General features: G+C 45.1%; 56 protein-coding genes (1 of these 56 running past the window's edge). 41 read left to right on the forward strand and 15 right to left on the reverse strand.

Translation table 11 applies throughout. The features are described 5' to 3' along the window. Window positions 1-70 precede the first annotated feature (70 nt). Both J3A84_RS13665 and J3A84_RS13670 read left to right on the forward strand, forming a co-directional pair. Entirely contained in the window at window positions 71-565 is a 495-nt protein-coding gene (locus J3A84_RS13665; RefSeq protein ID WP_242694261.1) for an LURP-one-related family protein, read from the forward strand. 77 nt (window positions 566-642) lie between these two features. Next, window positions 643-1,110, forward strand: a complete 468-nt coding sequence (locus J3A84_RS13670; protein ID WP_207600607.1) for a DUF1801 domain-containing protein — start codon at window positions 643-645, stop codon at window positions 1,108-1,110. A gap of 90 nt (window positions 1,111-1,200) precedes the next feature. Here J3A84_RS13670 and J3A84_RS13675 read toward each other — a convergent pair whose 3' ends face one another. Continuing rightward, window positions 1,201-2,223 (reverse strand): YeiH family protein, encoded by a 1,023-nt coding sequence (locus J3A84_RS13675; RefSeq protein ID WP_207600608.1) that lies wholly within the window; start codon window positions 2,221-2,223, stop codon window positions 1,201-1,203. Between the two features lie 115 nt (window positions 2,224-2,338). Between J3A84_RS13675 and J3A84_RS13680 the strand changes: the two genes are divergently transcribed. The 5 genes from J3A84_RS13680 to J3A84_RS13700 all read left to right on the forward strand — a co-directional run bounded on the left by J3A84_RS13680 (window position 2,339) and on the right by J3A84_RS13700 (window position 7,037). Then, window positions 2,339-3,232: a LysR family transcriptional regulator gene (locus tag J3A84_RS13680; RefSeq protein WP_207600609.1), complete on the forward strand. Its 894-nt coding sequence runs from the start codon at window positions 2,339-2,341 to the stop codon at window positions 3,230-3,232. Between the two features lie 270 nt (window positions 3,233-3,502). Next, on the forward strand, window positions 3,503-4,201 hold the full coding sequence (locus tag J3A84_RS13685; RefSeq protein WP_207600610.1) for a C-GCAxxG-C-C family protein: 699 nt from the start codon (window positions 3,503-3,505) through the stop codon (window positions 4,199-4,201). 45 nt (window positions 4,202-4,246) lie between these two features. Next, window positions 4,247-4,444: a twin-arginine translocase TatA/TatE family subunit gene (gene tatA, locus J3A84_RS13690; protein ID WP_207600611.1), complete on the forward strand. Its 198-nt coding sequence runs from the start codon at window positions 4,247-4,249 to the stop codon at window positions 4,442-4,444. Further along, window positions 4,425-5,165: a twin-arginine translocase subunit TatC gene (gene tatC, locus J3A84_RS13695; protein WP_207600612.1), complete on the forward strand. Its 741-nt coding sequence runs from the start codon at window positions 4,425-4,427 to the stop codon at window positions 5,163-5,165. The genes tatA and tatC overlap by 20 nt, the downstream gene beginning before the upstream one ends. A 210-nt stretch (window positions 5,166-5,375) precedes the next feature. After that, window positions 5,376-7,037: an FAD-dependent oxidoreductase gene (locus tag J3A84_RS13700; protein WP_207600613.1), complete on the forward strand. Its 1,662-nt coding sequence runs from the start codon at window positions 5,376-5,378 to the stop codon at window positions 7,035-7,037. 75 nt (window positions 7,038-7,112) lie between these two features. Here J3A84_RS13700 and J3A84_RS13705 read toward each other — a convergent pair whose 3' ends face one another. Continuing rightward, window positions 7,113-7,646, reverse strand: coding sequence for a GNAT family N-acetyltransferase (locus tag J3A84_RS13705; RefSeq protein WP_207600614.1), 534 nt, complete (start codon window positions 7,644-7,646; stop codon window positions 7,113-7,115). Between the two features lie 213 nt (window positions 7,647-7,859). On the opposite strand from J3A84_RS13705, the gene J3A84_RS13710 reads away from it, so the two are divergent. Next, entirely contained in the window at window positions 7,860-8,342 is a 483-nt protein-coding gene (locus J3A84_RS13710; RefSeq protein WP_207600615.1) for a GNAT family N-acetyltransferase, read from the forward strand. Between the two features lie 122 nt (window positions 8,343-8,464). Beyond that, entirely contained in the window at window positions 8,465-9,415 is a 951-nt protein-coding gene (locus tag J3A84_RS13715; RefSeq protein ID WP_207600616.1) for a DUF4825 domain-containing protein, read from the forward strand. A 153-nt stretch (window positions 9,416-9,568) separates the two neighbouring features. Here the strand turns inward: J3A84_RS13715 and J3A84_RS13720 are convergent, their stop codons facing one another. Then, the gene (locus tag J3A84_RS13720) at window positions 9,569-9,766 is read right to left on the reverse strand and encodes a hypothetical protein (RefSeq protein ID WP_207600617.1); all 198 of its coding nucleotides are present in this window, start codon (window positions 9,764-9,766) and stop codon (window positions 9,569-9,571) included. Between the two features lie 212 nt (window positions 9,767-9,978). Between J3A84_RS13720 and J3A84_RS13725 the strand changes: the two genes are divergently transcribed. The 8 genes from J3A84_RS13725 to nagA are packed head-to-tail and all read left to right on the forward strand — an operon-like array spanning window position 9,979 to window position 18,561. Then, on the forward strand, window positions 9,979-11,028 hold the full coding sequence (locus tag J3A84_RS13725; RefSeq protein WP_207600618.1) for a substrate-binding domain-containing protein: 1,050 nt from the start codon (window positions 9,979-9,981) through the stop codon (window positions 11,026-11,028). Between the two features lie 8 nt (window positions 11,029-11,036). Beyond that, a complete protein-coding gene (locus J3A84_RS13730; RefSeq protein WP_207600619.1) occupies window positions 11,037-11,804 on the forward strand; it encodes a glucosamine-6-phosphate deaminase in 768 nt (255 codons plus the stop codon). Beyond that, on the forward strand, window positions 11,791-12,561 hold the full coding sequence (locus J3A84_RS13735; RefSeq protein WP_207600620.1) for a hypothetical protein: 771 nt from the start codon (window positions 11,791-11,793) through the stop codon (window positions 12,559-12,561). Before J3A84_RS13730 ends, J3A84_RS13735 begins: the two co-directional genes overlap by 14 nt. 17 nt (window positions 12,562-12,578) lie before the next feature. Next, complete coding sequence (locus tag J3A84_RS13740; RefSeq protein ID WP_242694263.1) at window positions 12,579-14,096, forward strand: sodium:solute symporter family protein; 1,518 nt, start codon at window positions 12,579-12,581, stop codon at window positions 14,094-14,096. Continuing rightward, complete coding sequence (locus J3A84_RS13745) at window positions 14,096-15,328, forward strand: AGE family epimerase/isomerase (RefSeq protein ID WP_207600621.1); 1,233 nt, start codon at window positions 14,096-14,098, stop codon at window positions 15,326-15,328. Before J3A84_RS13740 ends, J3A84_RS13745 begins: the two co-directional genes overlap by 1 nt. Before the next feature lie 11 nt (window positions 15,329-15,339). Continuing rightward, a complete protein-coding gene (locus J3A84_RS13750; RefSeq protein WP_207600622.1) occupies window positions 15,340-16,635 on the forward strand; it encodes a neutral/alkaline non-lysosomal ceramidase N-terminal domain-containing protein in 1,296 nt (431 codons plus the stop codon). Further along, entirely contained in the window at window positions 16,604-17,365 is a 762-nt protein-coding gene (locus J3A84_RS13755) for a sugar isomerase domain-containing protein (RefSeq protein ID WP_207600623.1), read from the forward strand. The genes J3A84_RS13750 and J3A84_RS13755 overlap by 32 nt, the downstream gene beginning before the upstream one ends. Then, on the forward strand, window positions 17,314-18,561 hold the full coding sequence (gene nagA / locus J3A84_RS13760) for an N-acetylglucosamine-6-phosphate deacetylase (protein WP_242694264.1): 1,248 nt from the start codon (window positions 17,314-17,316) through the stop codon (window positions 18,559-18,561). The genes J3A84_RS13755 and nagA overlap by 52 nt, the downstream gene beginning before the upstream one ends. Window positions 18,562-18,708: 147 nt before the next feature. On the opposite strand, the gene J3A84_RS13765 is transcribed toward nagA, so the two are convergent. Then, the gene (locus J3A84_RS13765; RefSeq protein WP_207600624.1) at window positions 18,709-20,040 is read right to left on the reverse strand and encodes a mechanosensitive ion channel; all 1,332 of its coding nucleotides are present in this window, start codon (window positions 20,038-20,040) and stop codon (window positions 18,709-18,711) included. 353 nt (window positions 20,041-20,393) lie between these two features. Here J3A84_RS13765 and J3A84_RS13770 point away from each other — a divergent pair, with 353 nt between their 5' ends. The 7 genes from J3A84_RS13770 to J3A84_RS13800 all read left to right on the forward strand — a co-directional run bounded on the left by J3A84_RS13770 (window position 20,394) and on the right by J3A84_RS13800 (window position 27,272). Then, on the forward strand, window positions 20,394-21,101 hold the full coding sequence (locus tag J3A84_RS13770) for an ABC transporter ATP-binding protein (protein WP_207600625.1): 708 nt from the start codon (window positions 20,394-20,396) through the stop codon (window positions 21,099-21,101). Then, window positions 21,094-22,686 carry a hypothetical protein gene (locus J3A84_RS13775; protein ID WP_207600626.1) on the forward strand — a complete coding sequence of 531 codons (1,593 nt, stop codon included), beginning with the start codon at window positions 21,094-21,096 and terminating at the stop codon, window positions 22,684-22,686. Before J3A84_RS13770 ends, J3A84_RS13775 begins: the two co-directional genes overlap by 8 nt. A gap of 60 nt (window positions 22,687-22,746) precedes the next feature. Continuing rightward, window positions 22,747-24,207, forward strand: coding sequence for an alpha-amylase (locus J3A84_RS13780; RefSeq protein WP_207600627.1), 1,461 nt, complete (start codon window positions 22,747-22,749; stop codon window positions 24,205-24,207). 129 nt (window positions 24,208-24,336) lie between these two features. Next, complete coding sequence (locus J3A84_RS13785; protein ID WP_207600628.1) at window positions 24,337-24,951, forward strand: metallophosphoesterase; 615 nt, start codon at window positions 24,337-24,339, stop codon at window positions 24,949-24,951. Between the two features lie 23 nt (window positions 24,952-24,974). Next, entirely contained in the window at window positions 24,975-25,985 is a 1,011-nt protein-coding gene (locus J3A84_RS13790) for a hypothetical protein (protein ID WP_207600629.1), read from the forward strand. A 73-nt stretch (window positions 25,986-26,058) separates the two neighbouring features. Beyond that, complete coding sequence (locus J3A84_RS13795) at window positions 26,059-26,952, forward strand: DMT family transporter (protein ID WP_207600630.1); 894 nt, start codon at window positions 26,059-26,061, stop codon at window positions 26,950-26,952. Between the two features lie 2 nt (window positions 26,953-26,954). Then, window positions 26,955-27,272 carry a DUF3784 domain-containing protein gene (locus J3A84_RS13800; protein ID WP_207600631.1) on the forward strand — a complete coding sequence of 106 codons (318 nt, stop codon included), beginning with the start codon at window positions 26,955-26,957 and terminating at the stop codon, window positions 27,270-27,272. A gap of 196 nt (window positions 27,273-27,468) precedes the next feature. Here the strand turns inward: J3A84_RS13800 and J3A84_RS13805 are convergent, their stop codons facing one another. Further along, window positions 27,469-27,978, reverse strand: coding sequence for a ferritin (locus J3A84_RS13805; protein ID WP_207600632.1), 510 nt, complete (start codon window positions 27,976-27,978; stop codon window positions 27,469-27,471). Window positions 27,979-28,226: 248 nt separating this feature from the next. On the opposite strand from J3A84_RS13805, the gene J3A84_RS13810 reads away from it, so the two are divergent. The 6 genes from J3A84_RS13810 (at window position 28,227) to J3A84_RS13835 (ending at window position 34,466) form a co-directional block, all read left to right on the forward strand. After that, window positions 28,227-28,862 carry an SIMPL domain-containing protein gene (locus tag J3A84_RS13810; protein WP_207600633.1) on the forward strand — a complete coding sequence of 212 codons (636 nt, stop codon included), beginning with the start codon at window positions 28,227-28,229 and terminating at the stop codon, window positions 28,860-28,862. 73 nt (window positions 28,863-28,935) lie between these two features. Further along, window positions 28,936-30,336 carry a sodium-dependent transporter gene (locus J3A84_RS13815; RefSeq protein ID WP_207600634.1) on the forward strand — a complete coding sequence of 467 codons (1,401 nt, stop codon included), beginning with the start codon at window positions 28,936-28,938 and terminating at the stop codon, window positions 30,334-30,336. Window positions 30,337-30,477: 141 nt separating this feature from the next. Continuing rightward, window positions 30,478-31,827, forward strand: a complete 1,350-nt coding sequence (gene mgtE, locus J3A84_RS13820; RefSeq protein WP_207600635.1) for a magnesium transporter — start codon at window positions 30,478-30,480, stop codon at window positions 31,825-31,827. A 22-nt stretch (window positions 31,828-31,849) separates the two neighbouring features. Further along, complete coding sequence (locus J3A84_RS13825; protein WP_207600636.1) at window positions 31,850-32,971, forward strand: M50 family metallopeptidase; 1,122 nt, start codon at window positions 31,850-31,852, stop codon at window positions 32,969-32,971. A 138-nt stretch (window positions 32,972-33,109) separates the two neighbouring features. Beyond that, window positions 33,110-33,694, forward strand: coding sequence for a M15 family metallopeptidase (locus J3A84_RS13830; protein WP_207600637.1), 585 nt, complete (start codon window positions 33,110-33,112; stop codon window positions 33,692-33,694). A 145-nt stretch (window positions 33,695-33,839) separates the two neighbouring features. Further along, window positions 33,840-34,466 carry an MBL fold metallo-hydrolase gene (locus tag J3A84_RS13835; RefSeq protein ID WP_207600638.1) on the forward strand — a complete coding sequence of 209 codons (627 nt, stop codon included), beginning with the start codon at window positions 33,840-33,842 and terminating at the stop codon, window positions 34,464-34,466. 90 nt (window positions 34,467-34,556) lie between these two features. Here the strand turns inward: J3A84_RS13835 and J3A84_RS13840 are convergent, their stop codons facing one another. After that, on the reverse strand, window positions 34,557-35,165 hold the full coding sequence (locus tag J3A84_RS13840) for a histidine phosphatase family protein (RefSeq protein ID WP_207600639.1): 609 nt from the start codon (window positions 35,163-35,165) through the stop codon (window positions 34,557-34,559). A gap of 239 nt (window positions 35,166-35,404) precedes the next feature. Between J3A84_RS13840 and J3A84_RS13845 the strand changes: the two genes are divergently transcribed. Beyond that, complete coding sequence (locus J3A84_RS13845; protein ID WP_207600640.1) at window positions 35,405-37,747, forward strand: alpha-galactosidase; 2,343 nt, start codon at window positions 35,405-35,407, stop codon at window positions 37,745-37,747. Continuing rightward, window positions 37,734-39,107 (forward strand): glycoside-pentoside-hexuronide (GPH):cation symporter, encoded by a 1,374-nt coding sequence (locus J3A84_RS13850; RefSeq protein ID WP_207600641.1) that lies wholly within the window; start codon window positions 37,734-37,736, stop codon window positions 39,105-39,107. The genes J3A84_RS13845 and J3A84_RS13850 overlap by 14 nt, the downstream gene beginning before the upstream one ends. A gap of 72 nt (window positions 39,108-39,179) precedes the next feature. Here J3A84_RS13850 and J3A84_RS13855 read toward each other — a convergent pair whose 3' ends face one another. The 3 genes from J3A84_RS13855 to J3A84_RS13865 form a co-directional block, all read right to left on the reverse strand. Then, a complete protein-coding gene (locus J3A84_RS13855) occupies window positions 39,180-40,892 on the reverse strand; it encodes a glycoside hydrolase family 13 protein (protein ID WP_207600642.1) in 1,713 nt (570 codons plus the stop codon). A gap of 133 nt (window positions 40,893-41,025) precedes the next feature. Then, entirely contained in the window at window positions 41,026-41,685 is a 660-nt protein-coding gene (locus J3A84_RS13860) for a P-II family nitrogen regulator (protein ID WP_207600643.1), read from the reverse strand. Further along, the gene (locus J3A84_RS13865; RefSeq protein WP_207600644.1) at window positions 41,678-43,168 is read right to left on the reverse strand and encodes a DUF1538 domain-containing protein; all 1,491 of its coding nucleotides are present in this window, start codon (window positions 43,166-43,168) and stop codon (window positions 41,678-41,680) included. The genes J3A84_RS13860 and J3A84_RS13865 overlap by 8 nt, the downstream gene beginning before the upstream one ends. A gap of 295 nt (window positions 43,169-43,463) precedes the next feature. Here J3A84_RS13865 and J3A84_RS13870 point away from each other — a divergent pair, with 295 nt between their 5' ends. Beyond that, window positions 43,464-44,795: a bifunctional folylpolyglutamate synthase/dihydrofolate synthase gene (locus J3A84_RS13870; RefSeq protein ID WP_207600645.1), complete on the forward strand. Its 1,332-nt coding sequence runs from the start codon at window positions 43,464-43,466 to the stop codon at window positions 44,793-44,795. A 117-nt stretch (window positions 44,796-44,912) separates the two neighbouring features. Next, entirely contained in the window at window positions 44,913-46,049 is a 1,137-nt protein-coding gene (locus J3A84_RS13875; RefSeq protein WP_207600646.1) for a GerMN domain-containing protein, read from the forward strand. 97 nt (window positions 46,050-46,146) lie between these two features. Here J3A84_RS13875 and J3A84_RS13880 read toward each other — a convergent pair whose 3' ends face one another. Both J3A84_RS13880 and J3A84_RS13885 read right to left on the reverse strand, forming a co-directional pair. Then, window positions 46,147-46,824, reverse strand: coding sequence for a cytochrome c biogenesis CcdA family protein (locus J3A84_RS13880; protein WP_207600647.1), 678 nt, complete (start codon window positions 46,822-46,824; stop codon window positions 46,147-46,149). Next, window positions 46,825-47,442: a peroxiredoxin family protein gene (locus tag J3A84_RS13885; protein ID WP_207600648.1), complete on the reverse strand. Its 618-nt coding sequence runs from the start codon at window positions 47,440-47,442 to the stop codon at window positions 46,825-46,827. A 221-nt stretch (window positions 47,443-47,663) separates the two neighbouring features. Between J3A84_RS13885 and J3A84_RS13890 the strand changes: the two genes are divergently transcribed. Continuing rightward, the gene (locus tag J3A84_RS13890) at window positions 47,664-48,617 is read left to right on the forward strand and encodes a DMT family transporter (RefSeq protein WP_207600649.1); all 954 of its coding nucleotides are present in this window, start codon (window positions 47,664-47,666) and stop codon (window positions 48,615-48,617) included. Window positions 48,618-48,679: 62 nt separating this feature from the next. Here J3A84_RS13890 and J3A84_RS13895 read toward each other — a convergent pair whose 3' ends face one another. After that, window positions 48,680-49,747 carry a LacI family DNA-binding transcriptional regulator gene (locus tag J3A84_RS13895; RefSeq protein WP_207600650.1) on the reverse strand — a complete coding sequence of 356 codons (1,068 nt, stop codon included), beginning with the start codon at window positions 49,745-49,747 and terminating at the stop codon, window positions 48,680-48,682. A gap of 561 nt (window positions 49,748-50,308) precedes the next feature. Between J3A84_RS13895 and J3A84_RS13900 the strand changes: the two genes are divergently transcribed. The 5 genes from J3A84_RS13900 to J3A84_RS13920 all read left to right on the forward strand — a co-directional run bounded on the left by J3A84_RS13900 (window position 50,309) and on the right by J3A84_RS13920 (window position 54,808). After that, on the forward strand, window positions 50,309-51,112 hold the full coding sequence (locus J3A84_RS13900) for a sugar phosphate isomerase/epimerase family protein (protein WP_207600651.1): 804 nt from the start codon (window positions 50,309-50,311) through the stop codon (window positions 51,110-51,112). A 1-nt stretch (window position 51,113) separates the two neighbouring features. Next, a complete protein-coding gene (locus tag J3A84_RS13905) occupies window positions 51,114-51,836 on the forward strand; it encodes a glycerophosphodiester phosphodiesterase (protein WP_207600652.1) in 723 nt (240 codons plus the stop codon). Window positions 51,837-51,897: 61 nt separating this feature from the next. After that, window positions 51,898-52,962, forward strand: coding sequence for a C4-dicarboxylate TRAP transporter substrate-binding protein (locus J3A84_RS13910; RefSeq protein ID WP_207600653.1), 1,065 nt, complete (start codon window positions 51,898-51,900; stop codon window positions 52,960-52,962). Window positions 52,963-53,027: 65 nt separating this feature from the next. Further along, on the forward strand, window positions 53,028-53,525 hold the full coding sequence (locus J3A84_RS13915; RefSeq protein ID WP_207600654.1) for a TRAP transporter small permease: 498 nt from the start codon (window positions 53,028-53,030) through the stop codon (window positions 53,523-53,525). Beyond that, window positions 53,525-54,808, forward strand: coding sequence for a TRAP transporter large permease (locus J3A84_RS13920; protein WP_207600655.1), 1,284 nt, complete (start codon window positions 53,525-53,527; stop codon window positions 54,806-54,808). The genes J3A84_RS13915 and J3A84_RS13920 overlap by 1 nt, the downstream gene beginning before the upstream one ends. Before the next feature lie 151 nt (window positions 54,809-54,959). On the opposite strand, the gene J3A84_RS13925 is transcribed toward J3A84_RS13920, so the two are convergent. Then, a complete protein-coding gene (locus J3A84_RS13925) occupies window positions 54,960-55,664 on the reverse strand; it encodes a DUF554 domain-containing protein (RefSeq protein ID WP_207600656.1) in 705 nt (234 codons plus the stop codon). A 13-nt stretch (window positions 55,665-55,677) separates the two neighbouring features. Next, entirely contained in the window at window positions 55,678-55,833 is a 156-nt protein-coding gene (locus J3A84_RS13930) for a hypothetical protein (protein ID WP_207600657.1), read from the reverse strand. A gap of 193 nt (window positions 55,834-56,026) precedes the next feature. Between J3A84_RS13930 and J3A84_RS13935 the strand changes: the two genes are divergently transcribed. After that, entirely contained in the window at window positions 56,027-56,659 is a 633-nt protein-coding gene (locus J3A84_RS13935; protein WP_207600658.1) for a helix-turn-helix domain-containing protein, read from the forward strand. A gap of 288 nt (window positions 56,660-56,947) precedes the next feature. Here J3A84_RS13935 and J3A84_RS13940 read toward each other — a convergent pair whose 3' ends face one another. Next, on the reverse strand, window positions 56,948-57,671 hold the 3' portion of the coding sequence (locus J3A84_RS13940; RefSeq protein ID WP_207600659.1) for an alkaline phosphatase family protein. Its footprint extends 584 nt past the window's final position; the window shows 724 of its 1,308 coding nt (coding positions 585-1,308); the start codon falls outside the window, past its right edge; its stop codon occupies window positions 56,948-56,950.

Consider the following 57,671-nt stretch of genomic DNA (forward strand, 5'->3'; position numbering starts at 1 on the left):
CAGGGTGTGAAGATGAAACCAGTAGACGGAAAGAACGAGAAATGCGGACAGTGAAACGGAGGAAGAAAATATGAAACTGTATATGAAACAGAAAGTCTTTTCCTGGAGAGACAGATTCTACATCAAGGATGAAAATGAAGCGGACAGATATTATGTGGAGGGAGAGCTGTTCTCCTGGCGAAAGAAGCTCCATGTGTATGATATGTCCGGTGCGGAAGTGGCCTTCATAGAGCAGAAGGTCTGGAGCTTTCTGCCCAAGTTCTATGTCTATACAGACGGAGAAATGATCGCTGAAATCGTCAAGGAGTTCACCTTCTTCAAACCCAGATACTCCATATCGGGACTGGACTGGGACGTTTCGGGGGATTTCTGGTCTCATGAGTACGAGATTCTGGAGAGAAACAGCCTGGTGGTATCCATCCACAAGGAATGGTTCACCTGGGGAGACGCCTATGTCATCGACATCGAAGAAGAAAGAAATGAGGTTCATGCGCTGGCAGTGGTGCTGGCCATCGATGCGGTGATGCAGGCCCAGGGAAGTGCGGCAGCAGGTTCTGCAAACTAGTTCATCGTTCAGAAATCCTTCATATTGTTCTGGTAGAATGGAAGACAGAATTCTACAGGGCTGAAGGAGTGAGGAGAATGAATGCAAGTGCGGAAACAGTTGAAGCCTATCTTGAAACGCTTCCGGAGGAGCGCAGAGAGGCCGTGGAGAAACTGAGGGAGACGATACTGAGGCATCTGCCCAAGGGCTTTGAGGAAACCATATCCTACGGCATGATCGGGTACGTGGTACCCCTTTCAGTCTATCCTGAGGGATATCATGCAGCGAAGGGGGAACCTCTTCCGTTCATGAGTCTGGCTTCCCAGAAAAATCATATTGCGCTGTACCATATGGGCCTGTATGCGAAACCGCATCTGGAAGAATGGTTCAGAGAAGAATATGAGAAAAGAGTGACACCAAAGCTTGATATGGGGAAAAGCTGCATTCGGCTGAAGAAGATGGATCAGATTCCCTATGACCTCATCGGAGAACTCTCGGAGAAAATCACCGTGGAAGAATATATCCGGGCCTATGAAGAGGCCATGGAAAACAGAAAGAAAAAATAGTCAAAGGAAAAGAAGCAGTGACGGAAAAATCCGCACTGCTTCTTTTGACGAGAAAAATAGAAGTGTAAGATTCCACTTCCTGGAATCAGCCTAGACCTGTCCCAGAAACTGCTGCACCATGAAGGAGACCACCACCACCAGGGTGGAGATGAGAAAGCCATGGAGCATGGGTTTCATGCCGGATTTCGCCACCTGCGAGAAGTTCGTCTTCAGGCCTATGGCGCCTAGGGACATGACCATGATGAACTTGCTCAGGGAAGAAAGGGAAGTGCTGATGGCCTCTGGAACATAGCCGGTGCTTTTCACAGCCACCATCATCAGGAAAAAGAGGATGAACCAGGGGAAGATCTTCTTGAGATCCACCTTAGCAGCGGCGGATTTCGACGTTTCGAGCTGCTTCTTTCGTTCCAGTCTTTCATTGATATAGGAGAAGAGCAGCACGATGGGCACGATGGAAAGGGTTCTGGTGAGCTTCACGATGACGGCAAACTGACCGGCGGCATCAGAAAAGGCATAGCCTGCCGCCACAACGGAAGAGGTGTCGTTGACAGCGGTCCCCGCCCACAGCCCGAATCCGAGATCCGACATCATGAAGTAGCTGCCCATGATGGGAAAGAGCACCACCATGATGATGTCGAAGATGAAGGTGGCGGAGATGCCGTAGGCGATGTCACTGTCCTTGGCATCAATGACAGGAGCAATGGCTGCAATGGCAGATCCTCCACAGATTCCCGTACCTGCCGAGATGAGACTGGACAGTTTCCAGTCCATACCCAGAACCTTTCCCAGAAGATATCCCCCACCGAAGGCGGTGACAAGGGTGAAGGTCATGACGATGAGGGAAAACTTCCCCACAGAAAGAATCTGTCCGAAACTGAGTCCCAGGCCCATGAGGACGATGGAAAACTTCAGCAGTTTCTTCGATGTGAAGACCAGACCTTCTCTGGCTGTACTCATGGATGAGACCAGAGGATTCAGGGCCATGCCAATGAGAAGGGCAAAGACACCTGCGCTGATCAGATGTACGGGCAGCGCTTCACTGATGAAATAGGATACTAGAGCCAGGAATCCTGAAATCAGGACACCAGGCAGGATGGATGTGATTTTGTTCATGTTGTCATCTCCAATGCTATAAGTTCTTATTGATTCTATCATGAATCCATTATAAAATATAATTATGATTATTAATGATAAGATTATAAATATTTATAGAAAGGGATGATGATCAATGGTGGATTCGAAACTGATCTCCTTCATGAGCATTGTGAGAAATAAAAGCTATACAGAAGCCGCAAAGGAGCTGAATCTGACTCAGCCTGCCATCAGCCATCAGATGCGGCAGCTGGAAGAGGAATATGCAGCCAGATTCTTCATCTATGAGGGAAGAAAGCTTCTGCTTACGGAGGCAGGCCAGATTCTGTACACCCATGCGGAGAGCGCCGTGGCCAGGGAAAGGATGCTGAAGGAGAAACTTGAAGGACTTCATAACCGAAGAAAAGAAGTGAAATTCGGAGCGACCCTCACCATTGGAGAGTTTACCATAGCACCTTATCTGAAGGAGCTTTTCGAGACCTTTCCCCAATACCATTTATCCATGCTGGTGGATAACACAAGAAATCTTATGGAAATGCTGAACAAAGGAGAAATCCACTTCGCACTCATAGAGGGACTGTTTCCGAAGGATCACTACGAAACGAGGCTCCTGAAAACCTGTGACTTCATCCTGATCACCACTAAGGACCATGATATTTCGAGGAGAGAAAAAGTAGTGCTGGAGGACCTCCTTCATGAAAAGCTCATCATCAGGGAAAAGGGCTCCGGTTCCAGGGAAATCCTGGAAAGAGCCCTGGATGAACGAAACAGAAATCTAAATAGCTTCTGTGAAGTCATGGAGATCGGTAATGTGAACATCATGAAGAAGATGGTCATGGAGGGTATGGGCATCAGCTTCATGTACCGGGATGCGGCTCTTCCAGAGCTTCAATCGGGAGAACTTGTAGAGGTATCTGTAGAAAATTTCTCAATGGAACGAGAGTTCAATTTCGTTCAGATGAAGGATGATGTGATTTCCGTTGAAAATCAGGAGGTTCTCGATTTTATCAGCAATAAACTGCATCGGTAGAGATAACATGAAAACAGTCCTGCAGGAAAGACCACCACTGATTCCATAAAAAATGTTCAGTTGCTGTGCATTACTACTAAGAATTCCCGCTTCATTTTGTTAAAAAATTAATTACCAGGGGTATATCAGCATTGAAATTATAATAAAATTCAAATTTCAGGATTGGTATTGACCCTTTCGAAGGATAAATGTATAGTAAATGAAGAAGTTAGATATTTATCAAACTTTCTATTTATTGTTAAAAAATATATAATCGGAAGGGGAAAAATCATGAGCGAAGCAAACAAGAATGAAAAAGTGTATTCAAGACGAGATATGTTGAAGACCGCAGGAAAAACAGCAGTTGGGGTAGCTGCCGTTTCATTTATTCCTTCATTTTTAACAGGATGCGATAAAAAAGTGGAACTTCCATCCAAGGAAGTGCTTGCCTATGAATATGTAGAAGCAAGTGAAGATGCGCCAACCTATCCATATCCTTACCAGAAGCTTGATGTGGCAACTGCCATGGAAAGAGGCTATGCGGGATACTACAACAAGGGCGGCTGCTGCAGAGGTGTTGTGGATGCGGTCATAGGAGAACTGGGAGACAAGGCGGGATATCCATGGAACCAGATTCCAGTGGATGTATTTGCCAATGGAGCAACAGGTTTCGGTATAGGTTCCCTATGCGGAGCCATTGCTGGTGCTGCCACATGCATCGGTTTTGCCATTCCACCAGAAGATGCACCAGCAGTAACAGCGGAGCTTTTCAAATGGTACACAAGCACGGAGCTTCCAACCTACAAGCCAGATGTTGATGTGGATTCATTGGTTTCACCAAGTGTCAACTGCATTGATTCCGTCGGACAGTTCATGGAAGTGTCAGGATACGGAATGAAGGATCCTGAAAGAAAAGCAAGATGTGCTGGTCTTACTGCTGATGCTGCAGGCAAGGTAGTGGAACTGATCAACAAGTACTACAATCTGTAAAAAACAACGGGAAACAGGAAGCAAATAACAAAGGAGTAGAATAATATGGGAAAAATAGGAATGACTGAGCTTATACTGATCTTATCCATCGCACTGGTCATCTTCGGGCCCTCCAAACTGCCTGCCATAGGCAAGTCCATCGGAGAAGCCATCGGTCAGTTCAAGTCTCATGCGAATAAACTGACAGAGGATGTCATGACCCCAGCTGACGATGTGAAGAAAGATGAAAAAAAAGAAAACTAAAAGAAGCAAGGATGACAAGCTCACCCTGGTGGAGCATCTCACTGAACTGAGGAACAGAATCATCTACATGGCTGTAGCACTTGTTGCAGCCATTCTTCTCAGTTATAATTTCTCAGAGATTCTTGTGAAGGATATGATCGGCATTGTACCGGACATAAACTTTGTCTTCATCTCTCCGGCGGAGCTTCTGCTGTCCTATATCAAGATTGCGGTGATCATCGGACTGGTGGTTTCAGCACCCTTTCTCATCACCCAGATCTGGCTTTTCGTAAGCCCGGGTCTTGAAAAGAAGGAACGAAGAACCATCGTCTTCTCCCTTCTCTTTGGTGGAGTCTTCTTCATCATAGGCGGCGTATTTGCCTACATCGTGGTACTGCCGCTGATGATTCAGTTCTTCATCGGGTTCCAGATGGAAGGCATCGAGGAGATGATCAGCTTCAGCAGCTATCTATCTCTGGTGATGAATACCGTTCTTTCCTTCGGGCTGATTTTTGAGATGCCCAGCATCATGGTCATACTCACAAGACTTGGGGTGGTCCGGTCGAAGTTTCTGAGACAGAACCGGAAGTACATCATTCTGGTGATCTTTGTCCTGGCGGCGGTCCTTACACCACCGGATATAATCTCCCAGGCCCTTCTTGCACTGCCGATGATCCTTCTATTCGAACTGGGTATATTCTTATCGAGGATTGTGGAGCGCAAGCGGGATGTGGGTGAGTAAAAGCTTAGATCTATACTGAATATAAACAGGATGCTGTATGCGGGATGTCCCCCCGTATGCAGCATCTTTGATTGTAAGGCGGATTTCAGGCTGAGCTCTTCAGACGCCTTTATCTGATCTGCCTCGAAATGGATGATTCATTCATACAGAATTAACATGATTACGGTATAATCTAACCTGATAATGAATAAAATCAAAGGAGACTGGACTATGAGAATACTGGTGATTGGAGCAGTTGCAGCGGGAACATCCGCTGCGGCAAAAGCAAGAAGAAACGATGAAGAGGCGGAAATCGTCATCTATGAGAAAGATACCCATATCTCCTATTCCGGATGCGGGATGCCGTATTATATCGGCGGGGAAATCGAAAACGGGGAAGAACTTACCCCCAGAAATCCTGAGTTTTTCAGGAACAAATACAATGTGAACATCCGGACGGAACATGAAGTGCTGAAGCTGGATAAAGAAAAGAAGGAGCTCACAGTGAAGAACCTGGTGACAGGGGAAGTGTTCACGGATTCTTACGACAGACTCATTCTCGCCACAGGAGCCCGGTCAGTGGTCCCTCCGATAAAGGGGGCTGACAATGAGCATGTATTCACTTTGAGAAACATCAATGACATGTATAAGATTAAACGGTACATCAACAACCGATCGCCAAAAAAAGCGGTGATTGTGGGTACCGGGTTCATCGGCCTTGAAATGGCGGAGAACCTGAAAGGCCTCGGTATAGAAGTGACCATGGTGGAGCTGCTCCCTCAGGTTTCTCCGGGACTGGATCCGGATATGGCCATTCTGGTGGAGGAACATCTGGAAAAGAAAGGGGTCAGAGTCATCACGGGTACCTCAGCCAGGGAGATTTCTGAAAGAAACGTCTTTCTGTCCGATGAGAAAAGACTGGATGCGGATCTTGTGATTCTCGCCACTGGGGTAAAGCCCAATGTGAAGCTGGCAGAGGAAGCTGGGATTCTACTGGGAGAGACAGGTGCCATCCGGGTCAACACCTTCATGGAAACCTCCCAGGAAGGGATCTACGCTGCAGGAGACTGCATCGAGCAGTATCATGTTGTCACCGGAAAACCGGTCTACAGACCCCTGGGTTCCACGGCCAACAAGACCGGAAGAATCGCCGGAAACAACATCACGGGAGGAAGTCTTGAGTTCAGAGGGGTTCTGGGCACAGGAATCTACAAGGTCTTTGATCTCACCGTAGCCCAGACGGGGCTCACGGAAAGAGAAGCGCTCAAGGAAGGATATGAAATCTCCGTAAGTCACAACATCAAGCCGGATCGTCCGGCATATATGGGCGGAAAGGAAATGACCATAAAATCCGTGGCAGACAGGAAGGATGGAAGACTGCTGGGTGTTCAGATCGTAGGTCCGGAAGGTGTGGACAAGCGGATCGATGTGTTCGTTTCACTGATCACCTTCGGAGCCAAGGTGCAGGATCTTGTGCATCTGGACCTGGCCTATGCCCCACCATTTTCCACCACAAAAGATCCGGTCATGTACACAGGCATGATCCAGGAAAATGCCATCTTCGGGAATCGGCCCCTTATGAACAGTGACAAGCTGGATGAACTCATGGCATCAGGGAAGAAAGTCAGAATCATTGACACGAGAGTGGAGAAGCAGTTTGGCGCATCCCATGTGGACCATGCGGAAAACCTGCCCCACGGGGTCATCAGAGAGAAGATGAAGGACCTTCCAAAGGACACCATCATCATCACCTACTGCAATAAGGGAACCACTGGCAATGCCGTGCAGAATATTCTCCTGAATCGTGGACTGAAGGAAGTCTACAACCTCTCCGGAGGTCATAAGACCTATACGAGGTACAGGCTTCTGAAGAAGAGATCAGAAAAGAAGTAGAAAATACATAAGTAGATAAAATAGAGGCTGGAAACCGAAATGTCAATTTCGGTTTCCAGCCTCTTTAAGGTTTCCCTATTTTTCCAGCACATCATGATAATCTTCATTCTTTGTGAGAATCGCCTGGGCGAATTCACAGACAGGTCTGATTTTCCTGTTTTCCTTTCTTGCCCGCTCCACCACTGCGGTGATGAGCTTCTTGCCTACACCCTGACCACTGAATCCGTCATGGACATAGGTGTGATTCACCACCAGGATGTCCTCACCTACATTGTCAAAGAGGATCTCACCGGCTTCGATGTCTTCCTCATTCATCAGATAGATTCTATTCTCTTCATGTTCCACTCTCATTTTGTTGCCTCCTCGCATTCCGTTATGAACAATATACTGCAGCGCACCACTGGGGCAGCGATGGATGAGCGCCATGAGATTTTCCTTTTCAGGTTCTCCATCGGGTAGAATCCAGGGCCTCTTTCTCACGTTGAAGACACTGCGGTTTCCTTTGACGCAGACCGCGGAATGGATGCATAGATCCAGTCTGAAATAGACATCCATCACGGTTCCATAGTATTTTCGATATCCTTTGGCAAGCAGTTCCTTTTCGGTCATGAAAACATACCTTCCTTGGTGCACTAGTATGAATAGTTCCATTTTATCATAGAGAAAAAGGTTTTTCACTAAAGAAGGAAAGAAATGCATTTTACACAATGTTTCTTGCTTCTGCAGAACGGATTCACAATGAATCTTTATCCTTTCTTTGAGACTCATTAGGAATATAATGGAAGGGAGGAAGAAGGTTGAAAGGTGAAAGGAGAGAGAAGGATGATCAGAGAAGCGAAAGCAAGTGACGCAAGAGAGATTCTCGGCATCTATGCCCACTATGTGGAAAACACAGCTGTTTCCTTTGAGTATGATGTGCCTGAGGTTTCCGAAATGGAGAGAAGAATCAGAGATAACAAGGATAAGTATGAGTATCTGGTTCTGGAGAAGGATGGGCATATCGCAGGTTATGCTTACGGCAGCCGCTTCAGAGACCGGAAAGCCTATGAGAGAACCGTAGAAGTGTCCGTCTATGTTCATAAGGATGAGCTGAAGAGAGGCTATGGCAGTGCACTGATGAAAGAACTTCTGAAAAGACTGAAGGAGAAAGGCATGAAGACCGCTGTGGCAGTCGTCACATCGGAAAATGAAGCCAGCAGCAGAGCATTCATGGCTATGGGATTCACCTATGCCGGTCATCTTCCCCAGGTGGGCTATAAACTAGGAAGCTGGCATGGCATCAATCAGTATTTCAGAATCCTGTAGCATACAGAAGACTATCTTCACGTAATCTTAAAGAAAAAATAAGTGTGTAGAAGTATCGATTTAAGTTCCAACAGATAAAGTGAAGATAGAATACCACTATCTGTTTTTTAAGGAGACAAAACATGAGTGAAATAAAGAGAAAAAGCGGCAGAAACATCTTCATGGGCATCCTGACCCTGCTTCTTTTCAGCTTTGTCCTGTTCGCCATTCTGGACCGCTCCCAGGAGGAGATACGGCCTCCGGTCCTCCATGTGCTGATGAATGATGAGGTCAGAAAAGAAGCGCTGCTGGGCACCTATGAATGGACAAGTGGAGACCGGAGCATTGTAGCCGATGCGGACCATCCCGCTCTTCTGACCTATGGAGAATTAAATACGCTGGAGGCCAGTAAGGGTCAGAAGGTCTATATGAGCCTATCAGATGAAGAGGGGTATCTGCCTCTGAATGTGATTTCCTTTGAAGTCTATGAAGAAGGAAGCACGGAGAAAGTCAAGGATGCCACCTACAGCATCAATGGAGACACACTGGTGCTGCATCTGGAAGAAGATTCGGGGGAGTATGTGTATGCGCTTGTCATGGATTTCGGGCAGCAGGGAAAAGCGGATTACGCAGTCCGCATCCATGTGGATCTTCAGCACTTTTCTGTGGAGGAGCTGAAGGAGCTGGAAACGCCTTATGTGGGGAACCACGGAAAGGTAGGAGAGATTCTGTCAAAGCTTCCTGCACCTGGAAGCGGCTATGTGCAGAGATATCTGGCCTTGAAGACAGCAGGAGAGCCTTATGGAATTGTCGCCTATTATGAACCGGTGGAAGAAATGGCGGGAACCATCGTATTTCCCACAGAGAATCCTCCGAATAATGTCTACGAGAACATGGAGAAAAATGCCACTGCTCTCTTCTGTCTCGTTGACAATGCAGGCGCTGTGACCTTCAAAGTGAGGCAGACACCATCCACAGGGGAACTGACCGATGAGGACTATGAAGGGTCCGCTACATTTACAAGAACGCAGCTCACAGAGAAGTATGGTGATCTCGAGGACATCATGGATCATGAGGATCTCTTTTCGGAGTGATCCGGATCCTCAGCGGGGGAGACTGAAAAGGACACAAACCTCCAAAAGTATTATGGTTTCAGCCTGAAAAAGATGACCACCAGGGATTTTCATCTCTGGTGGTCACTTTTATATCCAAGAAGAAAGGGGGAACTTACTTCTTATTGGCGAATGCTATTTCTCTTCATCGTGATGCACTTCCGTGATGACAGGTCCGCGCTCTCTCATTTCATCCATCCGTGCTTTCTGCTCCGCTTCTTTCAGTCTGTCTTCCGCTTCCAGCTTCTTCTGGATTTCCTCCCAATCCCCTGTTACCATTTGCTTTTGTCTGGTTCCGGTTCTTGTGTTAAGTCTTCTGATTTTGTGAGTCATTATAGATATCCTCCGTTGTCCTGGGTCGGATATCCTACTTAATAATGACTTTTTAATTTTTATGCAATACTAAGTTCTATTTCCCTCTTTTTTCTTTTTCAAATGGAACATGCTATTACAATTAGCAATTAAAATAGAAAAAATTTACTGTTTGATAAAGTATTGACTAAAAAATGATATTACTGTTATAATATAGAAAACGTTTTCTGGAGGTGTTCAAAATTAATGAAAAACCAACCATAAAGGATATCGCTAGATTATCAAACTCATCAATAGCAACAGTATCACGTGTGCTAAACAATGTTGATTATCCGGTATCGAATGAATTGAGAGAAAGTATTTTGAAAGTTGCAAAAGAACTTAACTATAAACCAAATATATATGGAAGGATGCTTAAAGGTGGTCAAAGCAAGGAGATAGGACTTCTTATTCCGAATATTTCAAATCCATTTTATTCCGAGTTGGTATCGGGTGTTGAACGTATTTGTATTAAGAGAGGCTATACTCCGATCATATGCAGTTCATATAATGATAAGAAGCTGGAAAAAAAGCATCTTGATACTCTTTTGATGAAGAAGGTTGATGGCATACTGGCATCAATAATTGGTGATAGTGCTGATATCATTAGAGAAATGAAGCTTGAGAACAGTAAGTATGTTTTGTTCGATCAGAATCATAATGATGATAGTTGTTACAGTATTTCGTATGACTTTGAAAATAGTGGTTTCATTGCTGCAAGCTATCTCTTGAATCAAGGATTAGAAAAAATAGCATTTCTTTCAACTCCATTTGACAGAAAGAGTCGTCAAGAAATATTTGAAGGATTTAAAAGAGCATTCAGGTTAAAAGGGAAAACATTCAGTGAAGACTATCTTATCGTAGAAGGGCTTCCAGAAAATGAAATCGAACAAAATGCAGAGATTCAAAATGGAATTCATCTGACGAAGATAATGCTACAAAAAATCGGGAAACCAGAAGCCATTGTAGCAATAAATGATATCACAGCTTTAGGTGTTATACAGGAATTGGCTAATCGAAAAATAACAGTACCTGATGATATTTCATTAATAAGCTTTGATGATATTCCACTTGCTGAAATGGTAACACCAAAACTAACAACAGTAAGACAACCAGCTTTTCAGATTGGAAAGATTGGTGCAAATATGCTTATAGATAGAATTGAAAATATGTACGAGGGTAAAAAGAGTATAATCATTGAGCCTGAATTGATTGTACGAAAAACAGTAATGGAAAAGGAGTAGAGGGTATTATGGTATTTGATGAATTGAAAGTAGAGGTATTCAAGTCAAGAGATGAAATGGGAAAGAAAGCTTCAGACGATGTGAAAAGAAGCATTAAAGATCTATTAGAGAAGCAAGAAGAAGTAAATATGGTTTTTGCGGCAGCTCCTTCTCAAAATGATTTTTTTGATTACCTGACAGAAGAAAAGGATGTTGAATGGAACCGTGTGAATGCTTTTCATATGGATGAGTATATTGGTTTAGAGAAGACGCATCCAAGTGCATTCTCAAATTTTCTCCAGGATAAGGTTTTTAAGCACTTACCACTTAAATCGGCTCACTTCATTGATGGGCTAAGCGATCCGAATCAGGAATGCAGAAGATATGCAGAACTATTGATTGAGAATCCAGTTGATATAGTCATTATGGGAATTGGTGAAAATGGACATATTGCTTTTAATGATCCAGATGTTGCAGATTTCAATGATCCAGAAGATGTGAAAATAGTAGTTTTGGATGAAATGAGTAGAAAGCAGCAAGTAAACGATGGTTGCTTTAATAATATTGATGAAGTTCCAACTCATGCAATCACCTTAACAATACCAAGATTATTAAACGCAAAGTATGTTTATTGTATTGTTCCGACTGAAAGGAAGGCGCAAGCAGTAAAAGATGCGCTTTACAATCCTATTTCAGTTCAGTGTCCTGCTAGTATATTAAGGACCAAGAGTGGAAGTATACTTTATTTAGATCAAGATGCAGCAATGTACTTGGAGGAGAAAGATGAAGAGAACTAAGCTTCTTCTAATATCAACCTTTGTATTAATAAGTGTAGTCACAATTATCAATATTACGATGTTGCTTGTGGAAATTAATATCATACTGACAATGCTTACTGCATTACTGCTGTTCTATTTGGCATTTCTCATGGTTAAAAAGATGATGAATCCAAATGGAAAACTCGATAAACATAAAAAAATGAAGTTCTTGATGAAGGTGGAAAAACCTTATGGGAAGAATGTCGAGATTTATTGTAGTGACTACTATGATCAATATGAGAGTATCTACAAACCGATAGAGATTTTCGGAGTAGGGAATCAGACTAAGGTTGTTATCAGTGAGAAATATCATAAGAATCATGATAGCAGCAGTATTGATATGTTAATAGATAGAGAAATACTCAAGCATAATTCAGGCTATCAATCAAAAAGTTTTAGTTTTTTAGTCACACCTATACTGATTATTGTAAATATCATGATTTTCTTCATCAAAAATATCAGTATATACAGAAGTACTTGGGGGACACTCATTACTGATTTTTTAATTCCATTTGGATTCTTAATATCTTACATTTCGATTCTTCTATTATGGAATAAATATCACAGCTACCTGGATCAATATCTTGATTCAAAACTTATTATGTATTATGACGTTGAGGATGTGTGTAAATTTATTGAAGAAACAGAAAAAGAGGAAGGAGGTTATGAAAAGGAAAAGTATAGTAGTTTCAATAAGATGCACATGCTTAAGCGAATTAATAAAATAAAAAAATAAAATTGGGGAGGAATAATATGTCAATGCATTGGTTCGATTACGTAATGGTTGGGGCTTTTTTCATTGTAATGTTAATAATCGGTTTTAAATCCAAGAAATCTGTACATGATTCCAATGACTTCTTTGTTGCTGGTGGTAGAGTGCCTTGGTGGCTTTCAGGAATATCACATCATGTATCAGGATATTCAGGAGTAGTATTCGTTGGTTATGCGGGTATTGCTTATACACATGGTATCTCCATCTATTTCTGGTGGGCACTAAATATTGCCATCGCAATGAGCATAGGTGCTGTAATTATGGCGCCAAGATGGCCAAAACTAAGAAAATCCTTAGGGATACAGTCGCCTACTGAGTATCTGGAAATGAGATATAACACATCAACACAGGTTATCGTGGCTATTTCTGGTGTTATTGTTAAATTATTGGATGTTGGAGCTAAATGGGCATCGATGGGGATCCTGCTTTATGGATTTACAGGGATTCCAATATGGGTTGGTATAGTCGTTTCAAGTTTAGTATCTCTCGTTTATATTGCAATCGGCGGCTTAATTGCAGATTTATGGACTGACTTTGCACAGTTTGTAGTTCAGATTGTTGCTGGTTTGGCTTTATTTATTGGAGTAGTATCCAGATTAGATGATTTTGGTTTTACAATTACATCTGCATTCAACGCATTACCTGAAGCAAATCTTCGTCTCATGAATGAAGGCAGAGGACAAGGTTCATTATCTTGGACACTTCTTTATTTCTTTGTAATTTTCTTTAGCTACAATGGTGGAACCTGGAATCTTGCAGCTAGATTCATATCAACGCCAAATCAGAAAGAAGCTAAGAAATCAGCATTTTTATCTGCCGCATTATATTTAGTATGGCCAATCATTCTTTTCTTCCCTATGTGGGTAGGACCACTAATATTCCCTGGTCTTACACAAGGTGAGGCTGAGGCGACATTATATTCAAGTCTTACGAATGAATTTCTGCCTGTAGGGTTGATTGGGTTAGTTCTTGCTTCTATGTTTGCCAATACATTGTCCATGTGCACATCAGATGCAAATACGATTTCTGCAGTGCTTACTAGGGACATTATTCCGAAATTCAAACCTGAAATTAAGTCCTTAGATGCAAAAGCATCATTATTCTATGCAAGAGCTACAACAATCGGGTTTACATCACTGACCATTCTTGTTGCACTTCTGAGAGACTATATGGGAGGAGTAACAGGTCTGATTCTGACATGGTTTGCAGCTCTTCTTGGACCGACTGCTATACCACTATTATTTGGTCTTCTTCCAATCTATAAGTATGCAGATTCGAAAGCTGCAATTGTATCGATGTTAGGCGGATTTGGAGTATTTATTCTGACTCAGCTGGGAATCCAGTTTGAAGCTGATGTGGCGCTTATTGCACCTCTAGCAACATCCTTTGTTCTATTTACTGGTATCACGCTTATTAACAAGTACGTGCTGAAGATTGAGATTAAGCCAGAGATTACGGATCTGTTAGATGAACTATCCGATGAGGAGATGTCAGCTTAATGGATGATATAAACATCAAGGATTTTTATATTCGGCAAATAACCGAAGACTTTTATCCCTACTGGAAGAAATTCGAAGACCAGAAATATGGTGGAGTCCTCAACTGTATAGACAATCGAGGCGAAAAATTGCTGGCACAAGATAAGTTTACCTGGTCTCAAGGTAGATATCTTTGGGTACTTAGTAAACTCATTGAACTGTCAGAAAATAAATCGATCGGAGGATTAGATTTAGATCACCTGAAAAGGCAAGCTGGAATGACCTACGAGTTCATAAAAACGAATGCAATTTATGGAGATACCAGATGCTACTATCTTCTTGATCGAAAAGGTGGTTCAATGAGAGATCCTGTTTCAGGTGAGTATGATGCGAGCATTTTTGCTGATTGTTTTGCTCTTATTGGTATGGCTGAATATGCCAGAATCCTTAATGTCGCAACTGAAGTCAAGTTGGTTACATCACTATACGAAAGTATAAAAAGAAGAATTGTAGCTGACAACTATAAGACAGAGCCGTATCCAATACCTGAAGGGTATAAAAATCACTCCATTCCTATGATCATGTTGAATACCACATATGAATTTATGCTTATGCTAGAGAATTTTGGTATGGATCTAGATGGACACCAAAACTATCTTCTGGAACTGGTTGAAAGCATTCTTGATGATTTCCATGAAGATAATCTTATCAGAGAATTTGTGTCAAATGATGATAATAGAAATGTCAAAATGCTTGATAGGCACATCAATCCAGGACACACCCTTGAAGACATGTGGTTTATTATAGAAGCACTACAAAAGTATGGTAATCTCGAACACTATCTGGAAACAATTATTTTAATCTCAAAGAAAACGTTTAATGTTGGTTGGGATAAAGAGTATGGAGGGTTATTGCGGTACGTGGACAAGCAAGGTGGTCCACCTGTAGGTGAAATCGATGATTTTTCGTACACTAGATTAATTCAAGATACTCATGATATGAAACTATGGTGGCCTCACTCGGAGGCACTTTATCTTCCACTATTGCTGCATAAGCTAACTGGAAATGAAGAGCATATGGATTGGTACAAAGAAGTACATGACTATGTGTTTGAAACTTTTCCCAATACAGAAGTTGGTGAGTGGATTCAGATAAGAGAAAGAGATGCTTCACCAGTAGAAAAAGTGGTAGCATTACCTGTAAAAGATCCTTTTCATATTCTAAGAAACTTCATCAAAATAATAGAGCTATAAAGGAGTCAAATATGTTACTTGGAACATCAAAAACAGTGATAACCCCCCTGAAAAAATTAAGATTAGCTGGATATGCAACACGTGAGGCTGTCTTTGATGATGTTCTAGAAGACATATATATCAGGGTCTATTGGCTCAGAGATGAAAAACTGAATAAAGATGAGGTCATCATTTATGGTGACCTTATCTGGTTCAGTGAACCATTCGTTGAAAAAGCGATAAAGACAATCCGATATATATACCCAAATTTGGCAGAGAGTAATATCTGTTTTATTGCTTCACATAATCACAGTGGCCCGCCAACGGGTGATTCTTTTACACCTTTGCTTGAGACATATGATGATGAATATGCAGCATATCTCTTGAATAGAATTATTGATTCCATTAGATTTGCTGAAGCAGACAAAGAGGAGATATCAGCTGAGAGATATACAGACCGGATAAAGCTTAATGTATATAGAAGAGTTATGTTAAACAATAAAATAGAAATGATGCCGAATTATGATCATTACTGCAATCATGAATTGAATCTGATAGTCTTTAAAAACTTGAATGATGATGTAAAAGGTATGATTGTACATTACCCATGTCATGCTAACATCTCAAATGAAAACAAAATCATGCCTGATTTTCCAGGGATAACTTTAAGTATGCTCGAAAATAGATTTGAAGATTCAGTATCAATATATATGCAGGGAGCTACAGCCGATATTCGACCGAATGTTGTTTTAGGAAATAAATTTACTTCTGGTAACTATGCACAGGTGGTAAAGTTTTCTTCTATGTTATATGACAAAATCATATCGATGATTGAGTCCGGACAGAGTAATGAAATAACTATAAAACTGGAAAAGAATCGTATTGATACGATTCGATTACCACAGGACAGGATTATCGTGAATGAGAATATATTGAAAAGTGAAGATGAATCAAACCTTCCAAAACAACAATGGTATGAAAAAACCAAGATGAAGAATTTCAGGTTATATGAGAATTTAAAAGTACAATATCTTTCGCTAGGTGATGAGTTAGAATTTTTCTTCTTTAACGCAGAAATGTCACAAAGCTACGAAAGTTTCATCAAGAAAATCTATAAGAATTCTCTAGCTGTTTCCTACGCTAATGGGATGATTGGATATATTAGCAGCAGTAAACAGATAGAAGAAGGTGGTTATGAGCCTGTAGACTCTGCAATCTATTTTGCATTGTCAGGTACATATAAGCCTGAAATTGAAAAGATGATCATGAACAAAATATTAGAATTAGGAGGATATGATGAAAAAAGGTACAGTAATGAAACAATATAAGGAAGAAGTATTTAAAATCATCAATGAAATACATGAGGAAGAAAGTGACAAGATAGTTAAGGTGGCTGAAGTCATTGCAGAGCACATCAAGAAGGACAGATTGGTGCATATCTGGGGTCCGGGAGGGCATTCGAATTTAGCTGCAATGGAAATTTTTTTCAGAGCTGGTGGTCTGATGCATGTAAATGCGATTTTGAATACAGATACGATGCTCAACAATGGTGCCTTAAAGTCGATGAATGTTGAACGATTGCCTGGTTATGGAAGAATAGTCATTGAAGACCAGGGTATTGGAGAGGGTGACCTACTCATTGTAGTTAATGCATATGGCATTAATACAGCAACAATTGATGCTGCGCTTACAGCCAAAGAAAAAGGCGCTTTAGTAATTGGAATCAGTTCCCATGACCATGCCAATGATACACCTGCGAATCACATAGCGAGACATCCTTCAAAAAAGAATCTTCAAGATATTGTGGACTATTCTGTAGACTGTAAGCTGGCTGTTGGAGACGCATGTATCAGCTTGGATGGGTTTGAACAGAAAATCGGAGCGCTAAGCACATTTGCAAATGCTTTTGTTTTAAACTCAATCGTCATTGAGACTATAAATATCCTCGTGGAAGAAGGAATTCATCCCCCGGTATGGATGAGTGGAAATGCTGATGGTGGAGATGAATGGAACAAAAGGTTTATGGGGAAATTCAGAGACAAGATAAAGATGCTTTAGAAGGAGTTATGATGAAAAGTTTATTATTTACAAATATTAAGGTAATCATGTTAACTGGAATCTATGACTATGAAGTACTTGTTGAAAATGGTAAAATTACCCGCGTAGAAGACAGGGTTGATAGATCGAACCTGGATATAGAAATAATCGATGGTGGCGGAAAATACTTGGCACCGGGCTTCATTGAATTACACAGCCATGGTGCTGGAGGATATGACTTCATGGATGGGAGCCATGATGCTATATACAAAGCTATTCGGGCTCATTTACGATATGGAACTACCTCTATATGCCCTACAAGCATTACTAGCACAAAAGAATCCCTCCTAAAGCTAATTAAAGACTTCAACGAACTTGAACTGACTAGAGAAGGACATCCAAATATATTAGGTTTACATTTGGAAGGACCATATTTTGCTTATAACCAAAGAGGTGCACAGGATCCCAAATACCTTAGAAATCCAGATCCATCGGAGTATATAGAAGTTCTGGAAAGCACAGATAGAATAATAAGATGGTCTTTTGCCGCCGAACTTGAAGGGTCAAAAGAGTTTCTATCAATTTTGCGTGACAAGGGAATTGTCACCTCAGTAGCTCACTCTGATGCTACGACGCAGGAAGTAATTGATGCTTATGAAAATGGTGTCTCGATTCTTACTCACTTCTATAGTGGGATGTCAACTGTCACTAGGCGTAATGCATATAGATTTGGAGGCGTCGTTGAAGCTGGATACCTGATTGATGATCTTTATGTTGAAGTTATTGCTGATGGAAAACATCTGCCAAAGGAGCTGCTCCAATTGATATATAAAGTCAAGGGAGCTGATCGAATTTGTCTTATCACCGATTCCATGAGAGCTGCTGGCATGCCAGACGGCAAATATATACTAGGAAACCTTGAGACAGGCAATGAGGTAGTTGTGGAGGATGGTGTAGCGAAGCTTTTGGATCGTTCTGCCTTTGCTGGTAGCGTTGCAACACCTGATCGTTTAATAAGGACATTCAGAGAGTTTACAGGTGCTCCGTTATATGAAGTGATTAAGTTAATGACTTTTAATCCTGCTAAAGTATTGGGGATTTCTGACCGTAAGGGATCCATAGCAGCTGGAAAAGATGCTGATCTAATATTGTTCAATGAGAATATTGAGATCGAAAAAGTGATTCTCAGAGGAGAAACAGTTAATTTTGATCAATGAAATCACTTCAAATTAGTAACAGAAAATGATATCTATAACTGATATTTCATCTTTTAAGGTAAAAGATGACCACCAGGGATTTTCATCTCTGGTGGTCACTTTTTATATCCAAGAAGAAAGGGGGAACTTACTTCTTATTGGCGAATGCTATTTCTCTTCATCGTGATGCACTTCCGTGATGACAGGTCCGCGCTCTCTCATTTCATCCATCCGTGCTTTCTGCTCCGCTTCTTTCAGTCTGTCTTCCGCTTCCAGCTTCTTCTGGATTTCCTTCATGCTGCCTTTGCTCTCCTCCATGTTCTTCTCCAGCTTCTGAAGGGTGTTTCTTGCGAAATCTCTACCACCGATGCCGAAGGCGATGGCGAATGCCACAGCGGAGGCTACGATGATGGCGATGAACAGGGTTTCCACAAACAGTGCACCGATGCCCAGGTGGGACAGTGCCATGAGGGCTGAGATGGTGATGATCACGCCTTTGATGATCATGGCTGCGAACCTTGCCTGTGGCAGAGTGTCCACGATGAATCTTTTGGCGACGGAACCCAGTATATATCCTCCCAGAAGGATAAGCAGTGCGCTTAAGATCATTGGCAGGTAGGCGATGACCGCTCCGCCGATGGTCTGGAAGATGGTAAGGCCGATGAGATCAAAGGCCTGAACGGTGAAGAACAGGATGATCAGAGCCTTGACGACGATGCCGACGACTCTTCCCAGATCAAAACCGGTGGCTCTGGGCTCATCCATGACATCAGCGACTTTATCGGACAGGCCGAATCCGTCGATGATGTTTTCAACAAGATCTCCAACCAGTTTGGCGATGAAGATTCCGATGAGGATGAGAATGCCGGCTGCCAGAATCTGAGGGATGATGCCTGTGATGCTCATGAGCATGGTCACAGCAGGATCTGTGATGGCATCTATATTTAGCACTTCCAGTGCCGCGATGATGAATGGAATCAATACGATGACATAAAGCACTTTTCCGCCCAGATCCGCAAAAGACAGGGTGTTTTTAGAAGGCTCTTCCGATGTCTTCGAATCGGCGAGACCCATTCTGTCTTTCAGCTTGTCCACTTTCACTTTTTCAAGGAACCCTACGGTCAGCTGCTGAACAATCTTAGCGATGACGAATCCCAGGAACAGCAGAAGCGCTGCACCGATGAGTCTAGGAATATATCCCAGGAAGGTTCCAAGCATACCGGTCAGAGGTGCTGAAATGTTGTTCAGTCCGAACCGGTCGAAGATTCCTGGTAAGAAGAAAAGAACCGTTAAGATGAATCCGAGCTTACCTAGAAGTTCAGGAATGCTGTTTGCTTCTTTGGCACTGTCTCCGAACCTCTGATCCAGCTTGAGCGCCTTGGCACCTTTCGCGATGAGGTTTTTCACTATATAACCAGCTATGATGGCGATAATAAGGAATAAAATGCCAACGAGGATGTCCGGTATACTCTGTTCCAGATTGATGGTTAGTTCATTCATGAAATCACTCCTTAATAATAGATGGATGATGCTTTGTTACATAATCTATTTTAAGGGGAAGATGTTGATAAACCTGAAATAAAATGTTAAGAAAGCGCGTGTTTACAAAGTGTTTTCATATATTAAATAGCTTATAAGTATCAATTTATATATTTATACACAGGAAATAGTAGCAGAATACTCTTGAACAGATTTTAAGGCGTCATTCTATAGAAACCTTATTGTATTTGGTACTGAGTCAATGATAGTATGAAGATGCATGCCTGAATTTTAACATTATCCGAAAAAAGGTTATAATCTATCCTTTAATATGGTATAATATACTACATAATAAACAATGTGAGGTGTATGACATGAAACTGCAACTGGAACAGATCACCAAATCCTTTGATAACAAGAAAGTCCTGAAAGATGTATCCTTTGAATTTGAAAACGGAAAGATCTATGCGCTTCTTGGACGAAATGGTGCGGGCAAAACAACGCTCTTCAATATTCTTGCCGATGAAGTCAAAGAAGATGGAGGGACCATGAATCTTTCTCTTCACGGTGAAACACGAGACCTTTCCATAGAGGATCTCAGCTATGTGTATTCGTCACCTGTACTGCCTGATTTTCTCACGGGGTATGAATTCATCAGGTTCTTCATGGACATCAACAAGGAGAAGCTCAAAGGAGAAGAAACCATAGATGATTACTTCAATCTCATCAAGATCGATGAAGAAGACAGGCATCGTCTCATCAAGGGATACTCCCACGGCATGAAGAACAAGCTGCAGATGCTGCTGTTTCTCATCGCCAAGCCACCGGTGATTCTCCTGGATGAACCGCTCACTTCTCTGGATGTGGTGGTGGCACTGGAGATCAAGAAGCTTCTGAAAAGCATCCGCAAGAATCACATCATCATTTTCTCCACCCATATTCTCCAGCTGGCCACGGATCTCTGCGATGAGATCGTCATCCTCAATGACGGAAGGCTTTCTCTTCTGGATCATGAAATGCTTGCTGATCCTAACTTTGAAGAAGAAATCATTGAGAGGCTGAAGGAGGAAGGTCATGCTTAGTAGTATGCTTACCATCATGAAGGTGGAGACTTCCATTTTCCTCAACGGGTTTCTCTATTTTCTGAAGAAAGTGTTTTTTCTCAAGAACGCACTGAAGTCCACCAGCTATTCCTTCCTGAAGATCAAGAGAGGGCTGGGTTATGTGGCCTTTGTTTATCACTTTATCTGGAGCGCACTAAAAGCGCTGATCCTGCCGGTGATATTTATCTTTCTGCCGCAGCTTGTTCTGGGGCCAGAAGGTAAGGCGCATCCGCTGACGCTGGTTCTTGTGTTCTACTTTGTGCTGAGGCTTCTAAGCTCTCTGACGCTGGAGATGAATCATCAGAAGTTCATCATGATCAAGGAAATGAGAATGAATGCCAGGGAATATACCTTTGCCCATCTTCTGAAGAAAGAAGGATTCAAGTTCACTGGAAGAACCCTGTCCTTTCTTCTCATCGGAAACCTCATCGGGATGAATCTGCCCACGGCGCTTCTCGTTTCGGTGATGGCCACCATGATGTCACTGACGGCAGAAGCGCTTCATCTCTACGGATTTGATAAGAAGAGCTTTGTGCTGGAAGAACACAATATCATGCTCATCGTACTGTATCTGCTGGTCTTCGGCTTAGGGTATGGGCTGTACTTTCTTCTGCCTGAGTTTGACGGGGGAAGCCTGCTGCTTCATCCACTGTTTGTGGTGATCATGCTTCTTTCGGGGATGGCATCTCTCCTCTATCTCAGAAGATACAGAAGGTATACGGAGGTGGCCAGCAGAGCAACCAGCCTTGAGAAGATGACGAAGCTTCAGACTGCAGTGAAGGAAGCCAGATTCGCCGATGTGAAGATGAATGACAAGGATTTCGGGGACGACTATCAGAACCATGGAAAGTTCAAGGAGAAGGAAGGCTATGCCTTTCTCAATGCCCTCTTCTTCGATCGCCATCGGAAGTTTTTCCGAAAGCCTGTGTTCGTCAAGACCGGAATCGTCATTGCCGCTTTTCTTCTCATCTTCGTGGCAGACTTTGCAACGGGGCAGAACATACTTGAAGAGCTTTCACTGGGGCTGAGCACCCAGTACACCCTCTTCATCTTCCTGATGTATCTCCTCTGCAATTCAAACCGAGACACCAAAGCCATGTTCTATAACTGCGATCTGTCCATGATGCGCTACGGATTCTACAGAAAACCCAAAGCCCTGCTTCTCATGTTCGGGCTTCGTCTGAGAAGAATCATACTGGGCAACATGATTCCGACGCTGGGGATCATTCTGGGACTCCTGCTGGTGACCTTTTTCTCGGGAACAGGGAACTATATGGAGATTCTACCGGTGCTGTTTATGATTGTTTCACTATCCCTGTTTTTCTCCATCCACTACATGTTCATGTACTATATCTTCCAGCCCTACACGTCTTCCATGGAGGTGAAAAATCCTTTCTTTAGCATCATCAACGGCGTGGTGTATTTTGCCTCCTACATGGCCATGCAGATCAGAACCGCCGCATCGAGCTTTCTTCCCTTCATCATATTGTTCTCTCTTCTTTATGCTGCGGCAGCGGTGGTACTGGTTTATAGAAAGGCGCCCCAGACATTTAGGGTGAAATAGACGGAAAAATGTGTATAATGATATCAATAGAATCAAATGAAAACAGAAGAGGTGCTGAAGATGGACAACGGATTAATGTTTCAGGGATTCGAGTGGTACATCCCTGACGATGGAAATTACTATAAGGATCTCAAAAAGAAACTGGTGGATCTGAAACGGATCGGAGTCACCTCTGTGTGGCTTCCTCCGGTATGCAAAGCTACGGGAACCAATGATACAGGCTATGGTATCTATGATCTGTATGATCTGGGGGAGTTCGACCAGAAGGGCTCTGTGAGAACAAAATACGGAACAAGGGAAGAGCTTCTTGATCTCATCCAGGCCATCCACGAAGAAGGGATGCATGTCTATGCGGATGTGGTGCTGAATCACAAAGCGGGAGCGGACTTCGAGGAGGAGTTTGAAGCGGTGAAGGTGGATAGTGAGGACCGTACCAAAGATATTGAAGAGCCGAGAAAAATCAGAGCCTGGACTGGATTTGATTTTCCGGGAAGAAACGGAAAGTATTCCGACTTCACCTGGAACTACAATCATTTCTCCGGGGTGGATTACGACAGCCTCACTGGAGAGACAGGCATCTTCAGGATTCTGGGCGAGAACAAAGGCTGGAACTGGGGGGTGTCCCATGACAACGGGAATTTCGATTACCTGATGTTTTCTGACATCGACCACGCCCATCCGGATGTCGTCGAGGAGCTTATAAGATGGGTCGACTGGTTCATCGAGGAACTGAGTCTGGATGGAATCCGATTTGATGCAGTGAAGCATATCGACAGTGCTTTCCTCGATGATTTCACCAACCACATCAAGGAGAAGATGGGAGAGGAGTTCTATCTGCTGGGTGAGTACTGGGAGCATAATCTGGCGAATAAGACGAAATTCATGAAATCCACAAAATTCAGCATGGATCTTTTCGATGTGGGACTGCACTTCAATATGTACAATGCATCTAAAGATGCAGGAAATTACGATCTCAGAACCCTCTTTGAGGATACCATCACCAAGGAGAATCCACCCATGAGCGTCACATTTGTGGACAACCATGACTCTGAACCTGGGCAGTCCCTGGAGTCTTTTTTAGAACCCTGGTTCAAGGAAATCGCTTATGGCATCATCCTGCTGAGAAAGGATGGATATCCCTGCATCTTCTATGGAGACTATTACGGCATCGGCGGGCAGTACATGATCGAGCCCCATAAGGAGCGAATCGACACACTGGCCCTGATCCGAAAGAATCATGCCTATGGAGAGCAGGAGGATTACTTCACTGAAAAAGATCTCATCGGATGGGTCAGACACGGAAACGAAGACCATCCGGGAAAATGCGCAGTGGTCATCTCCACCCTGGAAAAGAAGTCCATCTCCATGTTCATGGGGGATGATCAGAGCGGCAGAGTATTCAAGGATTTCACGGGAAACTGCGAAGACCTTGTGACCGTCAATGAAGAGGGATATGGAGAGTTTCCTGCAGAAGCGGGCAGTATCTCCGTATGGCTGGAAGAGGGAATCGTTCTGGGCTGATCCGGTGGATCTCAAGAAAATACAGAAGGACTGTTCAAGGATGAACAGTCCTTATCCATCTGAATTTCCATCTGTTTCAAGGGTTTCCCGTATGATATGATGGGAGAAGGAATCCTCAAGGAGAAAAATATGAAAAAACTGAAACAAGGCGTATACAGTGCACTGGGCAGAATCTATATTCCCGAAGAGCTCCGTGGAAAAAAAGATCTCATTCTGCACATCTCGGATACACCTCTGGCCATCTATCCGGCCATAAGAAGACTGATCAGAATCATGAAACCGAAAGTGATCATCCATACGGGGGATCTGGCGGATCACATCAAGCTGGAATTCAATGAGAATCTCATGAAGGAATTTTTAAGTGATGCCAGAAAGATCATCCGGATCATGGAGTTCTCTTCTGCAGAGGAAATCTACCTTGCCATGGGCAATCATGACAAGTACGCAAAGGTGAAGGATATGGTTTCCCGAAGCACACTCATTGAGATGGGAGGCGTGGTGAAGATAGAAGGGTATGATTTTCACTTGTCCCATTACTATGAAGATGTGATCACGGACCCAAGAGAGTACAATCTCTATGGACACAATCCCGAGAAGAAGAACCATAAGGTGAGAACCCGATGGTTCCTAAATGGCGTGTCCAGCATCAATGTCATCGAAGGGGAAAGCGGGAAGGTCCATGAACTGCGATACCCCTGGGGTACCGACAGCTACCGGTACAGGAGAGTCAAGAGCGGATTATAGTAAATTTTGTAAGGAGACTTGATATGGTTGAATTATTAAGAACAGGCCCAGGAATTCTTCTCATTGATACCCAGGAGGAAGAGCGCCTCCGAACCTATTTCGGTGTTACTTCTACTCAGGGGCTTTTTTCCCTCATGGATGCGTTCAGTTTCGCAACAGAGGGCGAAACCATCGTATTGCTGGCATCCAGTGATGAACGGGTGGTTCGGGCCAGCGACGAGAAAAATGCGCTGGTCATCTCAGATGAGCCATCGGTGATTCTGGCAGGACTCATCAACAGCGGATTCGCCTGCAGCATCAATAGAACCAAGATCGTCTCCCGCACCATCATCATGAGAGCCGTGGGGGATATGGAGAAGGTCTTTGATGAGCTCCAGGAGGATTACGAAGGGGTGGAAGGCAGCCTCATGGAATTCATCAACAGCAATCTGGAGCAGGGGGTCATCATTGCGCTGACAGATAAATCCCTGAATCGTCAGGTGACGCTCAGCGATATTTATTTGGAGAAATGCCTGATGGTCACTGACAACTACTTCACCATCTACAAGGAGCTCAGAAGCAACGCGCTGAGATACCTGAACAGCGGGCTGAAAAGCAGAGTATGGTATGAGATGGACATCCGGATCTATGACATGTACGGCGCTTTCCAGCTTCACTTCGACCGGCTCATGAATGTGCTGACGGAGCTTGAGATGGGCATCGTACTGGGCAGCACCTGGTCCAAGGATTATCCAAAGATGCTTCTGGCGGTAGATGTGTACAGCGTGCGCTTCTTCACCTTTTATGAACCCAGCTACATCAAGAAGATCCTTCTGGGGATGGAATATGTGGATGACGGCACAAGAATTGTGGATTATGATCTCTACATGGGAAAAAAGAAGATCTCCTGGAGAGGACTGACCTCAGACAAGAAGATGACCCGGGACGAACTGGGGCTTCATTTCAGAAAAGAGACCCTGTCCAATCTCACCCAGCTGGAAGTGAAGAAGATCTACGAGATGGAAGAGAAGGTCATGGAATCCAGAAGAAAGTAGCGTGCAGAAAGAAGCAGGATTCCATCTATAATGAAGAAAGGTGTAAAGCAGATTCAGAGAAAGGAAGCGGGCCATGAGAAAAAGCGGAAACAAGTTCATATTCATTCTGGCCATGCTGATTTTCGGAAGCATCGGTCTTTTCGTGAGAAAGATTCCCATGCCTTCCCTGCATATCGCTTTCATCCGAAGCTTTGTGGGCACCTTTGTGATGATCTTCATCTATATCTTTCTGAAGAAGAAGATCGACAGAGAAGCTGTTATCCGGAACCGGTACAACCTGCTTTTCGGGGGCGCGTTTCTGGGGATCAACTGGATCCTTCTTTTTGAGGCCTACAAGAACACCACCATCACCAGCGCCACCCTGGCCTATTATATGGCGCCGATCCTGTTCATTCTTCTGTCAGCGGTGGTCTTCCGGGTGCGGCTCACAGGCATCAGAATTCTTACGATTCTTCTGGCCTTCCTGGGCCTTGTGGTGCTTCAGATGAAGGATGTCTCGGTGATGAACGATATGGAGAGCAGAGGCATTCTCTTCGGCCTGGCCGCCGCCTTTTTCTATGCGCTGGTCATCATCTTCAACCGCAGAATGAAGAGCATCAGCGGGATGGACAGGACCTTCATGGAGCTTTTTCTGTCTCTTCTGGTTCTGAGTGTATACATGCTTTTCACAGGAGAGTTTGCCGCATTCTATATTCCGCTGGAAGCGCTGCCCTATGCACTGATTCTGGGCATTGTTCATACGGGACTTGCCTATTACCTCTATTTTTCCACGGTGGATCGGCTGGATTCTCAGTATGTGGCGCTGCTCAGCTATATGGATCCCTTGTCCGCCATTGTCTTCTCCGTGATACTGCTGGGAGAAGTCTTCTATTTCAACATGGCCATGGGCGCACTGCTGATTCTGGGTGCATCGATTCTATTCGATCTGCTGGGAAAAAAGGAAGAAAAGATGAAAAGGAGGAACTGATCATGATCTATCTGATTCCTGCAGGACTGCTCTTTCTCATGGGCTGGCTGATCCGATACAAGAAGCAGACCTGGCTCATTTCTGGGTATAACATCGCTTCAAGGAAAGAAAAGGAAAAATATGATCTGGATAAACTCACACGGCTCATGGGAAGCTTTCTCTTCCTGCTCGGTGGCGTGTTTCTTCTCATGTTCTTCGCTGCGATCCTTCTCACAGGCTACGAGAATGAAATCGCCTGGGTGGGATTTTCCGTGGAGTCCCTGGTCATCATCGCAGGGCTGATCTACCTCAATACGGGAAACAGGGTGAAGAAGACATAGCAGATAGATGGAAGACCTTCATCCAGATATCTTCCATGGCGGAAGCTTTCGATGGAAGAAGAGTGGACGATCAGAACCAGAAATGAAGAAGAAAAGAGAAGTATAAAGCAAAATCTCTCCACTCACTAAAAGTAATGAATGGAGAGATTTTTTCTGCTTTAAATTGTGCTGTTAAAGTCCGGTGTATAAGAAAGGTCTACTCTGCTGCGATGGGTACGTACACTCTTTTCAGGAGTTCATCATCCAGCATGTACAGCGCAGCCGGGTCCAGTTCAGCTCTTTTGAGCTTTCCTAGAATGGCTGTGAAATTGCTTTCCTCTTCCACCTGTTCATCCACATACCATTTGAGAAAACTTATGGTGGCATGTTCTTTTTCCTCTATGGCCAGGTCCATGAGATCATAGATCCTTTTCGTCACGGTTTTCTCATGGGCCAGTGATTTTTCAAAGGTATCCTTGTATCCGTCGAATTCCGTCTCAGGATCTGGAATTCCCTTCAGAAGCACTCTGGCATTCATTTCCACAAGATAGTCATAGAATTTCATGGCATGATCCACTTCTTCTCTCGCCTGAATTCTATAGAAATTGGCAGCACCCTGGAAGTCGTTGTCTTCACAGTAGGCCACCATGGAGAGGTACAGATAGGAAGAGAGCAGTTCATAGTTGATCTGGTCATTGATGGCATCAATGAGTTTTTTGCTGAGCATTATAATCATCCTTTCAAACATACTGATTTTGTGTATAGCTACTATTTAAGAGTAGTCCTTTCCGGGGCGAATTTCAAGGGGGAAGATGGTTCATCCATTGGTATATCTAAATTCACGAACTGTTCATGAATTAGTTTTTGTTTCTCTCATACAGGTTGGTTAAGATAGAAGTAATGAGACGCTAGTGCTTTGCATGAGGTGTCTGGTCTACAGATGCTTCAGAAACAGGAGCCAATAAGGAGGAAAAAATGGAGAAGATAATCAGAGTGGAAGGAAAAGGAATCGTAAGGAGAAAACCGGATGTCATCAGACTGAGTTTTCATCTGAAAGCTGAAAATGAGAAGTATGAGAAAGCCCTTTACGTATACAACGAGGACAACAGGAAGCTTTTAGAAGCTGTTGTGGCTTCCGGAATGAGCAGAGAGGACATGAAGACCACAAATCTTCGCATCGGCACCCGCTATGAACAGGAGCACGACGGGAAATTCTATAAGAACGTATTTAAAGGATATGAGTTCACTTCAAAGCTGTTTCTGGAGATGCCCATGAACCTTGAAAAACTGTCTGTTCTTTTGAGCGAGATCACGGAGAGAGGAACCACTCCGGAGTTTGAAATCACTTTCGGGATCTCGGACGAAGAAGCCGCACTGGAAGAGGCCCTGAAAGAGGCGGTGCTGGATGCACGAAAGAAAGCGAAGGTTCTATCAGAGGCCATGGAAGTGAGCGTAGGACATGTGAAGGTCATCACTGCTCTTGATGAAGACCGCATACTGAATCCATCCAGAGTGGAGATGCCCATGGCCATGAAGTCCATGGAGATGGATGTGACCCCTCGTGAGGTGGAGATGGAACAAAGGGTGGAAGTGATTTACGAAATTCTCTAGAAAAACATTTGTAATTCTTGTGTGGGCAAAGTATAATAAAAATCAAAACTTTAGCACATGAGGTAAACAGAAGATGAAGAGAAGAAATGAAGAAACAGGACTACCCTTGAAAAGAGAAACATTCTCCACTTCCCTGACCGTGTTCTTTGCAACACTGGGCTCTGCGGTGGGGCTTGGCAATATCTGGAAATTTCCCTACATGACGGGAATGAACGGAGGAGGCGCCTTCATACTGGTGTACCTCCTTTTTGTATTGCTCCTGGGGATTCCCATCATGCTGTCAGAATTCTATCTGGGCAGAAAAACCAGATCCAATGCGGTGGGGGTCTTTGACAAGCTGAAAGCGCACAGATTCTGGAAAATCATCGGATATATGGGACTGCTCTCCGCCCTTCTGATCATGTTCTTCTACAGCACCGTGGCCGGATGGGTCTATGCCTATGTGTTTCGAGCCCTGAAAGGGGATTTCCGATTCCTGAAGAATCTGGGACTGGAGGAGGCACGGGCCGCATCGGAAGGGATCTTCACAGATACCCTGACCGGCGTTTCACCCATGATCTGGCAGGCTGTTGCGGTGCTTGTGGTGGCCGTGATTCTCATCGGTGGTGTGAAGAAAGGCATAGAAAGAGTGACGAAGACCCTGATGCCGGTGCTGCTTCTCCTCATCATCATTTCTGCCGTAAGAGCGCTGACTCTGCCTGGTGCAGGGCAAGGCCTGGCCTTTCTTATGAAGGCGGATTTTTCAGCGCTTACGGGCAGCTCCATTTTAGCTGCCATGGGACTTGCGTTCTTCAAGCTCTCTCTGGGTATGGGCACCATGGTCACCTACGGAAGCTATTTCAATAAGGACAACAATCTCATGGGCACCTCCTTCAAGGTGGCCTTCTCCGATGTGGCGGTCTCCATGCTGGCGGGTCTCGCCATCTTCCCGGTGGTGTTCACATTCAATCTGGCGCCCGAGGGCGGACCGGGGCTGCTGTTTCAGACGATTCCGCTGGTATTCTCCATGCTGCCCTTTGGCAATGTTCTGCTTACCGCATTTTTCGTGCTCACGGCCATCGCCTCCACCACCGCCATGCTTTCCATGGTGGAAGTGCCCATAGCGATCCTCACGGAAGAGCTGAAGATGAAAAGAAGACTGGCTGTGATCCTCACCACATCTCTGATGTTTCTGGTGGGGGTTCTGACCACCCATCCGGATGCGGTATTCGGCACCGTGGAGGTGGCAGGAAAGAACCTGTTCGATCTTTTTGATTATCTTTCCTCCAACCTTCTGCTGCCGCTGGGCGGTCTTCTCATCACACTGTTCGTGGCCTATTTCACGAAAAAGGAGAGTATCAGGGAAGAGCTGACCAACGGAGGAGAGATCGGAAACGGGAAGTTCGTGGATGCACTTCTCTTTGTTCTGAAATACATCACACCCGTGCTGCTCATCATCGTATTTCTGAATGCACTAGGCATTCTGTCACTGTAGAAAGCACTGCATATCAGTAAAAGTTCCGGACAAAGGCTCCGGAACTTTTTTCGTCCCCTGTCTTTCAAGTGCATCCCTCTATAAGGTATAATAGACAAGGATTAGAACTATAGAACGAAAGAGAAGAAGGAGGGAGACATCATGAATTTTGAGGAGAAAATTGATCTTCTGAATCAGCTGCTGGAAGAAAATAGGTTCAAGACACTAAGAGAAGAAATCGTGGAACTTAATGAAGTGGATATATCCGAATTCATCGAGATGCTTCCCAAGGAAAAAGCCATCATTGTATTCCGTTTTCTGCCAAAGGATCTGGCTGCAGAAGTTTTCGCCAACCTTGAAACAGAGGCCCAGCAGAGAATCATCCATGAGATCACGGACCAGGAACTGGGTCATATTCTGGATGAGATGTTCATGGATGATATGGTGGATATGATGGAGGAGCTGCCGGCCGGTGTTGTGAAGAGAGTGCTGAAGAACACGGATGAAGCCACAAGGGGGACCATCAACGCCTTCCTGAAGTATCCGAAGGATTCGGCAGGAAGCATCATGACGGCGGAGTTCACAAACCTCCGAGCGAACATGAGCGTGAAGGAAGCCATCAACTACATCCGAAAGCATGGGGCTGACAGTGAGACGCTCTATAACGCCTATGTCATAGACAGCAACAGAGTACTGGATGGAGTCATCACGCTGAGAACGCTGCTTCTCAACCGAGACGATGAAATCGTCTCGGATCTCATGGAAGATGATGTGACAAAAGTGCATATCTCGGATGACAAGGAAGATGTAGCCTATCTTTTCAACCGATACGATTATCTGTCTCTGCCCGTGGTGGATTCGGAAGACCGCCTGGTCGGGATCATTACCTATGATGACATCATTGACGTCATGGAAGATGAAACCACAGAGGACTTTGAGCTTATGGCTGCTACGATTCCTTCAGGTAAAGCTTACCTGAAAACCCCGGCATGGGAGCTGGCAAGAAATCGTATTGTCTGGCTGACGGTGCTGATGATCTCCGGTGTCATCACCGGTGGCATTCTCTCCAGATACGAGGAGTCTTTTACAGCCATACCACTTCTTGTGACCTTCATCCCCATGCTGACCAATACCGGTGGTAACGCCGGTTCCCAGGCCAGCACCCTGGTCATCCGTGGTATGGTTCTGAATGAAATCGAAGTGTCCGATGGACTGAAAGTGCTGTGGAAGGAGTTCAGAGTCAGCCTCATCGCAGGGCTCTTCCTTGCGGTGATCAACTACATCAGACTCTACATTTCCTATCCCGGTCAGGAAAAGGTCGTTCTGGTGGTGTCCCTGGCGATCTTTGCCACAGTGATTCTGGCCAAGGTGGTGGGAGGACTGCTCCCCATGGCGGCGAAAGTATTCAAGCTGGACCCGGCCATCATGGCAGCGCCACTGATCACGACCATCGTGGATGCCATGTCCCTGATGCTGTACTTCGTCCTTGCAGGATGGATTCTGAACTTATAATCTGAACAAAGGAGGTGAGGATTTGGAAGAGAAGAGAGAGAAAAAGACAGTGGGCTGGAAATACATCGGTATGATCCTTGCGTCTGGCATCACGCTGGGAATCCTTCTCGCTTTTCTGGAAGTGGACCTGTCCTTCATGGATACCCTTTCCTTCTGGCATTTTCCGCTGATGCTCCTCTTCTTCTATCTCGGCGTTTTCCTGGTGATCAACATCCATGAACTGGGACACCTGGTCTTCGGTAAGCTTCTCGGGTACAGGTTTCTTCTGTTTCGTGCAGGACCTCTTTCCATACAGAAGGAAAACGGGAAACTGAAAGTCACCTTCATAAAGAATGTGGGTTACGGTGGCCTCTGCGCCATGCTTCCTGGAGAGAACTCGGACCTTAGGCATTTCGCCATCTACTCCACGGGAGGAATCCTCTTCAATATCCTTATAGGGGTCGGATTCATTCTATTCTCCTTCGGCTTCAGCCAGCCTGTCCATACGGCGATACCGCTGTTTCTTACAGGTGTGGTCTCCATTTTACTGGCCCTCATCAATGCATGGCCCTTTTTCAGCATGAATCAGCCCACGGACGGCATGATGTTCTTCAGCATCCTCCGAAAAAATCCGCTGGCCGAGCGGTTCTACGAAAGCGCCATGCTGTCAAAGAAGCTGGCCATGGGGGTGAGACCGAGGGATCTGGACCTTCAGCCTGTGACGCTTCCTCTGGAGGATTTTCATGACCTGACGGCAGTTTTCTATCTGTACTTCATGGAAATGGATAAAGGAAATCTGGAAAAAGCGGGAGAACATCTGAAAGTGGTGGAGGAGAATCTCCATAAGATGCCACCTTATTCTCTGCCGGCCTATTACTACGAGCTGATCTTCCATGCACTGCTCACAGGAGATACAGCGCGTGCACAGCATTACCATGAGAAAGCAGGAAGGATTCTTCTGAAGGATCAGGACATCAATGGACTGAGAATCAAATCCTATTACGCCTTCTATGTGGAACAGAATCCGGAAAAAGCAGAAGAGCTGGCGCAAAGAGGGCTTTCCGTCATGGAGAAATTTCCCTTCAGAGGACAGGCGCTTTTTGAAGCGGAACAGCTGGAAAAGCTACTGAAAAGAATAGACCGTGAGAAAAGCAGCGGATCTTGATGAAGATTCCGCTGCTTTTCTCTTTCGCGCGAATTAAGAGATTCCTAAACATCTTCAGAAAAGATGAAGGGGAAACTTAGATCCTGTTAAGCTCTATGGGGCATACTGGAACCAATGCAGGTAGAGGAGCAATGATTTATGGAAGTGAAAAACAGAATCATCAGGAGAAGAGAAAAAAAGAAAAGAGCGGCCAGACTGAAGTTTCTGGGTATACTCGGGATTCTTGTTCTATTTATCCTCAGCATCTGGGTCAGAAGCTTCATCATGCATGAAGATTCCGGGGAAACTTATCCGCCTGTTTCCGATCCCATGGCCAGAATCGATTCCATAGACCAGCTCAATGAAAAAACCAGAGAAGCACTTCTCCTGTTTCTTGAAATCGCTGAAGACGAAGGTCTTCCAGTACTTGTGACGGAAACCTACCGCACCCAGGAAAGACAGGAATACCTCTATTCTCTGGGACGAACCGCTGAGGGCAGCATCGTCACCTGGACAACGGAATCGGAGCATACGAAGCGCAGAGCCTTCGACATTGCGAAGAACGTCAGGGGAGAAGAGTACAGTGACCCGGAGTTCTTCAGAAAAGCAGCGGAAATCGGAGCGCGTATCGGGCTGGAAGCCGGATATTACTGGGACCAGGGCAGGCAGGATAGACCCCATTTCCAGATGAACTGGTATGATCGCATCCTCTATCCGGAAGGGTATGAGAAGCAGGAACCGTAGCGGAAAAAGTTTGTTAAAATATGGCAATGTAAATAGAACCGTTTCTCTTTGTTAGCAGATTGTTAAAATCTTACAGGTATAATATTGTAAAGGTTATCGTCAGAAGAAAGATCTGATCATAACCACCTGTAAGGAGGGAACTAAAATGGATAATCATCTCATCATAACCTGGCATGGACACGCATGCTTTTCAGTGACCTATGATCAGTTCACCATGATCATCGATCCCTATAAGGACAATACCGTTCCAGGGCTCACTCCGCTGAGTCTCTTCGCCGATGAAGTCTATACAACCCATGACCACGGAGATCACAATTACGTAGAGGCTGTAACCATAAGAGACAATGACAGGACGACACCTTTCAGACTTACAAGAATTCCCTGTGCCCATGATACATCCCAGGGCAGAAGAAGAGGGCTTTCCGATATTCTTCTCTTTGAAAGAGAGGGGCTTCGATTTGCACACTTCGGAGATGTGGGAGAAGAACTGGGTGAGGACAAGATTGAAAACCTGAAGAATCTGGATGCAGTAATGATTCCTGTGGGTGGGTGCTACACCATAGGACCGGAAGAGGCAAAGAAGCTCATAGACAGGATCACCCCGAGGGTGGTCATTCCGATGCACTACAGAACAGAGCGATACGGTTTTGACGAGCTGCAGCATCTGGATGAATTCCTGGCTCTCTGTGATGATGTGAAGAGATATGAGGAAAGCAGCATCGAAATCACACCGGAGACGCCAGCTCAGACAGCAGTACTGACCTACGAATAGTAAATGATTATAGGAAAATATGGAAGCATGAAGGGCTCATTTCAAGAGGAAATGGGCCCTTTTTCAGGTTTTGGACATGAACATCGAATATCAGCGGATGTAGGAGAGATCTGACAGTTTTCTCAGGATATGCTTTCCATCCGGATTCACCTGGAAGAAGGATACACCACCGGCCATGCCGAAAAGGTCCACGTCGCTCAGCTGTTCCGCTGAAAGATGCAGAAAGAGGGCGTTGAATATGCTCAGCGTGTCTCCGTGGGAGACGATGAGGATATACTCGTTTTCATCCGCAAGAATGCTTTCGTAGAAGTCCTTCAGCCGGTTCCAGACATCACGTCTGGATTCCGCATCGGAAAACAGTCTGTCGTCCACGGTTTTTTCCTGACACTGCTGGTTTTCCCTCAGCCATGCTACAGATTTGCCGACGGCTTTGCCCAGATTCCGTTCCCTTAAAACCTCCTTGAAGATCGGTTTGATCCCAAGATGCTTTCCTATGATCTCTGCGGTCTCCTTTGCACGAAGAAGGTCAGATGAATAGAGGAGGAACTCTTTTCCCTCTGTCTCTTTCTTCAGTCTTTCACCCATGGTCTCCGCCTGTTCCTTTCCTTTGTCTGACAGGGGCCAGTCGGTCCAGGAACCGACCATGCCGTTTAGATGATGCATAGACTGTGTGTGCTGAACTGTGATGATGCTTTTCATTTGAATCCTCCCAGAAAACAGAAATAGTAAAGACTATGTGGAATGTATAAGTGGTTCTCTTTCACATCTATTATATATTCAACTGTTACAGAAAACTACATGTATATTCAGGGATCTGAAACAGGAGCGTACTTACTGCACAAGAGGAAAGACGACATTTTCGATATATATCTGTAATGGATTTCATGGTAGAATGAAAGCAGTAAGAAGAAATATGATAGAAAACAGGAAGTGATTGGGTGATTACAGAAAAAAACAAGGTTTTCATGCTCACAACCCGTGAAACCAGTTATATTTTCCGCGTTCTTCCATCGGGGCATCTGGAGAATCTTCATTATGGAGATCGCCTCAGGGAGCAGGATTTTCGCGCGATCCATATGAAGCAGAATGCCGGAGCGGGAAGCTCTGTGCTGTATAGGGATGGGGCCATGTCTCTGGACCTTCTTCCCCTGGAATATGCGCCCAACGGAAAAGGCGATTACAGAATCATGCCGCTGGAGATGGAGATGCCCGACGGTTCCTTTGTGACGGACTTCGTCTATGCGGGGCATGAAATCATCGAAGAAGCACTGCCCATGGAAACGCTGCCCACAGCCTACGGAGAGGATGCGATGACCCTCATCGTCACCCTGAGAGATAAGCTTTTCCCGGTGACGCTGAAGCTCATCTACACGGTGTTTTATGATGCGGATGTCATCACCAGAAGGGTCCTTCTGAAGAATGGGACGGATCAGATCCTCAAGGTGAGAAAGATCATGAGCGCATCTCTGGATCTTCTTTCCGAAAGTTATGATGTGATTACGCTGGACGGAGGATGGATCCGAGAAGCCCATGCCCACAGGAGAAACCATGCCTATGGAACCCTGGTGAATGAATCCAGTACAGGGTCCAGCAGCAATCGGCACAACCCCGGGGTGATTCTGGCCAGGCCTGGCACCACAGAAGATCATGGAAGATGCTATGGCGTGAATCTGCTCTACAGCGGCAATCATCATACGGCTGTGGAGGTGTCCAGTCACGGCATTGTCCGGGTGATGACAGGGATCAGTCCGCACAACTTCCTCTGGCCTCTTGCGCCGGGAGCGGTTTTTGAGGCACCGGAAGCGGTGCTGACCACATCCGGAAAAGGAGTGAACGATCTCAGTCATCATTTTCATGATTTCGTGAATCACCATGTGATTCCTGAAAGATGGTCCGGAAAAGAGAGACCGGTGCTTCTGAACAACTGGGAAGCCACGTTCTTTGATTTCAATGAGCGGAAGATTCTATCCATGGCCAGAGAAGCGAAGAAGCTGGGAGTGGAGCTTTTTGTTCTGGATGATGGCTGGTTCGGTGAGCGAAATGACGATACCGCAGGCCTTGGAGATTATGAGGTGAATCGGAAGAAGCTGCCAGGCGGTATCCGTGGACTTGCCGACAAAATCAATGCCATGGGGCTCTATTTCGGTCTCTGGTTCGAGCCGGAAATGGTCAATGAGGACAGCGCACTCTTTCGAAAGCATCCTGAATATGCCATCCGCGTACCGGGAAGGAAACCCTCCAAAGGGAGAAATCAGCTGGTCCTTGACCTGGCCAGAGAAGAGGTGCAGAATTATATCATCAGTCAGGTGGAGACGGTTCTTGCTAGCGCACCCATCGCCTATGTGAAGTGGGACATGAACCGGCATATCAGCGATCTTTATTCAGAAGCGGTTCCCCACCAGGGCATGGCTTTTCACAGCTATATCCTGGGGCTGTACAGGGTGCTCAGGAAGATCACGGAGGATTTTCCCGATGTTCTGTTTGAGTCCTGCTCCAGTGGAGGAAACAGGTTCGATCTGGGCATGCTGTGTTATATGCCCCAGACCTGGGCTTCGGATAATACGGATCCCATAGAGCGGCTGAAGATTCAGGGAGGACTCAGTTATTTCTATCCACCCTCCACCATGGGGGCCCATGTATCCCAGAGTCCCCATCAGCAGACCTTGAGAAGAACGCCCCTGGAAACCCGTTTTCATGCAGCTACCTTTGGTCTGCTGGGATATGAGCTGGACCTTCAGCATCTCAATCTGAAGGAAAAAGAGGAAATCTCCCAGCAGATCAGCTGGTACAAATCCCATCGGAAGCTCATGCAGTTCGGAAGGTTCTACCGATACGATGAGGAGAAGGACAACCGCGTGAACTTCATGGTGGTCAGTGAAGATCAGGAGAAGGCAGTGCTGGGGAACTTCCAGATTCTCCAGAAGCCCAGTCCTTCCTTTGATGTTCTCCGGCTTAAAGGTCTTCTGAAGGAAAGGCTGTATCAGGTGGAGACCGTGAAGGCCTCCATGGACATTGAAGCCTACGGAGAGCTCCTGAAGCACATCACGCCGGTGAAGCTGAAACCAGGAGGGCTGATTCTGAGAAATGCGAGGAAGATCTACAGGCTGCCCCATAATGTGGAGCGCTATGAGGCCTACGGCGATCTGCTTCAGTCCGGGATCCGCATCAGTCAGCAGTTCATGGGGACAGGCTATTCCAAAGAAACCAGAATGCTGGGAGACTTCGGCTCTCAGCTCATGACGGTAATCAGTAAGGAGGAAGTGGAGAATGGAGACAGGTAAGTCCTTTAAAAGAAACAAGTTCGCTTTCGGCATGGGGACCATCGGAAGGGATATGGTCTACTCCATGGTCAGTATGTATCTCATCGTGTTCATCACGGAAGTGGTTGGTGTGACGGACAGTGTCCTCATCACCATCACCACCATCATGATGCTCGCCAGGGTCTTTGATGCCTTCAACGATCCCATTATGGGGGTCATCGTGGACAACACACGGTCCAGATATGGGAAGTACAAGCCCTGGATGACCATAGGGGTTGTGCTCAGCGCCATGGTGGCCGTCTTGCTCTTCATGGACATGGACCTGACAGGGTCCTCCTACATCGCTTATTTCACCGTGTTCTATCTTCTCTGGGGCATTTCATGGACCATGAATGATATCTCCTACTGGTCCATGATGCCGAGCTTAAGCTATGACCAGAAGGAACGGGAGGAGATTGGTGCACTGGCCCGAATCTTCGCGAACATCGGTCTCTTTGTGGTGGTGGCATCGGTGATTCCTGTGACGAATCTTCTTGGAGAGCAGGCGGGAAGCCTCAAGAAGGGGTTTCTCTTTTACACCGTCATTCTGGTCATCATCATGCTGGTCTTTCAGATGGTCACGGTGTTCTTTGTGAAAGAACCGCCGGTCATCGGCGGCAAGGATCAGCCCAAGACGACTCTGAAAGGCATGATCCGGGCGCTGACCCAGAACGATCAGCTTCTGGTGACGGCAGTGGCCATGGCGCTTTTCATGATCGGATACGTGACGACCACAAGCTTCGGGGTCTACTATTTCAAGTATGTGTTTCTCAATGAGAACATGTACAGCATCTTCGCCATCATCCTGGGGGTTTCCCAGATTCTGGCGCTCCTGGCCTTTCCCTGGTTCAGCAAGAGGCATCCCAGGAAAACCCTGTATAAATCCGCAATCATTCTCATCGTCATCGGATATCTCATCTTCTTCTTTTCTCCAGCCAATATGATTTTCATCGGGGCTGCGGGCATTCTGCTGTTTGTGGGGCAGGCCTTCATTCAGCTGCTCATGCTGGTCTTTCTGGCAGATACCATTGAGTATGGCCATCTGAAACTGGGCAGGAGAAACGAAAGCGTCACCTTTGCCATCCAGCCCTTCATCAACAAGATGGGCGCGGCCGTGGCTAACGGCATCGTAGGGTATACCCTGGTCATTTCCGGTATCAATTCCCTGGGTGAAGGAGAACTGCTCTCCGAGCGTGGTCTCCTCATCATGAAGTCCGCCATGATGCTCCTTCCACTGCTGCTGATTGTCGTAAGCTTTGTGATCTACCGGAAGAAGTACATCATCAGTGAAGAAAAGTATGAGGAGATCATCGAATCCCTGATCAGAAGAGAGGAAGGCTAAACGGGTAACAGAAAAAAAGAAGAAGTACCCGGCGGTTCGCCTTGAACTGCCGGGTACTTCTTCTTTTGACGATTATTTGGTTATCTTGTCCAGAGACTGTGTTTTTCTGTAGATCAGGGCTTCATAAGGATAGAGGGGCAGATTCGCCTCAAAAGGTCTCTTTTCATAGGTGCCGATCTCACAGGCCCAGTGGGAAGTCATGACTTCCTCCAGGCTGATCTGGGTGTTTTTTCCGCTGAGATTGATGACCACAAGAAGAGTTTCATCATTGTAGATGCGTTTGTAGGCCATGACGTAAGGATGCGGCCTGTTCACTGCGGTGATGTAACCGTCCACTAGAGCAGGAGAGCTTTTTCTCAGAGCAATGATCTCCTTGTAGAAATCGATGAGAGAATTCTCTTTTTTCAGCTCTGCCTCCACGTTGATGAAGGTGTAGTTGGGGTTGACTTTGATCCAGGGCTCTACGGATGAAAATCCAGCATGTTTTTCACTGCTCCACTGAACCGGTGTCCTTGCATGGTCTCTCGTCATTTTCTGTATGATTTTTTTCGCTGCGAATTTCGGAAGATGCATCATATCCTGAAGCACCTGATAGTCATTGATGGCTTCAAAATCCCGCCAGTCCTCCATGTCAAAAGGACAGTTGGTCATGCCGATCTCCTCTCCCTGATAGAGAAAGGGTGTGCCGCGCAGGGTCATGTTGAGCAGTGCCAGTGCCTTGGCGGACTTTCTTCTGAAAGGCCCATCATCACCGAAACGGGAAACCTGTCTGGGCTGGTCGTGGTTGGACATGAAGTTTCCGATCCATCCGCCACCTTCCTGGACCTTCAGCTGCCAGTTGAAGAGAATCTCTTTCATTTCCTTCACGCTCCAGAGATAGCCTTTACGGAAATCGAACTTGCCCAAGGGGCCGCATCCGATGAGATGCAGATCGAAGCTGAACATCATGTTGAGCTTCTTTTCATCGGGGTCCGTATAGCGGATCAGATCATCGATGCTTGTTACCATGCCTTCACCCACGGTGAAGGCATGGGGATAGTGGGAGAGCACTTTCTCGTGCATCTCCCGGATGTAGTCATGGGACTTTGGAAGGGAGACGATATGTTCGAAGGGGAAGTCCAGCTTCTTTCCTTTTCCAGCTGGCGGGAGTCCTTCTCTCTTGGCGATGGTGTTGATGACATCCATGCGAAAACCCAGGACGCCCTTGTCCAGCCAGAATCGCATGATGTCGTGGATGCCATCCCGAACCTTTTCGTTTTCCCAGTTCAGGTCGCACTGATTCGGCGTGAACATGGTCAGGTAGTATTCATCAGAAGTCTCATCCTTCTGCCAGGCGCTGCCGCCGAAAGCACTGAGCCAGTTGTTGGGTGGAAGAGATGCTCCGTTTTTTCCGGCTCTTCCTTTCCGGAAGATGTAGTAGTCCCGATAGGGGGAGTTCGGATCTTCCAGTGCTTTCTGAAACCAGATGTGCTGGTCGGAGGTGTGGTTTGCCACGAGATCCATGACCAGTTCCATATCTCTTTTCTTTATTTCTGCAAGGAGCTCGTCGAAATCATCCATGGTGCCGTATTCGGGGTTGATGTTGTAGTAATCGTCGATGTCATAGCCGTAGTCCTTGTTTCCGGTGGCGTAGATGGGGGACAGCCAGATGGTATCGGCGCCAAGATCCCGGATATAGTCCAGTTTCGAGATGATTCCACGAAGATCGCCGATGCCGTCATCATTGGAATCCTTGAAGGAGCGGGGCCAGATCTGATACACGATTCGCTGTTTGAAATTATCCATAAAGACCTCCTGAAAACTATTTCTCTGATATAGATTATATCAATAATGGAATGAAAAATGTTAGAATGACGAGGTTTTTCTGCAGACAGAAAGAGAGAGGAAAAGCATGGCTTCCCCTCTCGAATGGTTCCTTTTATTTTCCCTGGTAGAGACCAAGGGTTCTTGTGACATCGCAGGTGAAAAGAATTCCGCTGCCTGGCTTTTCGATTTCACATTCCGTGGAAACCGCATCGATGATCTTCTCTGTTTCACTGGCTTCGGAAAGAATCAGAATGATCTCTTTCTCCGGTTCAATCTCCATGGCGAACAGAGTACTGGTTTCATGGATGCCTGAGCCCCTTGCATTGATCAGGGTTGCACCTCTTGAACCGGCTTTCTTTGCGGCATCGATGACAAATTCACCTTTTCCTTTATCCACTATGACGAATATTGCTTCATGCATTTCATTTTCACCTCTGTTTTCTCTACTTCTGTCTCTGATGTATCCTCTGGAGCCGATGAGTCTTGTGACGCGTATGGCAAAAGCGATGCCTCTGCCTGGCTTATCAAGTCTCAGGTCTTTATGGATGCCCTTCATGGCATGCTGCCCTGTCACTTCATCCGTGACCATGAGAATTAGCTCTTTACGCACATCGTTCAGCCCAAGAAAATCAAGGAGGGCACTCTCGATGGTACCATGACCCAGGAATGCGGTGGTTCCGCGAACACCATGTTTCTTGGCCTGTTTCATGACTCTGGAGCCATCATTATGATTCACGATATATATAAATGCTTCCAAATTGCTGTTACTCATTGCTAACAAGCCCCCTTTTGACGGATTTGATCTTATAGACCAGTCCTAGAATCTGCAGTGCCAGCAGTGGCGCCATGGCCACCATGGCGATGATGCCGAAGCCATCAATGAGCACATTGGCGCCTGCTTCGGCACTTGCGATGCCCTGGGCAAAGGCAAGAATGAACGTTGCGGTCATGGGTCCTGATGCGACGCCGCCGGAATCAAAGGCAATACCCACAAACAGGCCAGGTACGAATATGCTCAGCACTATGGCTATTATATATCCTGGAAGAAGAAAATGCCATAGTTCAAGACCTGGAATGAGGATTCTCACCACAGATAAGGCCACAGCAATGGCCACACCGATGGAGAGCGCCGTGAGGACCACCTTTCTCTTGATGTGTCCAGAGGTGATGTCCTCGATCTGGCTGGTGAGGACATAGACAGCCGGTTCGGCAAGAATGACCACAAGACCAAGAAGAAATGCGATGAATACCGTAAGTCCATTGGATCCGATGGCCTGCAGACCACCTCCGACGATTCTTCCCGCATCCATGAAGCCGGCATTGACACCCGTAAGAAAGAGCACAAGGCCCAGGAATGTATAGAGGGAGCCCATGAGAATCCCACGGAGGACCTTTCTGGAAACTTTGAAGGTGGTCTTCTGTCCAATGAGAAAGATCAGGAGGATGGGAAGAAGCGCTAAGGCGATTTCTTTAGCGATGATGGGCAGATGATAAAGAAACGGTCCCCAGAAAGTGCTGTACGTCGCAGCCTCTGGAAGGCTATCTGTCACAAGTTCTCCAGGATCGGAGAAGATACCGAGGAGGAGAACGCCCAAAATGGCACCCGTGGATACGAGACCCACCAGACCGAAACTGTCTTCTTCCGATTTCAGTGTCTTCTTGTTCTGAGAAGCCACACCCACTGCAAGGGCAAGGATGAATGGCACAGCCATGGCTCCGGTGGTGGCGCCGGAAGCATCAAAGGAAATAGCCAGAAACTCCGGTGACGTGAAGAGGGATAAGATCATGATGATGCCATAAATGATCCATAGTAGTAACTTCAGCGGAATGGCATACACGATTCTGAAGAGACCAAGGGCCAGCATGAAGGCGATGCCGATGGATACCGTCACAAGAATGCTATTCTTGCTGATCATACCTCCAGTGACGCTGTTGACCTGATTGGCCAGGATATGCAGGTCCGGCTCTGCTATGGAGATGAAAAATCCGAGAATCAGCCCGGCAGTCAGTAAGATGTAGAGCGAATTGGATCGGGTCAGGTGTCTCCCGAGGAGATTGGCGATTTTCGACACACTGAGTTCCACGCCAAAGAGGAAGAGGGAAAGACCGAATATGATGAGGATGCTTCCTGCGATGAACCTCAGAAAACCTGTAGTGCCTAATGGGACCAGAGTGAAATGCAGTAGGATGACGATGATGGTGATGGGCAGAACAGCCATCAGAATTTCTTTGACTTTATCCAGCAGTAACTGCAAATAATATGACCTCCTTTATTGGTTTCAAATGTGTGATCAGTAAATTTATATGTTTAGGAATGAAAAGTACGTAAGAGGAATCTGAATCGAATCATATATTCAGTGGATGTGCATGTATGAGGAATGGTATAAGAAAAACTACTCCATTAAAATGATACTATATTAATATTAAAAATATCTAAAGAAATAATTTTTTAAATACTATTAGTAAAGTTATAGTATCATGAAAATGTATACATCAATAAAGAAGAGGATCAGACAGAGCTCATTGTGTTATAAACCAGAGGCATATATAATGAAACCAAGGAAAAGAAGGGAAGTGTTTGATTTGGACTACCAGGAAGCGTTGAAATATATCAAAAGCACACAGAAATTCGGCAGCATATTGGGGTTGGAGCGAATCGGAAAGCTCATGGAGCTACTGGGCAATCCTCAGAAACGTCTGAAGTTCGTTCATGTGGCAGGGACCAACGGAAAGGGCTCAACGGTGGCTTTCATGGGCAGTGTACTGACGCATGCGGGATATCGTGTGGGCATCTATACGTCTCCAGGCCTGGAAGGACTCAATGACCGGATCCGGATCGGTTCGAAGGATATCGAAGACCACAGAGTCGCGGAAATCATGACGCGAATCAGATGGCGGGTGGATGAGATGATCGCAGAGGGACTGGACAGTCCCACGGAGTTTGAGCTCATCACAGCGCTGGCCCTGGAGTATTTTCATCAGGAAGCGTGTGATATCGTTCTTCTGGAAGTAGGTCTGGGCGGACGACTGGATTCCACAAACATCATCGAAGCACCTGTGGTGTCTGTGATCACGCCGGTGGATTACGATCATATGGATATTCTGGGCAGCACCCTGGGGGAAATCGCAGGAGAAAAAGCAGGTATTCTGAAGGCTGGTACGGAACTTGTTCTTTATCCTCAGAAAGCGGAAGCGGAAGAAGTGATTCTGATGAAGGCGGATGAACTAGGCATTCCGGTCCACAAGGTGAACTTCAGTCAGGTCGAAATCATGAGACAGGATGACTATACGCAGCAGTTCCGATACGACAATGAAGAGTACAAGCTGACGATCCTCGGAGAACATCAGGTAAAAAATGCCGTGGTGGCTTTGGAGGCCTTGAATCTTCTCGATGCAAAAACCATGAGGATTCCTCATGATGCGCTGAAGAAGGGGCTCTTGATGGCAAAATGGTCAGGAAGGTTTGAGATTCTTTCCCATGAGCCCATGGTGGTCATCGATGGGGCCCATAACCGTCAGGGCGTGGAAGTCCTGAAAAGAAATCTGGAAAGATACTTCAGCGGCAGAAAAGTGGTCTTCATCATGGGGGTGCTGAGAGACAAAAGCTACCTGGAAATGATCAGGGAGGTTCTGCCTCTGGCCAGATCCTTCGTCACCATCACCGTGGACAATGAGCGTGCACTAAGTGGAGAGGAACTAGCCTCCATCATCCAGGAAGAAGGTGCACTGGCGCACCCTTGCACTACGGTAAAGGATGCGGTTCTAAAAGCCCTTTCGGTGAGGGAGGGAAATGACATTCTCTGCGCCTTCGGATCTCTTTACTATATCAACGAAGTACGTAGATACTTTTTTGAAGAGGCGGAGAAAGACACCAGTTCGTAACGGAAATGTGAGTTTTCCGACAGCCTCCTGTAATGTCCATGTAACCCTAATGGACTGGGTATTTGCTAAACTGAAGATACAGAAGAAACTATTTATGATTAAAGGATGTGCTTTTAGATGAAAAAGCTGAAGATAGCCCTAGCGTTCATGACCGTGATGATGCTCCTGGCAGCATGTGGTTCGGGCGGAGACAAGGATGTTCCAGCGGAATCCCCAGCGGAAACTCCCCAGGAAGAACCGGCGGAAGCCCCGGCAGAAGAAGAAAACCAGGAAGAGCCGGAAGCGGAAGAACCTGCGGAAGAGGTCAAAGAGTATACAGTGGATAGGCTTTATCCCTTCGAATCCGATACCCATAGAATCTATGCAGGAGAAGGCAATGAATATGCGTCCTATGATGTGTATGTGGACTTCGTAAGCCAGGAGAGAATTCAGCTGAGAGAAAATAACGGGGGCACTGAAATCGTCCGAGTACTGGAAAAGAAGGATGGCACCCTGAAGGAAGTCATCTTCGAGCCGGAAACCTATTATAAGGAGAACTTTCTTTCCAAAGATGCCAATACGGACCGGATCCTTCTCATGGAACCCATTATGGAAGGAACCAGCTGGAAAAGCGGAGAGGAGACCAGCACCATCACCGCTGTTTCGAAAGAAGTGGCAACACCCTATGGCACATTTGATGCAGTGGAGGTCACAAGGGTGACCAAAAGCGACAGTGGAGACTATACCAACATCGATTACTATGTGGAGAATATGGGGCTTATCAAAACGCTTAACATCGGTGAGGGCTATGAAGTTTCATCCAGTCTGGAGAAGATCGAAGAGAATGTCTCCATGAACGAAGTGGTGAATTTCTACTATCCCAATGCCATGGATGAAAGAATCTTCCTGTATCGGAAAGAGATAGCTTTCACCACCAACGACATTCCCAGAATGCTTCTCATCGAAGCATACAAGGATCTTCCAAAAGAAGCTGCACCGGTTCTGACACCAGGCACCAAGGTGAATTACCTGTATCTCAATCAGGACGGCATGGTCTATGTGGATCTGTCCAGAGAGTTTCTGACTGAAATGAATGCAGGTGCAGGCTATGAATCTCTTATTCTTCAGTCTCTGGCCAATACCTTCGGAGACTATTATGCAACGGATAAAGTGCTTCTCACCATCGACGGAGAGACCTATGAATCAGGGCATATTCTCTTAAGAGAGTTTGAACCTCTGGAAGTCAATTACGACAGCATTGTAGACATGAATTAGTCTAGCGCACAATGAAAAAGATCATCCTATGGAAAAATCCCCTCAGACTGATACGATCAGTTCTGGGGGGATTTCATGTCTGCCTGATTATCGGACGCTAGAAATTGAAGAATCTTGCATAGTATCCGAAAAGATCCAGAGCCATCAGAAGTCCGATGATCACAAGGAAGATTCCGGAGATCTTTGTGATGAGGCTATAGTGTTTCTTCACGAAACTGAAAGCCTCCTCCAGTTTTGAGAAAAGGATTCCTGTGATGAGGAAGGGAAGTCCCAGTCCCATGGAGAAGATGAACAGGTAGAACATGCCGATACCAACGGTGCTGGCATCTGCTGCCAGAATCAGTGCGGTTCCGAGGAAGGTGCCCAGACAGGGGGACCATCCGAAGGAGAACACGATTCCAAAAATCATGGAGCTCAGGAATCCTCCGCTGTCTCTCTTGAGAGAAAGTCCTTTCTGAAAGTTCAGGAAGGGGATGTTTATGAATTCCGCCATGTTCAGCCCGAAGAGGATGATGATCACTCCACCGATTCTCTGCAGCAGAACGCGGTTCTGATTCAGAAGGCTGCCCAAGGCAGTGGCGGTGGCACCCAGAGTGACGAATACGATGGTGAATCCCAGGATGAATCCCAGAATGTTGATGATCAGATCTTTTCCTTTCTTCTGGCTCTCATTGCTCAGATACATGAGGAAAACCGGAAACATGGGCAGAATGCAAGGGGAAATGAAGGTGAGGACACCTTCGAAAAAAAGTAGTAGAAGTTTTAGTCCGCTCATTTACTCCATCCTTTCCAGCACAGCATCCAGTGTTACCTTATCGGTCATGCCCAGTATGGAATACTGGACAGTGCCTTCCTCATCCAGGAAGAAAGTCTGGGGAATGCTTGTGACACCAAATTCATAGAACGCATTGCCTACGGTATCGTAGAGAACATTGAGATTAAGATTGTTCTCTGCCAGGAAATTGTCTGCCAGGGTCTTGGTTTCTCTTTGGCCATCGGTGAGATTGATGGCCAGAAGGATGGTCTCTTCCTCATCCAGCTCATTGTGAAGGGACTGGAACTCAGGCATTTCTCGGATACAGGGCGGGCACCAGGATGCCCAGAAGTTCACAATCACTTTCTTTCCTCTGTATTCAGAAATGGAGACCTCTTCTCCGTTTCCGTCAAGTACGATGAAATCCGGTGTAAAAGGCGTCTTCACCTTGAGCTCTGAGATGGCGTCGTCTGCCACGGGCTCTTCAGAAGGCGTTTGGTCTTCGGATGTTTCTTCTTGTGGCTCCTGTACCACAGAATCTGAAAGTTCTTCTCCGCCGAACTTTTCGATGAAGTAATAGCCTCCACCGATGACCAGAACAAAGATCAGAATCCATACTATAAAACTATATTTTTTCATGTAAACCTCCGTTGATTTTTATGAAGCCGAAGCTTCATCTCATTTACTTATGATGATGAATCATACTTGTTGACTATTTTAACATAAATCGGAGAGAAATACCCGTGCGGGGTACATTTTTCACAAAATTATATTGGATGCCATTTATTTTTTGCGATTTGTGTGCCAAGAAGTGAAAAATTGAGTATAATGTACTTTATGGATAATTTTGGAGGTACATTATGAATCATGAAAATAAAGACAACAGAAATATATTTCAGAAAAAGCCATGGGTCATTGCACTGGCGGTTTTTGCATCCATCCTCTGGGGAAGTGCATTTCCGGTTCTGAAAATCACCTATGAACAGATGAGCATGGCGGGTGATGACTTCTATTCCAAGATTCTTATCGCAGGAATCCGGTTCACACTGGCGGGACTGCTTCTTCTCGGATATGCCTTTGCCACCATGAAAGAGAAGGCGAAGCTGAGAAGTTTCAGGGATTTCAAGAAGGTCCTGATGCTCGGTCTGGTGCAGACCTCGCTGAACTATTTCTTCTTCTACACAGGCCTTGCCAATACCACTGCATCAAAAGGGTCCATCATCGCATCCCTATCCAACTTTCTCATCATCATTCTAGCCCACTTCATCTATAAGAATGATCGGCTGAACAGCAACAAAATTCTGGGTATTCTCTTCGGGATCATCGGTGTGGCCATCGTCAATATCGATTCGGGCCTCGATGCAAGCTTTTCGCTCACTGGTGAAGGATTCATGTTCTTTTCTGTGGCCACAGGGGTAGCATCAAGCTTCATGGTAAAGAGTTATGCCAGAAGCATTCATCCCATGCTTCTCTCCACCTATCAGCTGATTTTCGGAGGAATTGTGATGCTTCTCATTTCCCTAGGTGGAGAGTACAGCACCCTCACCATGACGCCGCTGGCGGGAGGACTGCTTCTGTATTCCGCACTCCTCTCGGCTGTCGCTTTCACCCTCTGGTATACGCTGCTGAAATACAACAAGCCTGGAGAAATCACCATGTTCCGTTTCCTGATTCCGGTTTCGGGCGCTTTCCTCTCTGCGATTTTTCTGGGGGAGCAGATCACCATCCAGGTGGCCATCTCCCTGGTCTCTATCGTCATCGGAATCATACTGGTGAACCGGGATCCGAATATTGGAAAGAAAAAAAGCAGATAATGATACCTGCATCAGAAAAGAACAGCCACCAGCAGTATGCCGGTGGCTGTTCTTTTCTTCGGTCAGCTATTTCTTGGTCTTCCTGTAGACTTTCGTACAATCAGCTCGTGCTTGTAAAGTACTCGTGTAGAACTGTAGGGGTTCCGGCTGCTGTTGTGCCTGTTTACAATGATTTCCACAGCATTCTGTCCTCTGCTCACGATGTGATGCTCTACTGTGGTCAGAGATATATTCTGGAATTCAGAAGGGAAGAGATTATCAAAACCGCATATGGAGTAATCTTCAGGGATTCGATAGCCGTTCTTCAGCAATGCTTCCATTACTCCATAGGCCACCATATCATTCACCGCAATAAATCCGGTGATTTTTCTGTTTTTCATCGCTTCTGAAGTAAGCTCATAACCCACGGCTGTTTCGATATTAATGTTGTTCATTTCCTCAACGGGGGTGATATCCTTTGATTTCACGATGACGCTGCCATCCGGGCAGTTTTTCCTATAAGTATCGAGAATGCCATCAAGTCGCCGAACTCTGGCCGTATTCAGACTATTCAATGTGGTTGAAATATAGGCGACGCATTTATGACCTAATTCAATCATGTGATTCGCAATAAGTACCCCAGCGGAATAGTTATTGATTTCCACTGTGTCCAGATCCACATCATTGGAGCGGTCGTTGATCACTACAACCGGGATTTTCTTGTTGAGTTCTTCCAGGAGGGGGATGTTTACCGGGGTCATGGTGCTGATGATTCCGAAGAGATTGGAGTGTTTCACCTGATTGATGAAAGATAGTTCTCTCTCTCCGTCTCGGAATGTATTCTGAGTGATGATTCGAATTCCGTTCTTGTGCGCCTCCTGTTCGATGGCCTGAACCAGAGTTGCATAATAGGTGCTGGTCACTGTAGGAGTCAGCACCAGTATGGTTTTTTCAGAAAACAGATTACGTTTTACCATTAAGGTCTCTTTTTTCACATAACCGATCTGATCCGCTGCAGCTTGAACTTTCCTGATGGTATCCTCCTGAAAAGATACATCCTTCTTTTCATTTAGTATCATGGAAACTGCTGTTCTGGAAACACCAGCAATCTTTGCGATGTCATCAAGAGTAGGCTTTTTGCTACCACTCATCTCTTTATCCCCCCGATCATTTGATAATTAAAGTATACAGTACAAGTTTGACATTTCAAGAACTAAATTTTCAGTATCTGAAATTATAATATTAGAATAGCTGAACTTGATGCGATAATCAATTAAATTTGTTAATCAAATTTTTATTGAAATTTACTTAGAATTAACCATAAAGAACTTTGGTGAGAAAGAGGAACATGCTAAAATATGGAGGAATCGGTTGATTGGTTGATTGATGGAAGGAGTTCAAAAGGTCAGCACATAAATTAGGTATACCTCTTAATCCAATGATTTGGGCTGCATAGATTACAGTTTCCGTATAAAATGCAGTGGAAATTCTGCTGTATTGCTCGAAAGTGGACTGGGTTCATGATCCTTTGATATTTTTTTTGAATTATTTGAATGAAAACGGTTGTACTCCATATCAGATATTGATATAATGTGCTCATCTACTAAAATATTTAAAATAATCATTAAATATTTAATTAAATATTTACTTGATCAATCTAAATTAGTCTAATCACTTTCAGAAATACAAGTAAAAAAGGTTGTGGTAAATTCATGAAAATCTTTTATTCTGAACTTTGTCTGGTCCATGATGAGGTTCTTCAAGGAATTGAGAAGCTTATTTCTCACGGGGCGGAACATATAGAGCTTATGCTTGATGGAAAATCCTGGGACGGATTTGAAGAGCGGATGGATATTCTTGCTGAAAAACTGAATTCTTATGGGGCGACCTACGCGGTTCATTCACCGGTATGGAATTTTAATCTGACTGCTGCCAGCGGATATATCAGAAAAGCTGCGATGCAGGCATATAAGGATAGTATTGTCTTTGCAGACAAGATTTCAGCCAGTCATGTTGTACTTCACCCAGGATTTGCAGATATACCCCATGAGGATAAGAGTCATCTCAAAGCGATGGCCTTGGAAGCGATGGAGGAGCTTGCTGCATTCAATGAGGTCTATCAGGTGGATCTGCTGATTGAAAATGTCGGAAACGAAAAGACCTCAATTTTCACCATGGAAGAATACCTGACCTTTCTGGATCAGCTGCCTTCAACATTCAGATATATCATCGATATTGGACATGCAAATATTACTGGCTGGGATCTATCCCTAATGATCAGAAGAATGGGGAAAAGACTCAAAGCATTCCATATCAATGATAACGATGGTGAGATGGATATTCATCAGGCCATGTATGAGGGCACTGTGGATTGGGCAGAGTTCTTCCGTCTCATTCGAGAAGAAGGCGGAAACTATGATCTGATTCTTGAATACAATGTCAACACAGATCTTTCCAAGCTAACAGAAGGAAAGAAGATTCTACTGAAAGAACTCAGTGAAAGAGGTGAGGGATAAAATGGTAATGAATATCGCTCATCGAGGATTTAAAAGCAGGTATCCCGAAAACACCATGATCGCTTTTGAAAAGGCCGTAGAAGCTGGCTGTGATGGAATCGAATTTGATGTGCATCTGTCTAAGGATGGGGAAGTGGTCATCATTCATGATGAAACCCTCGAAGGTACCACCGATGGAAAAGGGAGGGTTATGGACTACAGTCTGAAAGAGCTGAAAATGCTAGATGCGTCAAATCGGTTCAGCGATCAGACTGGTGTTCAGAGAATGCCAACTCTCAGAGAATACTTCGAGTTTGTGAAGAATCTTGACCTATTATCGAACATCGAACTGAAGACAGGGGTATACGAATACCCAGGTATTGAAGAAAAAGTATTTACTCTGATTCAGGAGTTCGGACTCGAGACTAAAGTGCTCATTTCTTCCTTCAATCACGAAAGCCTGCTGAGAATGAAGAAGATTGCACCGGAGATTCCCTGTGGCATGCTCTTTGACACATGGATGATTCACCCTGAAAAGTATGTCAGGGAAGTGGGTATGGAGTATTATCACCCCGTAGCGTACAGCCTTCGGCAGGATATTGTGGAGGCACTGAAAAAAGAGGGCATCAAAGTGAATGTATGGGTCGGGAAAGAACCTGTGGATTATGAAAACATCATGAAGCTGGGTGTTGATGGAATCATTACGGATCATCCGGATGTGATATATGCAATACAGTCTGAATAAGTTATTTATGTGGCTAAAGCCACCAAAATAAAGCAAATCAAAATTTAGGGAGGACCTTGAAATGAAAAATATCAAAAAATTGCTCAGTGGTTTACTGATTGTCGGCATGTCTACCATGGTTGCAGCTGGTTGTGCGGCATCAGAAGAAGAAACACCCGCTCCAGATGGCAATGAAGCTCCAGCGGAAGAACCAGCTGAAACTGATGAGGATTATAAACTGGTACTGAGACTGAGCCATGTATTTTCACCAGATGAGCAGCTTACAAAATCAATGGATCTTGTTGCTGAAAGAATACTGGAAAAAACAGATGGCGCTATTGAGATCCAGACATTCCCTCAGGCACAGCTTGCAGTGTACAAGGATGGTCTGGAGCAGGTTGTAAGAGGCTCAGAGTTTATTTCAGTGGAAGACCCATCCTATCTTGGAGATTACGTTCCTGATTTCAAGGCTCTGGTCGGACCTATGCTGTATTCAGAATTTGATCAGTATACACAGATGATCGAGACGGATCTGGTTCAGGATATGATCGCCAAGGCAGAAGAAGCAGGAATCAAAATTCTGGCACTGGATTACATATTCGGATTCAGAAACATCATTACAAACAAACTGATTGTCAATCCTGAAGATCTTAAGGGCATGAAGCTGAGAACACCAGGAAGTCAGCTGTTTATTGATAGCATCAATGCCATGGGTGCAACCGCAACGCCACTGCCATGGGCTGAAACACTCTCAGCAGTGCAGCAGGGTGTGGTGGACGGTCTGGAAGGATCAGAATTCACAAACATCGGAACAAAGGTTTATGAAGTTGCAACAAATGTTGCCTTAACCAAGCACTTCCTTGGAACAGCGGGGGTATACCTCAGTACGGACGTATGGGCAGATATTCCAGAAGAGTATCAGACCATAATCGAAGAAGAGTTCAGATACGGAGCTGAAGAGATGATTCAGATCATTTCAGAATCCTATGATGCGACTAAGGCAGAACTGGAAGAACTGGGTGTAGAATTCAATGAAGTGAATCTGGAAGCATTTACAGAATTGACAAAGCCAGTCTATGAGAATATGGAAGGGGTCACACCCGGAATCTATGATCTTCTGATGGATGAACTGGATAAGATGGAATAGTTATGTGAAATGGGGTGTAACAGCCCCTTTTCAATCTGGATAAGAAAAAAATGAAGGAGCAGAAGATGAAAGAGAGCAATCTGAAAAAAATTCTCAATAATATTGAAGAAATTATCGCATCAGGATTCATCATTTTGACTACCGTCCTAGTTGTCATTAATGTATTTATGCGTTATTTTCTCAAGACCGGATTGTACTGGTCAGAAGAAGTTGCAACAGCCTCCTTTGTCTGGGCGGTATTCATCGGGGCAGTAGCCGGATATAAGAAGGGAAAACATATCGGGGTGGACATCCTTGTGAATCTGTTACCAGCAAGCATACAGAAAGTGGTCGTAATTATGGTGGATATTGTACTGATTCTTCTCAATGGATATATGACGTATCTTGCGGTGATTTTCATTAGTCTATCCTATATCAAACCGACTCCGGTTCTTGGTATCTCATCAGCCTATATCAGTTCAGCTCTGCTGGTGAGTTTCACCTGGGTAACCATATATTCGGTGATTTTTCTTGTTAGAGATATAAGAAGAACAGATTACAGTAAAGGAGGAGACATTCTATAATGGCATTTTTACCGATACTCATCGTATTTCTGCTTTATTTCACAGGAATACCTATAGCATATGCTCTATTTGGATCTTCCTTGACTTATTTTTCTTTCATCAATGATGCTTCTGCACCAGATCTTATTCTCCAAAGATATATTACAAGTGCTCAGAATTTTTCACTACTTGCCATTCCGTTCTTCATTATGGCTGGTTCCATCATGAATTACAGCGGAATAAGCAGTAAGCTTATGAAATTTGCTGAAGTGCTTACTGGTCACATGACTGGAGGACTGGGACAGGTGAATGTACTGTTGTCTCTCCTCATGGGGGGCGTTTCCGGTTCCGCAAATGCCGATGCGGCGATGCAGTCTAAAATGCTCGTTCCAGAGATGGAAAAACGAGGATACAGCAGGGCTTTTTCAGCAGCCATTACAGCTGCCTCGTCAGCTGTGACACCGGTGATTCCCCCAGGAATCAATCTGATCGTCTATGGCCTCATCGCACAAGTGTCCGTTGGAGCAATGTTTATGGCTGGTTATGTACCAGGAGTTCTGATGGCCATTTCACTGATGATTGTTGTGTACATCATATCCAAGAAAAGAGGATATACACCTACGAGAGAGAAAAGAGCCACTGCTCGTGAAATATTCAAGCAGACACTGGAGTCCATCTGGGCTTTGCTTTTTCCTTTCGGTATTATCGCGGGACTTAGAATTGGACTGTTCACGCCTTCAGAGGCTGGTGCCGTTGCGGTACTATATACCATCCTAGTTGGTTTCTTCATATACAAGGAACTGAAGATTGAGCATTTCAAGGATATTCTGAAAGACACTGTTTATGGAACATCCAGCGTAGTTCTGATCATCATAGCCGCTAATGTGTTCGGATATTATATGAGCTGGGAAAGAATTCCACAGATGCTTACTGAAATGATGCTGGGAATCACTGAAAATCCCATGCTTATGCTCTTAATGATCAATATTTTCTATCTGATCCTGGGCATGTTCATAGAAGGTGGGGCAGCACTGATCATACTTTCTCCTCTTCTTGTGCCTGTAGTGACACAGATGGGGGTGGACCCTATCCACTTCGGTATGATCACCATCGTGAATATTATGATAGGCGGCATAACACCACCCTTTGGTTCTATGATGTTTACAGTCTGCACCATAACAAATACGAAGGTCGGAGCCTTTATGAAGGAAATCTGGCCATTCATCCTGGCCCTGCTTGTAGTGCTGCTGATCATAACTTATTTCCCTGGAATAGTCATGTTCGTGCCGAACCTGGTGTTCTAGACTGATTATGGTATCCCTCTCAATAATATGTAGACAGAGCAGCTGTATGCTACAGGCTGCTCTGTTCTGATATTTTGGATAAAGCAAAAGCCAGCAGGATAAATGCTGGCTGAATCAGTGAATTAAATGGTAAAGTCAAGTATGTTTCCCTCTACTGAATGATATTCCAGAGGAAAAGGCCCATTGCATAGAAAATGGGAATCAGGATGGAAGGCAGCATGTTCGATATCTTCAGCTTCAGATTGAAGACCATATTGATGCCAAGGCCCATGATCATGAGACTCCCCACTCCGGAAATCATGGGAATGGTTTCCGGCACTGCGGTGACCAGTGGTTTGATGAAATTTGCCAGGACCGATATGGAGCCCTGATAAAGGAGCACCGAAAAACTCGACAGCATGACGCCTAGTCCCATGGTGGATGCGAAGATCACGGAAGTGATCCCATCCAGAATGGATTTGGCATACAAGGTGGCATGATTGTTTGACAAGGTGCTCTCAATGGTTCCGATGATGGCCATGGACCCGATGCAGAAGAGAAGGGTGGCTGTGAGGAACCCGTCCTTGATCTTCCCTTTGTAGTACTTGTTCACCAGCATTTCAATCCTATTGCTCATGGTTTCAAGCTTCTTTTCTATGTTGATGACTTCACCCAGGAGTGTGCCCAATGCCATGGATAAGATGATGACCATGGGGTTTTCCACTTTGATGAGACCAATGATTCCGAGATATATGACGCAGAGTCCCAGCACCTTGAAAAGGCTGTAGGCGATATCCTGGTTGATTCTCTTATGGAACAGGATGCCGATGAGGCTTCCTAAAATGATGGCGAAAAAATTGACGATGGTTCCAAACATGACAGCACCTCTTTTAGTTTAGTAGAATCAGGTAGTACAGGACATAGAGCCAGCTGAACAGTCCATGGATGATGGCCCATAGAACGGACTGGTTGAGACTCCAGCTGATGATCATGGCCAGAGCACTGCCCATGGTGATTCCGCTTTTGATCACGTCACCTCTTTTCATTTTAATCCCTCCCTGTTTTAAAAATTATCTTTTCTCATTATAACGTAATTCGGAATAATAGTTCACTGATTTCATCATTCTTTCAGAAAAAAGTATGAATTACAGCATAATCTGTCAAATCTTCAGAAAACAGCGGGTTCAACCTTGTAAAGCACTTTATGTTAATATATTATCAAGTTAAGGGGTTGGTCGAATGGTAATGCTGAAAGAGAAACTGGAAAATCAGGATGATGTGAAGGAACTCCAGATGATTGTAAATCTCATGTGCTATATCGCACTGGATTTGAAGGAGATTTCCTGTCTGGAAAGCATCGCAGTCTTTGACACGAAACTGAACACCATCTTCTGTGAGAACAAACAGGAACTGAAGAACGACAAAGACGGAAGAATGATGGTGAAAGAGTATCTCAAGGATCATAAGGAAGTGGTTCACTGCCTGAGAGATGCATTAAAGACTGGTGAACATAAGAAGGTAAGGGAAAGAGAAGGAAAGTCCGCTCTGGCCATACCCATCATGGGCGTGAAGAAACCCATCGGGGTAGTGGGCATCATCTATGAAACAGACGGATGTCAGAAGGAGGTCTGTACATCTGATCTTCTGTTTAAGGACATCATCAATATCTTCATCATCAAATACAGAGAAATCAGCCAGAAGGAAGCCATGGCATCCATGTCCTGCAGTCTGAAGACCCTGGAGGACTATGAGAAGTATGCCATCCTTGAGACGGGGAGAAAATGCAACTGGAATATCTCCATGATGGCCAAGGAACTGGAAATCGGAAGAAATACACTCTACTGTAAAATGAAGAAAATGGGCATCAGTTGAAATCGTAAAGGGGAGAGGAGTTATGAAAAATCTATTGGAACAGATTAAAAGTGTGCAATTCTGGTACAACATTGACTTTATTAGTTTGTTAATTAACAAATATTGAATGGTGTGATAAAATAGATGTAAGCTAAGTCATTTAGCTCCCATATGAGGGTAGAAATACCCCTACCCTTTTGTTAAATATACTGTTTCCCTAAAAGGACCTGATTTCAGCAATCAGGTCCTTTTCCCTTACTTGGATTTTCTGTGATGGGGTTCTTGCTCTGAGAAAAAGTGTTGCAGTTTTTAGAGATCGCTCTCCTCTATGATTTCATGCAGGATTCTTCCGTCGGTGTCATGAAGGACGGTCCCCATGAGATGGGCAAAGGTAGGGCCTTCATCGATGAGCCGCATGGAAGGAATCTCCACATTCTTTCGGATGCCTCTGCCAGTGGCGAAGAAGACGGTCTGATAGTCCTCTTTCTTCGGATGGTATCCATGGGTGGATTTTCCATGATGGTCTTCGCCCTCAGCATTCTGGTCCAGTTTCACTTGAGCCGGTTTCGTGTGGTCGTCTGTGAAGAAGAACCCTTTTTTCGCCTCCAGCATGAAAGTAGCTTTTCTGCTGGCTCCGAAGGATATGGACTCCTCTCTGGTATAGATTGCTTCTATGCCGAAGTCTTCCCGGTTCTTCAGGGTCTTCAGAATCTGGTACACCCGCTTTTTCATTTTTTCACTGCCTGGCTCTCTCAGATGAATGTAGCAGGAACCGTCCAGACCTTCCGCATAGGCATCGTAGTCCGTGATTTTCTGACCTCTGGTTCGGATCAGACCCTTATCCTTGAAGATGCTGTTCAGATGCAGGGCCGTATGCACAGGAATCTGGTCATGGTCCCCCAGAACAAAGAGAGTGGTCTTGTCCATAATCTCTTCCTCTTCCAGGAGTTTCAGGAGTCCAGCCAGTTTCTGATCGTAGCTGAGAAGCGCTTCATGGGCTTCTCTGGAATCATATCCGTGTTTGTGTCTCATG

The sequence above is a fragment of the Proteiniclasticum aestuarii genome (assembly GCF_017368455.1).
GTDB classification, from domain to species: Bacteria; Bacillota; Clostridia; order Clostridiales; family Clostridiaceae; genus Proteiniclasticum; species Proteiniclasticum aestuarii.

Bases quoted from the DNA above. Each gene is read 5' to 3' on its own strand.
- J3A84_RS13665 (WP_242694261.1), top strand. From the start codon at position 71: ATGAAACTGTATATGAAACAGAAAGTCTTTTCCTGGAGAGACAGATTC.
- J3A84_RS13670 (WP_207600607.1), top strand. From the start codon at position 643: ATGAATGCAAGTGCGGAAACAGTTGAAGCCTATCTTGAAACGCTTCCG.
- J3A84_RS13675 (WP_207600608.1), bottom strand. From the start codon at position 2,223: ATGAACAAAATCACATCCATCCTGCCTGGTGTCCTGATTTCAGGATTC.
- J3A84_RS13680 (WP_207600609.1), top strand. From the start codon at position 2,339: ATGGTGGATTCGAAACTGATCTCCTTCATGAGCATTGTGAGAAATAAA.
- J3A84_RS13685 (WP_207600610.1), top strand. From the start codon at position 3,503: ATGAGCGAAGCAAACAAGAATGAAAAAGTGTATTCAAGACGAGATATG.
- tatA (WP_207600611.1), top strand. From the start codon at position 4,247: ATGGGAAAAATAGGAATGACTGAGCTTATACTGATCTTATCCATCGCA.
- tatC (WP_207600612.1), top strand. From the start codon at position 4,425: ATGAAAAAAAAGAAAACTAAAAGAAGCAAGGATGACAAGCTCACCCTG.
- J3A84_RS13700 (WP_207600613.1), top strand. From the start codon at position 5,376: ATGAGAATACTGGTGATTGGAGCAGTTGCAGCGGGAACATCCGCTGCG.
- J3A84_RS13705 (WP_207600614.1), bottom strand. From the start codon at position 7,646: ATGACCGAAAAGGAACTGCTTGCCAAAGGATATCGAAAATACTATGGA.
- J3A84_RS13710 (WP_207600615.1), top strand. From the start codon at position 7,860: ATGATCAGAGAAGCGAAAGCAAGTGACGCAAGAGAGATTCTCGGCATC.
- J3A84_RS13715 (WP_207600616.1), top strand. From the start codon at position 8,465: ATGAGTGAAATAAAGAGAAAAAGCGGCAGAAACATCTTCATGGGCATC.
- J3A84_RS13720 (WP_207600617.1), bottom strand. From the start codon at position 9,766: ATGACTCACAAAATCAGAAGACTTAACACAAGAACCGGAACCAGACAA.
- J3A84_RS13730 (WP_207600619.1), top strand. From the start codon at position 11,037: ATGGTATTTGATGAATTGAAAGTAGAGGTATTCAAGTCAAGAGATGAA.
- J3A84_RS13735 (WP_207600620.1), top strand. From the start codon at position 11,791: ATGAAGAGAACTAAGCTTCTTCTAATATCAACCTTTGTATTAATAAGT.
- J3A84_RS13740 (WP_242694263.1), top strand. From the start codon at position 12,579: ATGTCAATGCATTGGTTCGATTACGTAATGGTTGGGGCTTTTTTCATT.
- J3A84_RS13745 (WP_207600621.1), top strand. From the start codon at position 14,096: ATGGATGATATAAACATCAAGGATTTTTATATTCGGCAAATAACCGAA.
- J3A84_RS13750 (WP_207600622.1), top strand. From the start codon at position 15,340: ATGTTACTTGGAACATCAAAAACAGTGATAACCCCCCTGAAAAAATTA.
- J3A84_RS13755 (WP_207600623.1), top strand. From the start codon at position 16,604: ATGAAAAAAGGTACAGTAATGAAACAATATAAGGAAGAAGTATTTAAA.
- nagA (WP_242694264.1), top strand. From the start codon at position 17,314: ATGGAACAAAAGGTTTATGGGGAAATTCAGAGACAAGATAAAGATGCT.
- J3A84_RS13765 (WP_207600624.1), bottom strand. From the start codon at position 20,040: ATGAATGAACTAACCATCAATCTGGAACAGAGTATACCGGACATCCTC.
- J3A84_RS13770 (WP_207600625.1), top strand. From the start codon at position 20,394: ATGAAACTGCAACTGGAACAGATCACCAAATCCTTTGATAACAAGAAA.
- J3A84_RS13775 (WP_207600626.1), top strand. From the start codon at position 21,094: ATGCTTAGTAGTATGCTTACCATCATGAAGGTGGAGACTTCCATTTTC.
- J3A84_RS13780 (WP_207600627.1), top strand. From the start codon at position 22,747: ATGGACAACGGATTAATGTTTCAGGGATTCGAGTGGTACATCCCTGAC.
- J3A84_RS13785 (WP_207600628.1), top strand. From the start codon at position 24,337: ATGAAAAAACTGAAACAAGGCGTATACAGTGCACTGGGCAGAATCTAT.
- J3A84_RS13790 (WP_207600629.1), top strand. From the start codon at position 24,975: ATGGTTGAATTATTAAGAACAGGCCCAGGAATTCTTCTCATTGATACC.
- J3A84_RS13795 (WP_207600630.1), top strand. From the start codon at position 26,059: ATGAGAAAAAGCGGAAACAAGTTCATATTCATTCTGGCCATGCTGATT.
- J3A84_RS13800 (WP_207600631.1), top strand. From the start codon at position 26,955: ATGATCTATCTGATTCCTGCAGGACTGCTCTTTCTCATGGGCTGGCTG.
- J3A84_RS13805 (WP_207600632.1), bottom strand. From the start codon at position 27,978: ATGCTCAGCAAAAAACTCATTGATGCCATCAATGACCAGATCAACTAT.
- J3A84_RS13810 (WP_207600633.1), top strand. From the start codon at position 28,227: ATGGAGAAGATAATCAGAGTGGAAGGAAAAGGAATCGTAAGGAGAAAA.
- J3A84_RS13815 (WP_207600634.1), top strand. From the start codon at position 28,936: ATGAAGAGAAGAAATGAAGAAACAGGACTACCCTTGAAAAGAGAAACA.
- mgtE (WP_207600635.1), top strand. From the start codon at position 30,478: ATGAATTTTGAGGAGAAAATTGATCTTCTGAATCAGCTGCTGGAAGAA.
- J3A84_RS13830 (WP_207600637.1), top strand. From the start codon at position 33,110: ATGGAAGTGAAAAACAGAATCATCAGGAGAAGAGAAAAAAAGAAAAGA.
- J3A84_RS13835 (WP_207600638.1), top strand. From the start codon at position 33,840: ATGGATAATCATCTCATCATAACCTGGCATGGACACGCATGCTTTTCA.
- J3A84_RS13840 (WP_207600639.1), bottom strand. From the start codon at position 35,165: ATGAAAAGCATCATCACAGTTCAGCACACACAGTCTATGCATCATCTA.
- J3A84_RS13850 (WP_207600641.1), top strand. From the start codon at position 37,734: ATGGAGACAGGTAAGTCCTTTAAAAGAAACAAGTTCGCTTTCGGCATG.
- J3A84_RS13855 (WP_207600642.1), bottom strand. From the start codon at position 40,892: ATGGATAATTTCAAACAGCGAATCGTGTATCAGATCTGGCCCCGCTCC.
- J3A84_RS13860 (WP_207600643.1), bottom strand. From the start codon at position 41,685: ATGAGTAACAGCAATTTGGAAGCATTTATATATATCGTGAATCATAAT.
- J3A84_RS13870 (WP_207600645.1), top strand. From the start codon at position 43,464: ATGAAACCAAGGAAAAGAAGGGAAGTGTTTGATTTGGACTACCAGGAA.
- J3A84_RS13875 (WP_207600646.1), top strand. From the start codon at position 44,913: ATGAAAAAGCTGAAGATAGCCCTAGCGTTCATGACCGTGATGATGCTC.
- J3A84_RS13880 (WP_207600647.1), bottom strand. From the start codon at position 46,824: ATGAGCGGACTAAAACTTCTACTACTTTTTTTCGAAGGTGTCCTCACC.
- J3A84_RS13885 (WP_207600648.1), bottom strand. From the start codon at position 47,442: ATGAAAAAATATAGTTTTATAGTATGGATTCTGATCTTTGTTCTGGTC.
- J3A84_RS13890 (WP_207600649.1), top strand. From the start codon at position 47,664: ATGAATCATGAAAATAAAGACAACAGAAATATATTTCAGAAAAAGCCA.
- J3A84_RS13895 (WP_207600650.1), bottom strand. From the start codon at position 49,747: ATGAGTGGTAGCAAAAAGCCTACTCTTGATGACATCGCAAAGATTGCT.
- J3A84_RS13900 (WP_207600651.1), top strand. From the start codon at position 50,309: ATGAAAATCTTTTATTCTGAACTTTGTCTGGTCCATGATGAGGTTCTT.
- J3A84_RS13905 (WP_207600652.1), top strand. From the start codon at position 51,114: ATGGTAATGAATATCGCTCATCGAGGATTTAAAAGCAGGTATCCCGAA.
- J3A84_RS13910 (WP_207600653.1), top strand. From the start codon at position 51,898: ATGAAAAATATCAAAAAATTGCTCAGTGGTTTACTGATTGTCGGCATG.
- J3A84_RS13915 (WP_207600654.1), top strand. From the start codon at position 53,028: ATGAAAGAGAGCAATCTGAAAAAAATTCTCAATAATATTGAAGAAATT.
- J3A84_RS13920 (WP_207600655.1), top strand. From the start codon at position 53,525: ATGGCATTTTTACCGATACTCATCGTATTTCTGCTTTATTTCACAGGA.
- J3A84_RS13925 (WP_207600656.1), bottom strand. From the start codon at position 55,664: ATGTTTGGAACCATCGTCAATTTTTTCGCCATCATTTTAGGAAGCCTC.
- J3A84_RS13930 (WP_207600657.1), bottom strand. From the start codon at position 55,833: ATGAAAAGAGGTGACGTGATCAAAAGCGGAATCACCATGGGCAGTGCT.
- J3A84_RS13935 (WP_207600658.1), top strand. From the start codon at position 56,027: ATGGTAATGCTGAAAGAGAAACTGGAAAATCAGGATGATGTGAAGGAA.